Here is a 49,989-nt window from a genome sequence, read left to right as displayed (position 1 = left end):
AACAAGCGGGATATCCGGGTCAGTACCGCCAACGGGCGCATGGTGCTGAGCGTGACCGACAACGATCTGGTGCGCGTAAATATGGGCGAACCCAATTTTGAACCGTCCCGGGTGCCGTTTCGCGCCAACAAAGCGGAAAAGACCTATATTATGCGCGCCGCGGAGCAGACAGTATTGTGCGGCGTCGTCTCGATGGGCAACCCGCACTGCGTCATCCAGGTGGATGACGTGGCAACCGCCGCGGTGGAAACATTAGGCCCGGTGCTGGAGAGCCACGAACGCTTTCCGGAGCGCGCCAATATCGGCTTTATGCAGGTGGTGAAGCAGGATCATATCCGCCTGCGGGTGTACGAGCGCGGCGCCGGGGAGACCCAGGCCTGCGGCAGCGGTGCCTGCGCGGCGGTGGCGATCGGCATCCAGCAGGGGCTGCTCGGCGAAGAGGTACGCGTGGAGTTACCGGGCGGTCGGCTGGATATCGCCTGGAAAGGTCCGGGCCAGCCGCTGTTTATGACCGGCCCGGCGGCACACGTCTACGACGGATTTATTCACTTATGAAACAGACAGGGGAAGAGCTGCAGGAGCAGAGCGCCGCGCTGGACGACCGCGCGGTGGTGGACTACCTGCTGCAACATCCTGAATTCTTCATCCGCAACGCCGCTGCCGTCGAGCAGATGCGCGTTCCGCATCCGGTGCGCGGCACCGTGTCGCTGGTTGAGTGGCACATGGCGCGGGCCAGAAACCACATCAATGTTCTCGAAGAGAACATCTCTCTGCTAATGGAGCAGGCGAGCGCCAACGAAGCGCTGTTCTACCGGCTGCTGCAGCTGCAGACCCGGCTGGCGGCGGCGGAAAGCCTTGACGATCTGCTCAACCGCTTCCACCGCTGGGCGCGGGATTTAGGCCTGGCGGGCGCCACGGTGCGGCTGTTTGCCGACCGCTGGCGCATTGGCGCACCGTCGAAATTCACTCAGCTCGCCCTCGCAAGGCAGGCGTTTGAGCCCATTCGCATTCAGCGCCTCGGCCAGAAGCGCCACTATCTCGGCTCCCTGAACGGCCCCGAGCTGCTGGTGGTGATGCCGGAGGCAAAAGCCATCGGCTCGGTGGCGATGTCGATGCTCGGCAGCGACGGCGATCTCGGGGTGGTGCTGTTCAGCAGCCGCGATGCACATCACTATCAGCCCGGCCAGGGGACGCACCTGCTGGAGGAGATCTCCCTGCTGCTCCCCGGTTTGCTGGAGCGCTGGATAGCGCGCGCATGACCCCCTCACCGCTGGCCGGCGACACCGAACGGTTTCTGCGCTATCTGAGCGTTGAGCGCCAGCTCAGCCCGATAACGCTGCTCAACTACCGGCGCCAGCTTGAGGCCATCATCACGCTTGCCGACGAGGCGAAAATTCAGCGCTGGCAGCAGTGCGATGCCGCCGTCGTGCGCGGCTTTGCCGTGCGCAGCCGCCGCAAAGGGCTCGGCCCGGCAAGCCTGGCGCTGCGCCTTTCGGCCCTGCGCAGCTTTTTCGACTGGCTGGTGGGCCAGGGCGAACTGCAGGCCAATCCGGCAAAGGCGGTCTCCGCGCCAAAAGCGCCGCGCCACCTGCCGAAAAATATCGATGTCGATGACGTTAACCGCCTGCTGGATATCGATCTTAACGATCCGCTGGCGGTGCGCGACCGGGCAATGCTCGAAGTGATGTACGGCGCCGGTCTGCGTCTGTCCGAGCTGGTGAACCTCGATATTAAGCATCTCGACCTGGAGTCCGGCGAAGTGTGGGTGATGGGCAAAGGCAGCAAAGAGCGCCGCCTGCCCGTGGGCCGCAGCGCCGTTGCGTGGCTGGAGCACTGGCTCGATCTGCGCGGCCTGTTCGGCGCCGAAGAGGACGCCCTGTTTCTGTCGAAGCTCGGCAAGCGCATTTCGGCGCGCAACGTGCAAAAGCGCTTCGCTGAATGGGGCATCAAGCAGGGCCTCAACAGCCACGTCCATCCCCACAAGCTGCGCCACTCGTTTGCCACCCACATGCTGGAGTCGAGCGGCGATCTGCGCGGCGTGCAGGAGCTGCTGGGCCACGCCAACCTCTCCACCACCCAAATCTATACCCATCTCGACTTTCAACATCTCGCCTCGGTGTACGACGCAGCGCATCCGCGGGCTAAACGGGGGAAATAATGCGTTTCTATCGTCCACTCGGCCACATCTCTGCACTGACCTTCGACCTTGACGACACCCTTTATGATAACCGGCCGGTGATCCGCCGCACCGAGCAGGAGTCGCTGGCCTTTATCCGCGGCTACCACCCGGCGCTGAGCGCCCTTGAGAGCAGCGATTTCCAGCAGCTTCGCCAGGCGCTGCGCCAGGCGGAGCCGGACATTTATCACGATGTCACCGAATGGCGCCGCCGGGCGCTGGAGCTGGGGATGCTCAACGCCGGTCTCTCCGCCGATGAGGCGCGGGCCGGGGCCGATGCGGCGATGGAGCACTTCGCCAAATGGCGCAGCGCCATCGACGTGCCGCAGGAGACCCACGACACGCTGGCCGCGCTTGCCAAAAAGTGGCCGCTGGTGGCGATCACCAACGGCAACGCGCAGCCGGCGCTGTGCGGCCTCGACGGCTACTTCAGCTTCGTGCTGCGCGCCGGCCCCGACGGCCGCGCCAAGCCGTTTCACGATATGTATCACCTTGCCGCAGAGCGCCTGAATCTGCCGCTGGGTGAGATCCTGCACGTCGGCGACGACCTGACCACCGATGTGGCGGGCGCCATCCGCTGTGGCGTACAGGCCTGCTGGATCAACCCCTATGGGGCCGACTTAATGCAGGCCGATGACGCCCGCCTGCTGCCGCATATCGAAATTTCGCGGTTGGCATCCCTCACTGCGCTGATATAATCACCAGCAGTATTGTATAAATTTCCAGTATGTTCGCCGGATAACGCCCGGCGGGCTGCTTACTACCCGGCGGTGCCCATGGACGTTTCTTACCTTCTCGACAGCCTTAATGACAAACAGCGCGAAGCCGTGGCGGCGGATCGTACCAATATGCTGGTGCTGGCCGGGGCGGGAAGCGGCAAGACGCGCGTGCTGGTACACCGCATCGCGTGGCTGATGACGGTGGAGAACTGCTCGCCGTACTCGATTATGGCGGTGACCTTCACCAACAAAGCGGCGGCGGAGATGCGCCACCGCATCGGTCAGCTGATGGGCACCACCCAGGGCGGGATGTGGGTCGGCACCTTCCACGGGCTGGCGCACCGCCTGCTGCGCGCCCACCACCTCGATGCTAACCTGCCGCAGGATTTTCAGATCCTCGACAGCGAAGATCAGATGCGGCTGCTCAAGCGCCTGATCAAAGCGATGAACCTCGACGAGAAGCAGTGGCCGCCGCGCCAGGCAATGTGGTACATCAACGGCCAGAAGGACGAAGGCATTCGCCCCCACCAGGTGCAGAGCTACGGCAACCCGGTGGAGCAGACCTGGCAGAATGTGTATCAGGCCTACCAGGAGGCCTGCGACCACGCGGGCCTGGTAGACTTTGCCGAGCTGCTGCTGCGCGCCCACGAACTGTGGCTCAACAAGCCGCACATCCTGCAGCACTACCGCGAGCGCTTTACCAACATTCTGGTGGACGAGTTCCAGGATACTAACAACATCCAGTACGCCTGGATCCGCCTGCTGGCGGGCGATACCGGTAAGGTAATGATTGTCGGCGACGACGACCAGTCCATTTACGGCTGGCGCGGCGCGCAGGTTGAAAACATTCAGCGCTTCCTCAAGGATTTCCCCGGCGCGCAGACTATTCGCCTGGAGCAGAACTACCGCTCGACCAGCAATATCCTCAGCGCCGCCAACGCCCTGATCGAAAACAACAGCGGCCGTCTGGGTAAAAAGCTGTGGACCGACGGCGCCGACGGGGAGCCTATCTCTCTCTACTGCGCCTTTAACGATCTTGATGAGGCCCGCTTCGTGGTTAACCGCATCAAGACCTGGCAGGACAACGGCGGGGCGCTGGAGCAGTGCGCCATTCTTTACCGCAGCAACGCCCAGTCCCGCGTGCTGGAAGAGGCGCTGCTGCAGGCCAGCATGCCCTACCGCATCTACGGCGGGATGCGCTTCTTCGAGCGCCAGGAAATTAAAGACGCGCTCTCCTACCTGCGGCTGATCGCCAACCGCAATGACGACGCTGCCTTTGAGCGCGTCGTCAATACGCCGACCCGCGGTATCGGCGACCGCACTCTCGACGTGGTGCGCCAGACCTCCCGCGACCGTCAGCTGACGCTGTGGCAGGCGTGCCGGGCGCTGCTGAAAGATAAAGTGCTGGCCGGCCGCGCCGCGGGCGCGCTGCAGCGCTTTATGGAGCTGATTGAGGCTCTGGCGCAGGAGACCGCCGAGATGCCGCTGCACGTCCAGACCGACCGGGTGATTAACGACTCCGGTCTGCGGGCGATGTACGAGCAGGAGAAGGGCGAGAAGGGCCAGACCCGCATTGAGAACTTAGAGGAGCTGGTCACGGCCACCCGCCAGTTCAGCTACAACGAAGAAGATGAAGACCTGATGCCGCTGCAGGCGTTCCTCTCCCACGCCGCGCTGGAGGCGGGCGAAGGCCAGGCGGATACCTGGCAGGATGCGGTGCAGCTGATGACCCTGCACTCGGCGAAGGGGCTGGAGTTTCCGCAGGTATTTATCGTCGGCGTCGAAGAGGGCATGTTCCCGAGCCAGATGTCGCTGGATGAAGGCGGCCGCCTGGAGGAGGAGCGCCGCCTGGCCTACGTCGGCGTCACCCGCGCGATGCAGAAGCTGACCCTGACCTACGCCGAGACTCGCCGCCTGTACGGTAAAGAGGTCTACCACCGTCCGTCGCGCTTTATCGGCGAGCTGCCGGAGGCCTGCGTCGAAGAGGTGCGCCTGCGCGCCACCGTCAGCCGCCCGGTAAACCATCAGCGGATGGGGACCCCGGTGGCGGAAAACGACACCGGCTACAAGCTCGGTCAGCGTGTGCGCCACCCGAAATTTGGCGAAGGCACTATCGTCAACCTGGAGGGCAGCGGCGAGCACAGCCGCCTGCAGGTGGCGTTTCAGGGGCAGGGCATCAAATGGCTGGTGGCCGCCTATGCGCGGCTCGAAATCGCATAACCGACAGAAAAATATAATATTTTTGCAATAACCTGCTAGTATTAAAGGCCAGAGGACAAGAAATATCCACTGGCGCTTCGCTGCGTGTTGACGCTGCATTTAGGCTGGCGTAACATGCGCGCACGATTACGCTAAGAGGACTGATACCTTGGACACACCCAGTAGATGCTGGCTCAACTTCCTGCAATCCAGGAACAACTCCTAAGGCTATCACCTTCCGCTGATGGCCTTAGAGGTTGTCAGCGACCCGTTCTATCCCCGTCGCTTCTGAGTCAGGCTTAATGGTCTGAAACACCATTTGTTTCTGTGTGCCCAACGTACTGTCCAATAAATTTTTGCATTGGGAGTCCCGGTCATGCTGAGCGCATTTCAACTGGAAAATAATCGTTTAACGCGTCTTGAGTCGGACGACATCGAGCATCTCGCCAGCTCCGTCTGGGTGGATCTCGTTGAGCCGGACGATGAGGAGCGTAGCCGCGTACAGACAGAGCTGGGTCAGAACCTGGCCACGCGGCCAGAGCTTGAAGATATCGAGGCGTCGGCCCGCTTCTTCGAAGACGAAGACGGCCTGCACATTCACTCCTTCTTCTTCTTCGAAGACGCCGAGGATCACGCCGGCAACTCTACCGTGGCGTTTACCATCCGCGAAGGTCGCCTGTTTACCCTGCGCGAGCGCGAACTGCCGGCATTTCGCCTCTACCGCATGCGCGCGCGTAACCAGGAGATGGTGGACGGCAATGCCTACGAGCTGCTGCTGGATCTGTTTGAAACCAAAATTGAGCAGCTGGCGGACGAGATCGAAAACATCTACAGCGCGCTGGAGCGCCTGAGCCGCGTCATCATGGAAGGTCAGCAGGGGGATGAATATGACGAAGGTCTGTCAAAGCTGGCGGAGCTTGAGGATATCGGCTGGAAGGTGCGCCTGTGTCTGATGGATACCCAGCGCGCGCTGAACTTCCTCGTGCGCAAGGCGCGCCTGCCGGTAGGCCAGCTGGAGCAGGCCCGCGAGATCCTGCGCGATATTGAATCCCTGCTGCCGCACAACGAATCGCTGTTTCAGAAAGTTAACTTCCTGATGCAGGCGGCGATGGGCTTTATCAACATCGAGCAGAACCGAATCATCAAGATCTTCTCGGTGGTGTCGGTGGTGTTCCTGCCGCCGACGCTGGTGGCCTCCAGCTACGGGATGAACTTCGAGTTTATGCCCGAACTGCACCTGAGCTTCGGCTATCCTGCGGCCATCGTAGTGATGATCCTCGCCGGGCTGGCGCCGTATCTCTACTTCAAGCGCAAGAACTGGCTGTAAACAAGGTTTGCCGCCATGCGCAGCGCCTGGCGGCAAAGCACGCTTCAGAACCTCGGCGTGCGGCGCACGGTGTAGACCGCATCGGCAACGAAAATCGCCAGCGCCAGCCAGATAAAGCCAAAGGTGACCATCTTATCCGGGCCGGGTACTTCGCCGTAGAACAGCACCGCCAGCAGGAACATCAGCGTCGGGCCAATGTACTGGAAAAAGCCCAGCGTTGACAGGCGCAGCTTAGTTGCCGCGCCGGTGAAGCACAGCAGCGGCACCGTGGTGACCACACCCGCGGCAATCAGCAGCAGGTTCAGCGACCAGGGATTATTGCCCAAGTGGCTGGTCGGGCTGTCGGCAATGCCGAACAGGTAGATGGCCGCTACCGGCAGCAGCCACAGGGTTTCGAACAGCATCCCGGTCTGGGCATCGACGGCGATTTTTTTACGCAGCAGGCCGTAAAAGGCGAAGCTGAAGGCCAGTCCGAGGCCGATAATCGGCAGCGATCCGAACGTCCAGAGCTGGACCAGTACCCCGCAGACGGCGAGAAAGACCGCCAGCCACTGCATGCGGCGAAAGCGCTCGCCGAGAAAAATCATCCCCAGCACGATATTCACCAGCGGGTTAATAAAGTAGCCGAGGCTTGCCTCCAGCATATGGTGGTTATTGACCGCCCAGATAAACAGCAGCCAGTTGCCGCCGACCAGTACCGCGGTGAGCGCCAGCAGCAGGATCTTTTTCGGCGTCTGGCACAGCCGCCGGATGCCGCTCCACTGGCGGCTGGCGGAGATCAGCACAATCATAAAGAAGAACGACCAGATGATGCGGTGGGTAATAATTTCGTCAGCCGGAACGTAATCGATAAATTTAAAATAGGCGGGCGCAATGCCCCAAATAAAATAAGCGGCGAGGGCGAGCAGCACGCCCTGCCGCGTCTGTTTTGCATCCATTACTTCAATCCATTGCCTGAAAGTAAGTCAATACTAGCCGATTTGCCTGCCTCAACCCACCATGTAGGTAGCGGTTGCGCTGGCGATATAGACCTGTTCTTCGTTGTGCAGCTCAACCCTGGCGACCGCCACTTTATTGCCCGCCCGCAGCAGGCTGCTGGAGCAGGTAAAGCGGTTGCCGCGCCCCGGACGCAGATAGTCCACCCGCAGGTCAATGGTGCCCATGCGCGACAGACGCTGGCGCAGTTCATCTTCGTTAATGGTGTCGTGGCGGGTCAGCGTGCTGCCGACGCAGACCAGCCCGGCGGCAACGTCCAGCGCAGAGGCGATCACCCCGCCGTGGAGAATGCTCTGTGCCCAGTTGCCGACCATCATTGGCTGGTTATTGAAACTGAGCTGGGCAAAGGCTTTTTCGTAGCGTTCAAGCTCCAGGCCCAGCGCGCGATTGAACGGCATATGGTAGACAAAAATCTCGCCGACCAGCTTCAGGGCTTCCTCAGCGGTTAACTCTTTAGACATCGCACACATCCGGGTGGTTAATAAAATGTTGATTTTATGCCGATGAAGTGTTCATTTCTACTTTTCAGAAAGGTTAACTGCGTAATTGTTATCCGATTATGTAAAATGCCAGCGAGAAAATTAATTATTTGAAACTTTTTTGTTCAGGAGAACACCATTGATGCGAACCGGTCCGGGTTGGTTACTGGCTGCCGCCGCGCTGCCTTTTTTTGCCTGCGCGCAGGAAGCGACAATAGACAAGGTGCATGATACCCCGGCCGTGCGCGGCAGCATCATCGCCAACATGCTGCAGGAGCATGATAACCCCTTTACGCTCTACCCTTATGAGAGCAACTATTTACTCTATACCTACACCAGCGATCTGAATAAAAAGGCCATTGAGAGCTACAACTGGTCTGATAATGCCAATAAGGATGAGGTCAAATTCCAGCTGAGTCTGGCCTTCCCGCTGTGGCGCGGCATTCTGGGCGACAACTCGCTGCTCGGGGCCTCCTATACGCAGCGATCCTGGTGGCAGCTGTCAAACACCGGCGAGTCGGCGCCGTTTCGCGAAACTAACTACGAGCCGCAGCTGTTCCTCGGCTTTGCCACCGACTACAGCGTCGGCGACTGGACCCTGCGCGACGCCGAGTTTGGCTACAACCACCAGTCCAACGGCCGCTCTGACCCGACCTCCCGCAGCTGGAACCGCCTCTATTCCCGCCTGATGGCGCAGAACGGCAACTGGCTGGTGGAGGTGAAGCCATGGTACGTCATCGGCGACACCAGTGATAACAAGAACATCACCAAGTATATGGGCTACTATCAGCTGAAAATTGGTTATCAGCTGGGTGAAGCGGTGCTCAGTGCTAAAGGCCAGTACAACTGGAACACCGGCTACGGCGGCGCGGAGCTTGGCGTGAGCTATCCGATCACCAAACACGTGCGCTTCTACACCCAGGTCTATAGCGGTTACGGCGAGTCGCTGATCGATTACGATTTCAACCAGACCCGCGTCGGCATGGGCGTGATGCTTAACGATCTGTTCTGACAGGTTTTCTGGAAGCGCGCTCGACAACCGGCAAATGAATTTGCCGAAAACATTGCACTCTTGCTCTCAGGCGCTGAAAATAGCGCCTGTTTTTATTTACAGCAGGGGTGAACGTGGCGCAGGCGGAAGTAATGAATCAGGTATCGCTGGCAAAGCAGGTGTTGCAGGAAACGTTCGGCTACCAGCAGTTCCGCCCCGGTCAGGAAACGATCATCGAGACCGTGCTGGAGGGCCGCGATTGCCTGGTGGTAATGCCCACCGGCGGCGGCAAGTCGCTGTGCTACCAGATCCCCGCGCTGGTGATGGACGGCCTGACGGTGGTCGTTTCACCGCTGATTTCGCTGATGAAGGACCAGGTCGACCAGCTGCTCGCCAACGGCGTGGCGGCGGCCTGCCTCAACTCGACCCAGAGCCGGGAGCAGCAGCAGGAGGTGATGGCGGGCTGCCGTACCGGCAAAGTGCGCCTGCTCTACATCGCGCCCGAGCGCCTGATGCTCGATAACTTCCTCGACAACCTCAGCCACTGGAATCCGGCGATGGTGGCGGTGGACGAGGCGCACTGTATCTCCCAGTGGGGCCACGATTTCCGCCCGGAATATGCCGCCCTCGGCCAGCTGCGCCAGCGCTTCCCCGCCGTGCCGTTTATGGCGCTGACCGCCACCGCCGATGACGCGACCCGCAGCGACATCGTGCGCCTGCTCGGCCTGCACGATCCGCTGATCCAGATAAGCAGCTTCGACCGGCCCAATATCCGCTACATGCTGATGGAAAAGTTCAAGCCGCTCGACCAGCTGATGCGCTACGTGCAGGACCAGCGCGGCAAATCCGGCATCATCTACTGCAACAGCCGCTCGAAGGTGGAGGACACCGCCGCCCGCCTGCAGAGCCGGGGCATCAGCGCCGGCGCCTATCACGCCGGGCTGGAGAACAGCGTCCGCGCCGAAGTGCAGGAAAAATTCCAGCGCGACGATCTGCAGATCGTGGTGGCCACGGTGGCCTTCGGCATGGGCATCAACAAGCCCAACGTGCGCTTCGTGGTGCACTTCGACATCCCGCGCAATATCGAATCCTACTATCAGGAGACCGGCCGCGCCGGGCGCGACGGCCTGCCCGCTGAGGCGATGCTGTTTTACGATCCGGCGGATATGGCGTGGCTGCGGCGCTGCCTGGAGGAGAAGCCGCCGGGCCAGCTGCAGGATATCGAGCGCCACAAGCTTAACGCGATGGGCGCCTTTGCCGAGGCGCAGACCTGCCGCCGCCTCGTGCTGCTGAACTATTTCGGCGAGGGGCGCCAGGCCCCCTGCGGCAACTGCGATATCTGCCTCGATCCGCCGCGGCAGTACGATGCACTGGAGGAGGCCCGCAAGGCGCTCTCCACCATCTACCGCGTTAACCAGCGCTTCGGCATGGGCTACGTGGTGGAGGTCCTGCGCGGCGCCAACAACCAGCGCATCCGCGAGATGGGCCACGACAAGCTGCCGGTATACGGTATTGGCCGCGATCGGAGCCACGAACACTGGGTTAGCGTGATTCGCCAACTGATCCACCTCGGCTTCGCCACCCAGAACATCGCCCGCCACTCCGCGCTGCAGCTTACCGAAGCCGCACGGCCGGTGCTGCGCGGCGAGGTGCCCCTGCAGCTGGCGGTGCCGCGCGTGCAGGCCCTCAAGCCCAGAGTCAGCCAGAAATCCTACGGCGGCAACTATGACCGCCGGCTGTTCGCCAAGCTGCGCAAGCTGCGTAAAGCCATTGCCGATGAAGAGAACATTCCGCCCTACGTGGTGTTCAATGACGCGACGCTGATTGAGATGGCCGAGCAGATCCCCACCAGCCCCGGCGAGATGCTCAGCGTCAACGGTGTAGGCGTGCGCAAGCTGGAGCGCTTCGGCCAGGAATTTCTGGCGCTGATCCGCGCCCACGCGGACGGCGACGACGAGGAGTAGTCAGCCCGGCAAAAAAGTGCCAGGATGATGGCTTACTGAACTCTTTTCCTGCGAGTCTCCTATGCTGATGCTGTTTCTCACCGTGGCCGCCGTGCACCTGATTGCGCTGGTCAGCCCCGGCCCGGATTTCTTCTTCGTATCGCAAACCGCCGTTAGCCGCTCGCGCAAAGAGGCGATGATGGGCGTGCTGGGGATCACCTGCGGGGTGATGGTCTGGGCGGGCGTTGCCCTGCTGGGCCTGCACCTGATCATCGAGAAAATGGCCTGGCTGCACAACATCATCATGGTCGGCGGCGGCCTGTACCTGTGCTGGATGGGCTATCAGATGCTGCGCGGGGCGCTGAAGAAGCGCGAAACCACGGCCGCGGCGCCGCAGGTGGAGCTGGCGCAGAGCGGCAAAAGCTTTCTCAAAGGCCTGCTGACCAATCTCGCCAATCCAAAGGCGATTATTTACTTCGGCTCAGTGTTCTCGCTGTTTGTCGGCGATAGCGTCGGCAGCGGCGCGCGCTGGGGCATCTTCCTGCTGATCGTCATCGAAACCCTCGCCTGGTTTACCGTCGTGGCGAGCCTGTTTGCGCTACCCGCGATGCGCAGCGGCTATCAGCGGGCGGCGAAGTGGATCGACGGCGTGGCCGGCACCCTGTTTGCCGGCTTCGGCATCCACCTGATTATCTCCCGCTGATCAGGCGTGGCGCGCCGATGCCAGCAGCGCGCCCACCAGCATAAACAGCGATCCAAACGTCTTGTTCAGAGCCTTCATCTGGCGCGGGCCTTTGATCCATCCGGCTATGCGCTGCGCCAGGGTGGCATAGCCGATCATTACGATGATATCCACCACGATGGTCGTCGTTCCGAGCACCGCGTACTGCATCACCTGCGGCTGATTCGGAATGATGAACTGCGGAAACAGCGCGGCGAGAAAGACGATGCTCTTCGGATTGGTGAGGTTCACAAATACCGCCCGCTTAAACAGGTGTCCGCGGTGCTGCACCTTCGCCGCCGTATTGAGATCGATTGCCCCGGCGGCGCGCCACTGCTGAATGCCCAGCCAGATAAGATAGGCGGCGCCGGCCCACTTCAGCACCTCAAACGCCAGCAGCGAGCGGGAGAACAGCGTGCCCAGCCCGACGCCCACCAGCACGATATGGATAGCCAGTCCGGTCTGCAGCCCGGCAATCGACGCCGCCGCCCCGCGATAGCCGTAGCTGATGGAGGTGGTCATGGTATTAATCGCGCCGGAGCCCGGCGAGAGGCTGAGAATAATGGACGTCAGCAGATAGGCGAACCACCACTCAAAGGTCATCAGAATCTCCCTGGTTGTCTGTTTTTATGCCACAATACGCTATTGTGCAGGCGAAGTGACTGTCCTGTTAAAAATGACGATTTTCAGCGGTTAACTGGGGTTTAAGCCCGATGTTTCGGCAGCAAATGGACTGGAAGACAAGAGAAAACGCGTTTGCCGCTTTTACCACCGGCCCGCTGAACGATTTCTGGCGCCGGCGCGAAGAGGGCGTTATGCCCGGCGTGGACGGCGTTTCGATCCGCTTTATCCGCTTTCGCGCGCCCGAACATGACCAGGTCATCGTGGTCTGCCCCGGGCGCATTGAGGCCTACGTTAAGTACGCCGAGCTGGCATTTGACCTGTTCTACAGCGGCTTTGATGTGCTGGTCATTGACCACCGCGGCCAGGGGCTCTCCGGGCGCATGCTCGAAGACAGCCACCGGGGGCACGTAGAAAAATTCAGCGACTATGTCGATGACCTCGACGCCTTCTGGCAGCAGGAGGTGGCAAGCGGCCCGTGGCGCAGACGCTATATTCTGGCCCATTCGATGGGCGGCGCTATCGCCACGCTCTTTTTGCAGCGCCACCCCGGCGCCTGCGACGCCATCGCCCTCTGCGCGCCGATGTTCGGCATTATCATTCGCCTGCCCGACTGGATGGTGCGCCAGCTGCTCGACTGGTCCGAGGGCCACCAGCGCATTCGCGAAAGCTACGCGATGGGCACCGGGCGCTGGCATCCGCTGCCGTTTGGCCTCAACGTGCTGACCCACAGCCGGGGCCGCTACCGGCGCAACCTCGGCTTCTATGCCGATAACCCCGATCTGCGCGTCGGCGGCCCGACCTGGCACTGGGTGCGCGAAAGTGTGCTGGCCGGGGAGCAGGTGCTGGCCGGCGCGGCGGAGGAGAAAACGCCGACCCTGCTGATTCAGGCGGAAGATGAGCGGGTGGTGGATAATCGCGCCCACGACCGCTATTGTGAGATACGCGCCGCGGCGGGGCACCCCTGCGAGGGCGGCCATCCGCTGGTCATTGAAGGCGCCTACCATGAGATCCTTTTTGAAAAGGACACCCTGCGCTCAGTCGCGCTACACGCCATCGTCGATTTTTTTCATCGGCATGATTAATCCGGCCCCGGGCCGCTTTTACTGAAAGGTTGAATTATGTACCAGGTTGTCGCGTCTGATTTAGACGGCACGCTCCTCAGTCCCGATCACAGTCTGTCCCCCTACGCCAAAGAGACCCTGAAGCTGCTGACGGAGCAGGGCGTTAACTTTGTGTTTGCCACCGGACGTCACCATATCGACGTCGGACAGATCCGCGACGGGCTGGGCATCAGGGCCTATATGATCACCTCCAACGGCGCGCGGGTGCACGATCTGGAGGGCAACCTGGTGTTTGCCCACAACCTCGATCGCGATATCGCCGCCGATCTGTTCGGCGTAGTGAATGACAATCCCGATATCGTGACCAACGTCTACCGCAACGACGACTGGTTTATGAACCGGCCCCGTCCGGAAGAGATGCGCTTTTTCAAAGAGGCGGTATTTAATTACGCTCTGTTTGAGCCGGGCCTGCTGGAGCCGGAAGGCATCAGCAAAGTGTTCTTCATCGCCCAGACCCACGACGTGCTGCTGCCGCTGGAGCAGGCGATCAACGCCCGCTGGGGCGATCGGGTGAACGTCAGCTTCTCGACGCTGACCTGTCTTGAAGTGATGGCCGGCGGGGTATCAAAAGGCCACGCCCTGGAGGCGGTGGCGAAGAAGATGGGCTATTCGCTTGCGGACTGTATTGCTTTTGGCGACGGCATGAACGACGCCGAGATGCTGTCAATGGCCGGCAAAGGCTGCATTATGCAGAGCGCCCACCAGCGCCTGAAGGACCTGCACCCCGAGCTGGAAGTGATAGGCTCCAACGCCGATGACGCCGTGCCGCACTACCTGCGCAGGCTTTATCTGCATCAGGCGTAGCGTTTCTCGCTCTCCTCAATGAAAGCCCTGCCCGGCAGGGCTTTACCGTATAACCATCCCTGCGCATATTTCACGCCGTGCGCCCGCAGCCAGTGATGCTGCGCCCGGGTCTCCACGCCCTCGGCCAGCGGTTCCAGCGACAGCGAGCGCGCCAGGGCGACGATCTGCGGTAGCAGGCTTCTGTCAGGTAAAGGCTCTACCAGCGCGCGGTCTATTTTCAGCACGTCAAAGGTGAGCGCCTGCAGGTAGCTGAAGTTGGCGTAGCCGCTGCCGAAATCATCAAGGTAGATCGGATGCCCGGCGGCGCGGTACTGGCCGACGATCGGCGCGATCGCCTGCGGATCGATAGCGCTGTTCTCGGTCATCTCCAGCGCTATCTGCTGCGGTTCCACGCCGTACTGCCGGCAGCGCAGGCTGAGATGCTCCAGCAGATCGGTATTGAGGAAATCTTCCGGCTCAAGATTGATCGACAGGCGCATCGCCGGATGCTGGTGCAGCCACTCGCCGAGATCGGCGAACGCCAGCGCCGTCACCCGGTGCGTAATGCGGCTCAGCAGCCCCGCGCGGCGGGCCTGGGGGAGAAAGCTGTCTGGCAGCAGCAGGCTACCGTCCGGCTGCGGCCAGCGGATCAGCGCTTCCGCTCCGGCGACCCGCCCGCTCTCAACCTCCACGATCGGTTGATACCACACCACCAACTGGTGCCGATCCAGCGCCGCGCTCAGCGCGTCTGCCGACGGTAGCGCGGCAGACGTATTACGTTCCATTACGATAAATCCCTGTCAAAGGTTGAGGTTAAAGAATTCTCGCGCGACGCCGGGCGGGCGCATAGCGCTGGCGGATCAATTCTTGCCAGGAAAGTGCTCATTCAGTTGCCTGGTATTTGTTCAGCTGTCAACCTTGCTCTTCGCTACAATGGCGGACTGCTAATTTTCGGGATACTTATTGTGCCGTTACTGATCGTCACTACCCTGCTGTGGGCCTTCTCGTTCAGCCTGTTTGGCGAGTACCTTGCCGGACACGTGGACAGCTATTTCGCCGTGCTGGCGCGCGTCGGCCTGGCGGCGCTGGTTTTTCTGCCGTTTTTACGCACCCGCGGCCACGATATCAAAACCGTTGGCCTCTATATGCTGGTGGGGGCGATGCAGCTCGGCGTGATGTACATGCTGAGCTTCCGCGCCTATCTCTATCTGACGGTCTCCGAACTGCTGCTGTTCACCGTGCTGACGCCGCTCTACATCACCCTGATTTACGATCTGATGAGCCGGCGGCGCCTGCGCTGGGGCTATGCCTTCAGCGCCCTGCTGGCGGTGATTGGCGCCGGGATCATTCGCTATGACCAGGTCACCGACCACTTCTGGACCGGTCTGCTGCTGGTTCAGCTCTCCAATATTAGCTTCGCCATCGGCATGGTGGGCTACAAGCGGCTGATGGAGACCCGGCCAATGCCCCAGCACAACGCCTTCGCCTGGTTCTATCTCGGGGCGCTGGTCGTGGCGTTTATCGGCTGGGCGGCGCTCGGCGACGCGCACAAAATGCCGGAAACGGCGCTGCAGTGGGGAATTCTGGTATTCCTTGGCGTGGTCGCCTCGGGGCTGGGATACTTTATGTGGAACTACGGCGCTACCCAGGTGGATGCCGGGACGCTGGGCATCATGAACAATATGCACGTCCCGGCCGGACTGCTGGTTAACTTCGCCATCTGGCACCGGCCGCCGCACTGGCCGAGCTTTATCATTGGTGCCCTGGTGATCCTGGCGTCCCTGTGGGTCCATCGACGCTGGGTCGCTCCGCGCTGCGCACAAACGGCAGATGATCGCAGGCGTGGTTCCGCGCTGAGCGAATAAACGCCTCAACGACCGGCTGACGCTGCTCGCCGTCGCGCACGGCGGCGTACAGCCGGCTCCACAGCCCCTCGCCGAGGGTTTTGGTGACGACCAGCCCCTGACGTTCAAAACTCTCCACCACCCAGTGCGGCAGGGCGGCGGTGCCCATGCGCGCCGCCACCATCTGGATCAGCAGCAGCGTGTTATCGACGTTTTTCAGCGACGGGCTGATGCCGGCGGGCTGCAGGAAGTGGCGCCAGATATCCAGCCGCTGGCGCTGTACCGGATAGATAAGCAGCGTCTCGCTGGCTAAATCCTCCGGCGTGATGCGCGCCTTGGCCGCCAGAGGATGGTCCGGGGCCAGCACCAGGCGCACCTCATAATCAAACATCGGCGAATAGTGCAGACTGCTGCGCGGCAGAATATCCGAGGTCAGCACGATATCCAGCTCTCCCTGCTGCAGCGCGGGCTGCGGATCGAAGGTCACGCCGGATTTAAAATCCATCTCCACCTGCGGCCAGTGGCCGCGAAAGTTCTCCAGCGCCGGGGTCAGCCACTGAATGCAGCTGTGGCATTCGATGGCGATGCGCAGGCTGGCCTGCTGCGGCTCATTGCAGGCCTGCAGCGCGCTGCTGATTTGCGGCAGCACCTGATTGGCGAGCTGCAGCAGGATCTCGCCCTGCGGCGTGAAGCGCAGCGGCTGGCTTTTGCGCACGAACAGCCGGAAGCCAAGGCGCTGTTCCAGATCGCTGAACTGGTGCGAGAGCGCGGACTGGGTCTGGTGCAGCACGGTCGCCGCCGCCGCCAGCGACCCGCTGTTCCGTAATGCCTGCAGCGTTTTCAGGTGTTTAATCTCGATCATGAAAGTCCTTCACTTCGGCATGAGTAATTTGCGCTTGAGGAAGATACAGTACTTGCGAATTATGGATGTGTAAACATCTGGACGGCTAAATTCGTCGTCTTTCGTGCCGCTGCCGCGTTGTCTGCGCTAGCCCACACCGGTCACTTACTTCAGTAAGCTCCCGGCGATGGACTACCTTGCCGCCTTGCCGCAACACGAAATCCAGAGAATTTCATTAAGGAGAGGCAACCATGACCATTATTACTCACACCCTCGGATTTCCCCGCGTTGGCCTGCGTCGCGAACTGAAGAAAGCGCAGGAGAGCTACTGGGCGGGCAACAGCAGCCGGGACGATCTGCTGGCCGTTGGCCGCGAACTGCGCGCCCGCCACTGGGCTCAGCAGAAGCAGGCGGGCGTTGACCTGCTGCCGGTGGGCGATTTTGCCTGGTACGATCATGTTCTGACCACCAGCCTGCTGCTCGGCAACGTGCCGGCGCGTCATCAGAATCAGGATGGATCGGTGGATATCGACACCCTGTTCCGCATTGGCCGGGGCCGGGCGCCGACCGGCGAGCCGGCGGCGGCGGCGGAAATGACCAAGTGGTTTAACACCAACTATCACTACATGGTGCCGGAGTTTACCCGCGGCCAGCAGTTCCGCCTGACCTGGACGCAGCTGCTGGAGGAGGTCGACGAGGCGCTGGCGCTGGGCCACCGGGTGAAGCCGGTGCTGCTGGGGCCGGTCACCTATCTGTGGCTCGGTAAGGTGAAGGGCGAGGCGTTTGACCGCCTCAACCTGCTGAACGATATTCTGCCGGTGTATCAGCAGGTGCTGGGCGAGCTGGCGCAGCGCGGCATTGAGTGGGTGCAGATTGACGAGCCGGCGCTGGTGCTGGAGCTGCCGCAGGCGTGGCTTGACGCCTTCAAGCCGGCGTACGACGCCCTGCAGGGCCATGTTAAGCTGCTGCTGACCACCTACTTTGAGGGCATCAGCGCAAACCTGGACACCATCACCGCCCTGCCGGTGCAGGGTCTGCACGTCGATCTGGTGCACGGCAAAGACAGCGTGGCCGAACTGCACCGGCGCCTGCCCGAAGGCTGGCTGCTCTCCGCCGGGCTGATTAACGGCCGCAACGTCTGGCGCGCCGATCTGAGCGACAAGTACGCCCAGGTGCAGGCGCTTGTCGGCCAACGCGAACTTTGGGTGGCCTCATCCTGCTCCCTGCTGCACAGCCCTATCGATCTGAGCGTCGAGACCCGGCTGGATGAAGAAGTTAAAAGCTGGTTCGCCTTCGCCCTGCAGAAGTGCCGCGAGCTGGCGCTGCTGCGCGATGCCCTGAACGGCGGCGGCACCGCCGCCATTGATGAATGGAGCGCACCGATCCGCGCCCGCCGCCACTCAACGCGGGTACACAACGCGGCGGTTGAACAGCGGCTGGCGGCAATTACCGCCCGCGACAGCCAGCGGGCCAGCGATTATCAGACCCGCGCCGTGGCCCAGCGCGCGCGCTTTAATCTGCCGGCGTGGCCGACCACGACCATCGGCTCGTTCCCGCAGACCACCGAAATTCGCGGCCTGCGCCTCGAATTCAAAAAAGGGCTGCGGGACGGCGGCAGTTACCGCACCGGCATTGCGGAGCATATTAAGCAGGCTATCGCCGAGCAGGAGCGCCTCGGCCTCGACGTGCTGGTGCACGGCGAAGCGGAGCGCAACGACATGGTGGAGTACTTCGGCGAGCACCTCGACGGCTTCGTCTTTACCCAGAACGGCTGGGTACAGAGCTACGGCTCGCGCTGCGTGAAGCCGCCGGTGGTGATTGGCGACATCAGCCGTCCGCAGGCGATCACCGTTGAGTGGGCGAAATACGCCCAGTCGCTCACCGATAAGCCGGTGAAAGGCATGCTGACCGGGCCGGTGACCATCCTCTGCTGGTCGTTCCCGCGCGAAGATGTCTCACGGGAAACCATCGCGAAGCAGATAGCGCTGGCGCTGCGCGATGAAGTGGCGGATCTGGAAGCCGCCGGTATCGGCATCATCCAGATTGACGAACCGGCCCTGCGCGAAGGGCTGCCGCTCAAGCGCAGCGACTGGGACGCGTACCTGGCGTGGGGCGTGGAGGCGTTTCGCATCAATGCCGCCGTGGCGAAGGATGAGACGCAGATCCACACCCACATGTGCTACTGCGAGTTTAACGACATCATGGACGCGATCGCCGCGCTGGACGCCGACGTGATCACCATCGAAACCTCGCGTTCCGACATGGAGCTGCTGGAGTCCTTCGAGGAGTTCGACTATCCCAACGAAATTGGGCCCGGCGTGTACGATATCCACTCGCCGAACGTGCCGAGCGTAGCGTGGATTGAAGATCTGCTGAAGAAGGCGGCCCGACGTATTCCGGCCGAGAGGCTGTGGGTCAACCCGGACTGCGGCCTGAAGACCCGCGGCTGGCCGGAGACCCGCGCGGCGCTGGCCAATATGGTGAAGGCGGCGCAGAACCTGCGCGAGGCGTAACGCTCTGCCCGGTGGGGGATACTGCCTGCTGACTCACATATTCAGCCTGTCCTTGCGAAGCGTCGGGGAATACGTGCTAGTCTGCGGGCGTTAAAACTGGATTGTTATCGTCGGCGGTACGCCGATGAGCAAAACCTGAGTGGGCCAGCCGCATAAACGCGGCGGGCGCGCTCGGGTTTTTTTGTTTTTATTCCCCATCAATCTGCAAGGAGCACGCTGATGAAGAAAACGCGATTTATCGCCAACGCCATAACGCTCGCCCTGGCTATCCCCTTTACCGCCCTGGCCGCCGACCAGCCGACGCTCGGCGCACGCGGTAGCGATATCATTAAGCAGGGCAGCCTCACGTTTAAAGATCTCAACAAGGACGGTGCCCTGACACCGTATGAAGACTGGCGCCTGACGCCGAGGCAGCGGGCAGAAGATCTGGTATCGCGGATGACTATCGCGGAGAAGGCCGGAGTGATGATGCACGGTTCGGCGCCCGCGCCCGGCAGCGTTATCGGCCGGGGAGAGGTCTACGATCTGCCCGCCGTCAGGGCAATGATTGTTGACGATAAAGTGAATACCTTTATTACTCGCCTGACCACCTCGCCCGCCTCGCTGGCGGAGCAAAATAACCAGCTGCAGGCGATCGCAGAAAAAACCCGGCTGGGCATCCCGGTGACGATCAGCCTCGATCCCCGCAATACCTACGAGTACGGGGCGAACGCCGATAGCGACGGTTTTTCAAAATGGCCGGAAGCGCTGGGTATCGCCGCTATCGGCGATGAGGCCCGCACCGTACGCTATGCGGATATTATCCGCCAGGAGTACCGGGTGCTCGGTATCACCCAGGCGCTGTCGCCGATGGCGGATATTGCCTCCGAACCGCGCTGGTCGCGGGTTACCGGCACCTTTGGCGACGATCCCGAACTGATTAAGCGCATGGTGCGCGGCTATATTACCGGCATGCAGAACGGGAGAGCCGGGCTCAATGCCGACAGCGTGAGCGCGGTGGTTAAGCACTGGGTTGGCTACGGCGCCGCTGAAAAGGGCTACGACAGCCACAACAGCTACGGTAAATATGCCGATTTCACCGACCGCGGCCTCGACGACCACATACTGCCCTTTACCGGCGCCTTTGAGGCGAACGTCGCGGGGGTGATGCCCACCTACTCGATCCTTAAGGATCTCAAGCATAACGGCGTTGAGGTAGAACAGGTCGGCGGCGGCTTCAACAGCTTCCTGCTGCAGGATCTGCTGCGGGAAAAATATCATTACAGGGGGGTGATCATCAGCGACTGGCTGATCACCGACGACTGTAACGAGAAGTGCATTAATGGTCATCCTGCGGGCGAAGAGCCGGATCCCAGCAGCTTAGGAATGCCGTGGGGCGTTGAGAAGCTCAGCAAAGTCGAGCGCTTTGCTAAAGCGCTCGATGCCGGTATTGACCAGTTCGGCGGCGTGGCGGACAGCGCGCTGGTGGTGCAGGCGGTGACGGAAGGGCGCATTAAAGAAGCGCGGCTGGATGAATCCGCGGTGCGCATCCTCGAACAGAAGTTTGCCCTCAGCCTGTTTGAGAACCCGTACGTCGATCCGGCGGCGGCGGCAAAAACGCTGCCCAACGCCGGCTGGCAGGCGGAGGCGGACAGGGCCCAGCGCGACGCGCTGGTGCTGCTGGAGAAAAAGGCGCCGCTGCTGCCGCTGAAGAAGGGGCAGAAGGTCTGGCTGCACAACATCAGCCCGGCGGCGGCTCAGGAGGCGGGCTTCATCGTGGTGGACAAACCGGAAGCGGCGGACGTGGCGCTGGTGCGGGCGGTTGCGCCCTACGAGCAGCCGCATAAGAACTACTTCTTCGGCGCCCAGTATCACGAAGGCTCGCTGGCGTTCAGCGACGATAATCCCGATCTGCAGGCGGTACGCGCTGCCGGAAAGACGCCGGTTATCGCCACCGTCTGGCTCGACCGGCCTGCGGTACTGACGCCGATTGCCGGGAAAGCCTCGGTGCTGATCGGCAACTTTGGCGTCAGCGATGCGGTGCTGTTCGGCGCGCTTACCGACGGAAAGCCCTTTACGGCGAAGCTGCCGTTTGAACTGCCGTCATCGATGGCGAGCGTACTTAAGCAGCACCCGGCCTCGCCGCAGGATAGCGAGAAGCCGCTGTATCCGACGGGATACGGTCTACAGTAAGCAGAAGGCCCGGCGAACGGGCGTTCGCCGGGCCGGAGAGCATTACGACGTCTTCTTACCGCCGTACTGTGCAAACCACGCCAGCATGCGCTGCCAGCCGTCTTTGGCTGACTCCTCGTGGTAGCTCGGGCGGTAGTCGGCGTTAAACGCGTGTCCGGCTTCCGGATAGACAATGATTTCGGCGCTGGCGTTGGCCGCCCTGAGCGCCTGGCGCATAGTCTCGACGCTCTCCAGCGGGATGCCGGTATCCTGGGCGCCGTACAGCCCGAGCACCGGGGCGTTGAGATCGACGGCGACATCCACCGGATGCTTCGGCGTATTCAGCGTTTTGTCGCCGACCAGTTTGCCGTACCAGGCGACCGCGGCCTTGAGCTGCGGATTATGGGCAGCGTACAGCCACGCAATGCGTCCGCCCCAGCAAAAGCCGGTCACCATCAGGCGATGGGCGTCGCCGCCGTTGCGCGATGCCCAGCTGGCGACGTGGTCAAGATCGGCAAGTACCTGCGAGTCGGGCACTTTACTTACCAGTCCGCTCAGCAGGGTGGGGATATCGGCATAGTCATTGGGATCGCCCTGGCGGAAGTAGAGCTCCGGCGCAATCGCCAGATAACCTTCGTTCGCCAGCCGGCGGCAGACGTCGCGAATGTGCTCATGGACGCCGAAAATTTCCTGGATAACGATGACCACGGGCAGCGGCCCGTCGGCGTTTTTCGGCCTTGCGTGCCAGGCAGGCATGCTCTCTCCCCGGGTAGGGACAGAGGTTTCGCCGGTCAGAAGCTCCCCGGCGGGGGTCTGTACAGGCGTGGTGGCGTGGGGTGCAGCTGCAGGTGCAAATCCGGTTTTTTCAGTCATGGTATTCTCCGTACCGGTGATTTAGCGCAAAGATAACTATAGACCGCAGATCAAACACCCACAGTGGCAGAAAAGGGCTATTTTAACTACGGCGGGGGGTGCTATCGGTTATTAGTGTGATTTACATCACTTTAACAATGGAAATCAATGCAATAATTTTTTATCACAGTGATGGCTGTCACTAAAATTGGCCATTCGCTCCGGTAAAGTGCCACTTTGCTTCTGCTGACAACTGGACCCAGAGAGGAGTTTTTATGTCTACGTCTGATGTTTTTCATCTCGGCCTCACCAAAGCTGATTTACAGGGGGCCACGCTCGCTATCGTCCCGGGCGATCCGCAGCGTGTGGAAAAGATCGCCGCGCTGATGGATAAGCCGGTTAAGCTGGCATCGCATCGTGAATTCACCTCCTGGCGCGCAGAGCTGGACGGCAAAGCGGTTATCATCTGCTCCACCGGCATTGGCGGCCCGTCGACCTCCATCGCCGTCGAAGAGCTGGCGCAGCTCGGCATTCGTACCTTCCTGCGCGTGGGCACCACCGGCGCTATCCAGCCGCATATCAACGTGGGAGACGTGCTGGTAACCACCGCCTCCGTGCGCCTCGACGGCGCCAGCCTGCACTTTGCGCCGATGGAGTTCCCGGCGGTCGCGGACTTTACCTGCACCACCGCGCTGGTCGAGGCGGCAAAATCCGTCGGCGCCACCACCCACATCGGCGTGACCGCCTCCTCCGACACCTTCTATCCGGGCCAGGAGCGCTATGACACCTTCTCCGGCCGGGTAGTGCGCAGCTTCAAAGGCTCCATGGCAGAGTGGCAGGCAATGGGCGTCATGAACTACGAAATGGAGTCGGCTACGCTGCTGACCATGTGCGCCAGTCAGGGGCTGCGCGCGGGGATGGTGGCAGGCGTCATCGTCAACCGCACCCAGCAGGAGATCCCGAACGCGGAAACCATGAAGCAGACCGAAAGCCATGCGGTCAACATCGTCGTCGAGGCGGCGCGGCGTCTGCTGTAGTTTTTTCGTATCTCTTCGCAAAATTTTCATAAACCCTGCTTCGCGCAGGGTTTTTTGTAGGTCAACCCTTTCCGGACGGGTAGAACTTATTAACCTGGTTGTGACATAAACCTTTTAGGTTAATAGTGAGGGAGAAAAAAACACCTCATACCCGACTGCATATCGTTAAGCTGATGGTGTCTCAGGGTAAATTGAGGGTAACTGCAAACGCTTTCGACGGTGCCGCCTTACTCGGGTTTAGCTTTCCCTTAGCCGTCAGTATTGCCAGTCTTATCAACTCCCTGAAACCTTATGACTTTTATAAAAGCAGGACTGCTTATCACGATCGCACAATCTGGCATGATGTTTATCGCGTTGGCCGGCATCAGCGACAAATCTATTTGAAGCTGATTGTGCAGGGGGATGTACTCATTGTGTCCCTGAAGGAGCGATAACCATGAAATGCCCTTTTTGCGGCAGCAGCGTTCTGAAGACGGAAACCAGAGATGTTATCCGCGCGTACAAAGATCAGAACACCACAATTTATGCGTTAACAGGCGATTTCTGCGACGCCTGCGGTGAAATTTTGCTCGACGGCGAGGAGGGAGACAGATATGCCCGCCATATGCACGACTTTCGGAAAAGCGTAAATGCCAGCGAAGTCGATCCGGCATTTATTGCGGCAGTACGTCGACGCTTAAATCTCGACCAGCGTCAGGCGGCGGAGTTCTTCGGTGGGGGCGTAAACGCATTTAGCCGCTATGAAACAGGTAAGGTCGCGCCGCCGCGGCCGCTGGTACTACTGTTTAAAGACTTTGATAAACATCCCGAACTTTTTGATGAGCTCAGGCAGGCGTGATACTTTCCTGCTGGACATTCATACAGTTCCCTCTATCCTGTGCCGATAAGCCGTCGATGCAGGAGGTAGGGTGGACATCTCTCTGATAATAAGCGCCGCCGTGGCGCTGCTGGTCGGAGCCGCGTTCGGCTGGCTGGCGACAAAATCCCACGCCGACAGGCTGCGGGCCGACTTTACCGAAGAGCGTCACGATCTGGAGATCGCGCTTAATACCGCCGAGCAGCAGCTGGCGCAGAACGGCCACTGGCGCGAGGAGTGCGACCTGCTGAATAACGAGCTGCGCAGCCTGCGGGAGATCAACACCTCCCTGGAGGCCGATCTGCGCGAGGTTACGACCCGCCTGGAGTCGACGCAGCTGCACGCGGAAGACAAGATCCGCCAGATGGTCAGCAGCGAGCAGCGCCTCTCCGAGCAGTTTGAAAACCTCGCCAACCGCATCTTTGAACAGAGTAATCGCCGGGTTGATGAGCAGAATCGCCAGAGCCTGCACGGCCTGCTGACGCCGCTGCGCGAGCAGCTCGACGGCTTTCGCCGCCAGGTGCAGGAGAGCTTCGGCCAGGAGGCGCGGGAGCGCCACACGCTGGCCCACGAAATTCGCAATCTCCAGCAGCTTAATGCGCAGATGGCCCAGGAGGCCGTTAACCTGACCAAAGCCCTGAAAGGTGACAATAAAACCCAGGGCAACTGGGGCGAGGTGGTGCTGACCCGGGTGCTGGAAGCCTCCGGCCTGCGCGAAGGCCACGAATACCAGACCCAGGTCAGCATTGAAACCGACGCCCGCTCGCGGATGCAGCCGGACGTCATCGTCCGCCTGCCGCAGGGGAAAGACGTGGTGATTGACGCCAAGATGACCCTCGTGGCCTACGAGCGCTACTTCAACGCCGACGAGGAGTACGTACGCGAGGCCGCCCTGCAGGAGCATATCGCCTCGGTGCGCAACCACATTCGCCTGCTGGGACGCAAAGACTACCAGCAGCTGCCGGGCCTGCGGTCGCTGGACTACGTGCTGATGTTTATTCCGGTCGAGCCGGCGTTTCTGCTGGCCATCGACCGCCAGCCGGAGCTTATCACCGAGGCGCTGAAGAACAACATCATGCTGGTCAGCCCGACTACGCTGCTGGTGGCGCTGCGCACCATCGCTAACCTGTGGCGCTACGAGCACCAGAGCCGCAACGCCCAGCAGATAGCCGACAGGGCGAGCCGCCTGTACGACAAGATGCGCCTGTTCGTCGACGACATGAGCGCCGTCGGTCAGGGGCTGAATAAGGCCCAGGAGAGCTACCGTCAGGCGATGAAAAAGCTCGCCTCGGGCCGGGGCAACCTGCTGGCGCAGGCGGAGTCCTTTCGCGAGCTTGGCGTCGAGGTCAAGCGCGACATTAACCCGGAGCTGGTGGAGCAGGCTACTGCTCCGGAGTCCGACGCTATCGCCGAGGGGTCTGCAGAGGACCCGCAAAGCAGCGCTCAGCACGCTTGAACCATAGGGGAAACGGCCGCAGTCTGTTACACTCGGGGAACATTCGCGGAACAATTTTCAACAGGCGGGCTTGAGATGGCTGAAGATTCACAGGACACGACGCACTTTGGTTTCCAGACGGTAGCTAAAGCGCAGAAGGCGGACATGGTGGCGCATGTATTCCACTCTGTCGCCGCAAAATATGACGTAATGAACGACCTGATGTCGTTCGGCATTCATCGCTTATGGAAGCGCTTCACTATCGACTGCAGCGGCGTGCGTCGCGGTCAGAAGGTTCTGGATTTAGCGGGCGGCACCGGCGATCTGACGGCGAAGTTCTCGCGTCTGGTCGGTGAAACCGGGCAGGTCGTGCTGGCCGATATTAACGACTCAATGCTAAAAATGGGTCGCGAAAAGCTGCGCAATATCGGCGTGGTGGGCAACGTCGAGTACGTGCAGGCCAACGCTGAGGCCCTGCCGTTCCCGGATAACACCTTTGACTGTATCACCATCTCATTTGGCCTGCGCAACGTTACAGACAAAGATAAGGCCCTGCGCTCGATGTATCGCGTGCTCAAGCCCGGCGGACGCCTGCTGGTGCTGGAGTTTTCAAAGCCGATTATCGAGCCGCTGAGCAAGGCCTACGACGCCTACTCCTTCCACGTGCTGCCGCGCATCGGCGAGCTGGTGGCGAAAGATGCCGAAAGCTACCGCTATCTGGCGGAGTCTATCCGCATGCATCCGGGCCAGGAGACGCTGAAGGGCATGATGCAGGAGGCGGGCTTTGAGAACGTCGACTACTACAACCTGACGGCCGGCATCGTCGCCCTGCACCGCGGCTACAAGTTCTGACAGGAGTAAGGCATGCCTTTTCAACCTCTGCTGACCGCCGGCATTGAAGGCGCCCTCAACGCCTTCCTGTGGCGCAGCGGTGCGCTAAAGCCGGCGCGCCAGCGTCTGTTCGGCAAGGTGCTGCGCATCGAGCTGAAAGAGTTCTCCTCGCCGCTGGTGCTCGCCTTCAGCGAACGCCAGATCGATGTCCTGAGCGCGTGGGAAGACGAGGCGGACTGTACGGTCACGACTCGCCTGGGCGTGCTGCCCCAGCTGCGCAACCGCCAACAGCTCACGGCGCTGATCCGCAGCGGCGATCTTGAGGTGCAGGGAGACCTGCAGGTGGTGCAGAACCTGGTGGCGCTGATGGACCTGGCAGAGCTGGATCCCGCTGAACTACTCGCACCTTATACCGGCGATATCGTCGCCGAAGGCGTCAGTAAAACCCTGCGCGGCGGCGCGCATTTCCTGCTGCGCGGCTTTCAGCGCCAGCAGCGCTACGTTGCCGAAGCGCTCACCGAAGAGTGGCGCATGGCGCCCGGTCCGCTTGAGGTGGCCTGGTTTGCCGAAGAGAGCGCCGCCATTGCGCGTGACGTTGACGCGCTGGCCAGGCGACTGGAAAAACTGGAGGGCAAATGACGCCAGGAGAAATTCGGCGCCTCTACTTCATCGTCCACACCTTTCTGAGCTACGGGCTGGATGAGCTCATCCCCAAAATGCGCATCACGCTGCCGCTGCGACTCTGGCGGCGCATGCTGTTCTGGATGCCCAATCGCCACAAAGATAAAGAGCTTGGGCATCGCCTGCGCCTGGCGCTGCAGGAGCTTGGCCCGGTATGGATCAAATTTGGCCAGATGCTCTCCACCCGGCGCGATCTTTTCCCGCCGGTGATTGCCGATCAGCTGGCGATGCTGCAGGACCGCGTAGCCCCCTTTGACGGTCATCTGGCGAAGAAGCAGATCGAGCAGTCGATGGGCAACGTGCCGGTAGAAACCTGGTTCGACGATTTTGAGATTGAGCCGCTGGCTTCGGCCTCCATTGCCCAGGTGCACACCGCCAGGCTTAAAGACAGCGGCAAAGAGGTGGTGATCAAAGTGATCCGCCCGGACATTTTGCCGGTGATCAAGGCGGACATGAAGCTTATCTATCGCCTTGCCCGCTGGGTGCCGCGACTGCTGCCTGACGGCCGCCGCCTGCGCCCGCGCGAGGTGGTCCGCGAATATGAAAAGACCCTGCTCGACGAGCTGGACCTGCTGCGCGAGGCCGCCAACGGCATTCAGCTGCGGCGCAACTTCGAAAACAGCCCGATGCTCTACGTACCGGAGGTCTACTCCGACTACTGCAGCCAGAATATGCTGGTGATGGAGCGCATCTACGGCATTCCGGTGAACGACGTGGCCGCCCTTGAGCAGCAGAACACCAACATGAAGCTGCTCGCCGAGCGCGGCGTGCAGGTGTTTTTCACCCAGGTATTCCGCGACAGCTTCTTCCACGCCGATATGCACCCGGGCAATATCTTCGTCAGCCGCGAACACCCTGAGGATCCGCAGTATATCGGTATCGACTGCGGCATTGTCGGTTCGCTGAACAGAGAGGATAAGCGCTACCTGGCGGAAAACTTTATCGCCTTTTTCAATCGCGATTACCGCAAGGTGGCCGAGCTGCACGTGGACTCCGGCTGGGTGCCGGCAGACACCAACGTCGAGGAGTTTGAATTTGCTATCCGCACCGTCTGTGAGCCGATTTTTGAGAAGCCGCTGGCGGAGATCTCCTTTGGCCACGTGCTGCTTAACCTGTTTAACACCGCGCGGCGCTTTAATATGGAAGTCCAGCCGCAGCTTGTTTTGCTTCAGAAAACATTACTTTACGTTGAAGGTGTGGGCCGTCAGCTCTATCCTCAGTTAGACTTATGGAAAACGGCGAAGCCTTTCCTCGAATCCTGGATCAAAGATCAGGTCGGCATTCCGGCGCTGGTGCGTTCCCTGAAGGAAAAAGGGCCGTTCTGGGTAGAAAAGATGCCGGAAATCCCCGAACTGATTTATAACAGTTTGCGCCAGGGCAAGAGCCTGCAGAGCAGTATTGATAAAATCGCCCGCGAGCTGGAAACTTACCACGTGCGCCAGGGGCAGTCCCGCTACCTGTTCGGCGTAGGGGCGGTGCTGGTGCTGAGCGGTACGCTTCTGCTCATCAACCGGCCCGAGTGGGGATTCCATCCCGTCTGGCTGATGGGCGCAGGAGCGATAGCCTGGCTGGTCGGGTGGCGGAAAGGGCGCTGAATTTTGCGTTTGCTTACAGGTGCACATATTGTGCACTATCGGACTTCACTATCATCTGACACAGAGGAATATGTATGGGTGGTATCAGTATTTGGCAGCTGTTGATCGTTGTTCTCCTGGTGGTGCTGGTTTTTGGCACCAAAAAGCTGGGTTCGCTGGGCTCGGATTTAGGCGCGTCCATCAAAGGCTTTAAGAAGGCCATGGGCGATGATGACGACAAGAGCAAAAAAGACGCATCGGCGCAGGATGCTGATTTCGAACAGAAATCACTCGCTGAGAAGCAGGCTGAGGCCGCAAAAGACGATGCGAAGCGTCACGATAAAGAGCAGGTGTAATCCGTGTTTGATATTGGTTTCAGTGAACTGCTGCTGGTGTTCATTATCGGCCTCGTCGTCCTCGGGCCGAAGCGTTTGCCGGTTGCGGTAAAAACGGTGGTGGGCTGGATCCGGGCGATACGCTCGATGGCCACTACGGTGCAAAATGAGCTGGCGCAGGAGCTGAAGCTGCAGGAGTTTCAGGACAGCCTGAAAAAGGTCGAAAAGGCCAGCCTCAATAACCTGACGCCAGAGCTGAAGGAGTCAATGGACGAACTGCGCGAAGCCGCCGAGTCGATGAAGCGCTCTTACGTCCAGCACGACCCGGAGCGCGCCAGCGATGAGGCCAACACCATTCATAATCCGGTGGTGAAGGGCAGCGAGACGGCGCGTGAAGGCGTAACCCCGGTTAGCGCCGAACATCAGGCCAGCGCTGAACCGCAGGCGCCTGAGGCACCGGTAAATGCACGGCCGCAGGCGCCTGAAGCACCGGCCAACGTAGAGCCTGCCCCTGCGGCACCGGTTTCTGAATCCTCTCCCGCAACCAGCGATAAACCCCGGTCATGAGCGTAGAAGATACCCAGCCGCTGATTTCGCACCTGATAGAGCTGCGCAAGCGCCTCATCAACTGCATTATCGCGGTATTTGTCATTTTTCTGGCGTTGGTCTACTTCGCCAACGATATTTATCAGCTGGTTTCCCACCCGCTAATTAGCCAGATGCCTACCGGCGCAACGATGATTGCCACTGACGTGGCGTCGCCGTTCTTCACGCCGATTAAGCTGACCTTTATGGTCTCGGTGATCCTTTCGGCGCCGGTGATCCTCTATCAGGTGTGGGCCTTTATTGCCCCCGCGCTCTACAAGCACGAGCGTCGCCTGGTGGTGCCGCTGCTGGTCTCCAGCACGCTGCTTTTTTACATCGGCATGGCCTTCGCCTACTTCGTGGTCTTCCCGCTGGCGTTTGGCTTCCTGACCCACACGGCGCCCATTGGCGTGCAGGTCTCCACCGATATCCGCAGCTACCTCGACTTCGTGATGGCGCTGTTCATGGCCTTCGGCGTCTCCTTTGAGGTGCCGGTGGCTATCGTGCTGCTGTGCTGGGTCGGCGTCACCACGCCGGAAGATCTGCGTAAGAAGCGCCCCTACGTGCTGGTCGGCGCTTTCGTTGTCGGCATGCTGTTAACGCCGCCTGACATCTTCTCGCAGACGCTGCTCGCAATTCCGATGTACTGCCTGTTTGAGGTAGGGATCTTCTTCTCCCGCTTCTACACCGGCAAGCGGCGGACGCGCGACGAAGACGCCGCCGCCGAAGAGAGTGAATCAGCTGAATAATTGACCGCCCGCAAGGGCGGTTGTTCTATGGGGGACAGCATGTTTGATATCGGCGTTAACCTGACCAGTTCGCAGTTTGCCCGCGATCGCGATGAGGTGGTTGCCCGCGCCTTTGCGGCGGGCGTCAGCGGTCTGCTGATAACCGGCACCAATCAGGCAGAAAGCGAAGCCGCCGCCGAACTGGCGCAGCGCTATGACAGCTGCTGGGCAACGGCGGGCGTGCATCCCCACGACGCCAGCAGCTGGACGTCGGAGGTGGCGGAGGCCGTCAGGCGGCTGGCGGCGCGGCCGGAAGTGGTGGCAATCGGCGAGTGCGGCCTTGATTTCAACCGCAACTACTCCACGCCGCAGGCGCAGGAGCAGGCCTTCAGCGCCCAGCTGGCGCTGGCCGCGGAACTGAACCTGCCGGTCTTTCTCCACTGCCGCGATGCCCACCAACGCTTTATTGCGCTGCTGGCGCCGTGGCTCGATAAGCTGCCCGGGGCGGTCGTACACTGCTTTACCGGCACGCGCGACGAACTGGAAGCGTGTCTGGCGCACGGCCTGTACATCGGCATTACCGGCTGGGTGTGCGACGAGCGGCGCGGCGTTGAGCTGCGCGAGCTGCTGCCGCTGATCCCGGCCGACAGGCTGCTGATTGAGACCGATGCGCCGTGGCTGCTGCCGCGCGACCTCACGCCGAAGCCCGCTTCCCGGCGCAATGAGCCCGCGCATTTGCCGCACATTGCCGGGCGCATTGCGCAGTGGCGCGCGGAAGACGCGGAAGCGCTGGCGAGGAGAACCGACGACAATGCGCGGCGGCTGTTCGGTATCGACTTTGGGGATTAGACCTTGCGAAACTCGGTGTTTTTGACGCTCTGCAGCACCTGCTTGTTGAGCAGCGTCAGCAGCAGCATTGAGCGCGCTTCGCCGTCCGGCTCGGTGAAGATGGCTTCCAGCCCTTCAAACGCGCCGTCGGTGATCACCACGCTGTCGCCGGAGTAGGGCGTATCGGGATCGGTGATATCTTCCGGCGTGCAGACCGAGAGCTGATGAATTACCTTCGAGGGCACGGTTGCGGGCAAATTGCCGAAGCGGACGAAATTGTTGACGCCGCGCGTCGCGCTGATGGTGGTGGTATGGATAATTTCCGGATCGAACTCAACGAACAGGTAATTGGGGAAAAGCGGCTCGCTGACGGTGGTTCGCTTTCCGCGGACGATTTTTTCCAGGGCGATAGTCGGCGCAAGACAGTTAACATCCTGGCGCTCAAGGTGTTCCATGGCCCGCTGAAGCTGACCGCGTTTGCAGTAAAGTAGATACCAGGCTTGCATAATCGCTCTTTCCATAATTCCTAAGAGATCATAGCAAAAGGCGGCGTGATAGCGAAAAGGATTATGCCTATTACTTTTTGGGGTTCACGCCAATTTAACAAAACTGCAGCATCCAACGGCGTAAAACCGTATAATGAGGCGCTTACACAGAGGCCATGACCGACCCGATGAAATATCATGATTTGCGCGACTTTCTGACACAGCTGGAACAGCAGGGCGAACTCAAGCGGATCTCCCTGCCGGTTGACCCCCACCTGGAAATTACCGAAATTGCCGATCGCACGCTGCGCGCGGGCGGCCCGGCGCTGCTGTTTGAAAACCCGAAGGGTTATGACATGCCGGTGCTGTGCAACCTGTTCGGCACGCCGCGGCGCGTGGCGCTGGGTATGGGCCAGGAGGACGTCAGCGCGCTGCGTGAAGTGGGTAAGCTGCTGGCGTTTTTGAAAGAGCCGGAGCCGCCGAAGGGCTTTCGCGATCTGTTTGACAAGCTGCCGCAGTTTAAGCAGGTGCTGAATATGCCGACTAAACGTCAGCGCAGCGCCCCCTGCCAGCAGAAGGTCATCAGCGGCGATGCCGTCGATTTAACGCAGATCCCTATCATGACCTGCTGGCCGGAAGATGCCGCGCCGCTGATCACCTGGGGGCTGACGGTGACCCGCGGCCCGCATAAGGAGCGGCAGAACCTCGGCATCTATCGCCAGCAGCGGATTGGCAAGAATAAGCTGATTATGCGCTGGCTCTCCCACCGCGGCGGGGCGCTGGATTTTCAGGAGTGGTGCGCGGCCCATCCCGGCGAGCGCTTCCCGGTCTCCGTGGCGCTGGGCGCCGATCCGGCGACCATCCTCGGCGCGGTGACGCCGGTGCCGGACACGCTCTCGGAATACGCCTTCGCCGGGCTGCTGCGCGGCACCAAAACCGAAGTGGTGAAGTGCCTCTCCAACGATCTGGAAGTCCCCGCCAGCGCGGAGATCGTGCTGGAGGGCTACATTGAGCCGGGCGAAACGGCGCCGGAAGGCCCGTACGGCGACCATACCGGCTACTACAACGAAGTCGACAGCTTCCCGGTCTTTACCGTCACCCACATTACCCGCCGGGAAGACGCTATCTACCACTCCACCTACACCGGCCGTCCGCCGGATGAGCCCGCCGTACTGGGCGTCGCGCTCAACGAAGTGTTCGTGCCTATCCTGCAGAAGCAGTTTCCGGAGATTGTCGACTTCTATCTGCCGCCGGAGGGCTGCTCCTACCGGCTGGCGGTGGTGACGATGAAGAAACAGTACGCCGGCCACGCCAAGCGCGTGATGATGGGCGTCTGGTCTTTCCTGCGGCAGTTTATGTACACCAAGTTCGTTATCGTCTGCGATGATGACGTCAACGCCCGCGACTGGAATGACGTAATCTGGGCGATCACTACCCGGATGGACCCCGCTCGTGATACGGTGTTGGTGGAGAATACGCCAATCGACTATCTGGACTTCGCGTCGCCGGTTTCCGGACTCGGCTCGAAAATGGGGCTGGATGCCACCAACAAATGGCCCGGCGAGACCCAGCGCGAGTGGGGCCGACCGATTAAAAAAGATCCCGCGGTGACGGCAAGAATTGACGCCATCTGGGATGAGCTGGCTATTTTTAGCGACGGTAAAAGCGCCTGACGCGCAGCCGTGTTTGCCTTTTAGACCCGACAGAGGGAGCGTATGACAACCTTAAGCTGTAAAGTCACTTCGGTAGATGCTATCACCGACACGGTATATCGCGTTCGTTTAGAGCCTGAAGCGGCGTTCACCTTCCGCGCAGGCCAGTACCTGATGGTGGTGATGGACGAGCGCGATAAGCGTCCGTTCTCCATGGCCTCTACGCCGGATGAGCAGCAGTTCATTGAGCTGCACATCGGCGCCTCTGAGCTGAATCTGTATGCGATGGCCGTGATGGACCGCATCCTGAAAGAGCGGCAAATCGTGGTCGATATGCCGCACGGCGAGGCCTGGCTGCGCGATGATTCAACCCGTCCGATGGTGCTGATCGCCGGTGGCACAGGCTTTTCGTACGTGCGCTCCATCCTGCTTGCCGCCCTGGCGCAGGACGCCAACCGCGATATCACCATCTACTGGGGCGGCCGGGAAGAGAAGCATCTCTACGATCTGGCCGAGCTGGAGGCGCTCTCCGTTACGCATCCTAATCTGCGCATCGAGCCGGTGGTTGAACAGCCGGAAGAGGGCTGGCGAGGCCGCAGCGGGACGGTGCTGACGGCCGTACTGCAGGACTACGGCACGCTGGCTGAACACGATATCTACATTGCCGGACGCTTCGAGATGGCTAAAATTGCCCGCGACCTGTTCTGCAACGAGCGCAATGCCCGCGAAGACAGGCTGTTCGGCGATGCGTTTGCGTTTATCTGATTAGGCTCATTTCCCGACATCAGCGCCGGCCCGCGGGCCGGCGCTTTGATTATCAGTAACCCGCCTCTTTTTGCACTTCATTTTTCAGCGGTCGCCCGCTCTGCTGGCGCACGATGTTTTCCATCAGCTGGCGGGCGACGACGACCGGCGGCGCCGTGGAGGCCATATGCGGCGTCACCACCACCTGCGGATGCCGCCACAGCCTGTCGTCGGCCGGCAGCGGCTCTTCGGGAAAGACGTCGAGCACGGCGCCCGCCAGGCGTCCGCTATCGAGGGCCTGCAGAATATCCTCTGCAATCATGTGCTCTCCGCGCCCGCAGTTGATGAGCCCGGCGCCGTCCGGCAGCTGCTCCAGCAGAGGCCTGGCGAGGATCCCGCGCGTCTGCGCGGTCAGCGGCAGGACGTTAATCACCGCATCAAGCGGCCGTAAAAAGGCGTTCAGCTCCGCCGCGCCCGCGCTGCACGCCACGCCTTCCAGCGTCTTTTGGCTGCGCGACCAGCCTGAAACCTGATAGCCCAGCGCCGCAAGCTGGGCTGCGATGTAGCTGCCGATGTCGCCCAGCCCCATCACCCCGACGCGAAAGTCGGCGGCGGCCCGCTGCGGGTATATTTTCCATTCGCACCGCTGCTGGTGCGCCCGGGCGCGGTCAAAATAGCGCTGAAACCAGAGCACGCCCCACAGCGCGTACTCAAACATGCCGTGGCGCAGGTTGCCGTCCGCCACCCGGCACAGCGGAATATCGCTGCGGAACAGGCTCTCCGGCAGATGATCGACGCCGGCTCCGGCGGCCATGATCAGCTTCAGGCCCGGCGTGCGCTGCAGCAGCGCCGGGTCGGGATACCAGCAGCAGGCATATGCCGCCCCGGCGGCGGCCGGGTGGCCGGGCAGCACAGCCCTGACGCCGGAGAATTGCGCCAGCGCGTGGCATAGCTCGTCCGCCACCGCGGCATCATTACAGTCCACGACTATCGTTAATTCGGCCATCGCGCCTCACTCCTGCCATGAAGTATCAATACGGTTCAGCCGCCGCAGCCACGCCTGCCAGACCTGCTGGCGCTCGTGCTCGACGCCCATCAGCTGTTCGCAGGCGTGCTGGCTGAGGTGCGGCGGGATCGTGCAAACCCCGCCGAGCGCCGCCAGCTGCGCCACCGCCAGCTGAATTTCACAGGCGCGATTGAGGTAGTACATGATGCAGAAGGCATCGGCCACGGTGCGGCCCACCGAGAGCAGGCCGTGGCTTTGCAGGATCAGGGCGATGTTGTCGCCCAGCGACCGCTGGATGCGCTCGCGTTCGTCGAGATCGAACGCTACGCCTTCATACGGGTGATAGCCGACGCGCTGGTAAAACTCGGTGCTGATCTGGTTAAGCTGCAGCAGTCCCTCTTCGCAGGCGGCTACCGCCATGCCGGGCAGCGTGTGGGTGTGGAGCACGCAGTGGGCATCCTCCCGGGCCATGTGGACCGCGCTGTGGATCGTGAACCCCGCCGAATTGGCCGGGGCGCTGCCCTCGACGACGTTCCCCTGCATATCGACGACGATCAGGTTGCTGGCGGTCACCTCATCGAACATCATGCCGAAGGGGTTAATCAGAAAGCGCGGTTCTCCGTCGCCGGGCAGGCGCGCGGAGAAGTGGGTGTAGAGCGTATCTTCCCAGCCAAACAGCGCCGCCAGACGGTAGGCGGCGGCCAGATCGAGACGTAGCTCACGTTCAGTAGCCATCAGGAGACTCCCATAAATTCACGAAGGCGGGTAAGCGACGGGGAGGTGATGTGGCTGCGGATCACCGCCGGCGCGGCGTCGCACTGGACAACGCCGTTTTCCATCATCACCACCCGGTCTGAGATAGAGAGGGCGAAGTCCATCTCGTGGGTGACGATAAGCATCGTCATCCCCTCTCTGGCAAGGGACTGGATCACTTTTAATACTTCGCTGACCAGCTCGGGATCGAGCGCCGAGGTGGGCTCATCAAACAGCATGATATCCGGCTTCAGCGCCAGGGCCCTGGCGATAGCGACGCGCTGCTGCTGGCCGCCGGAGAGCTGGCCGGGGTATTTGTGCGCGTGCGCCAGCAGGCCGACTCTGTCGAGCAGACTCAGCGCCAGCGCCTTTGCCGCAGGCCCGTCGAGCAGCCTATGGTAGCGCGGAGCGAGCATCACGTTATCGAGCACCGTGCGGTGCGGGAACAGGTTAAAACTCTGGAACACCATGCCGATGCGGCGCACGCCGGCGCGCATCTGCGGCCTATCAATAATGGCGCCGCCCTTGAGATAGTCTTCGCCATAGAGAATGATTTCGCCGCCGTCTATCTGTTCAAGGGCGTTGATGGTGCGGATAAGCGTGGTTTTCCCTGAACCAGAGGGGCCGATAATGCTCAGCACTTCGCCGTTTTCTATCCGCAGGTTAATGCCCTTCAGCACCTGATGCTGGCTCCAGCTTTTGCGGATATCGCGCAGATCGAGCGCCGGCGGGCTGCCGCTGGCGGTTTGCACGGCGGGCGTCAGCGGCGCGGCTGCCAGCGCCGGACGCAGCGCGGCACACTCGCTGTCGCTCAGGGTCTGCGGCGGCCTGCGCTGGATATCGAGACGGTTCTCCAGCCAGCGGAACAGCCAGGAGAAAACGGTCACGATGGCCACGTAATAAATCGCCACCGCCAGCAGCGTCTCCATCACCAGAAAGTTCTGCGCGTACAGGCGCTGGCCGGTGAGCAGCAACTCCGGGAGCGAAATCACCGACAGAATCGAGCTGAGCTTGATGATGGTGATGTATTCATTAATCAGCGTCGGCAGCGAGATGCGAAACGCCTGGGGAATAATGATTAAGCGCTGGATGCCGACAAAGCTCAGGCTCAGGGCGTGCCCGGCCTCGCTCTGCCCTTTAGCGACGGAGAGCAGGCCGCCGCGGTGGATCTCTGCCATATAGGCCGCTTCGGTGACGGTCATGGATACCAGTCCGGCGATAAACGGCACCCCCAGCAGCGGCTGGGTAGCCGGAAAAAGCTGGGGCAGATTGTAGACAAAAACCAGCAGCACCATCAGCGGGACGCTGCGAAAAAACCAGATATAGAGTTCGACGGGGATCCTCAGCCAGCGCGGGGCGGAGAGCTTCGCGCTGGCCAGAATAAAGCCGACAACCAGACCAATAAACCAGGAGAGTGTGCTGACGATAATCACCGTCAGACACGCCTGCCAGAATGCGCCAATGCTAAATAGCGAGAAAAAGTATCCCCAATCGAACGTCATAGCGACTCCTGCTAATTCTTGTATTAGTCGATGCTCTCTAAACCGTATTTCTTGATGAGCGCGGCATATTTTCCGTTCGTCTTCATCTCTGCGAGGGCGGCCTTAATGGCGTCAGCCAGCTCGCTGTTCCCTTTACGGATATAAATGCCCAGCGGCATCGGATAGACCAGCCGCGTGGAACTGATCGCCAGGCGACCGCGGCTTTTCTCGACAATCATTTTTGCCGCCGGCGCGATCTCTACCTGGGCATTAATGTTGCGGGAGATCAGCGCCTGAGAGACCTCCGGCGCGGTGGGGAACTCCTGGATACTGATGGCTGCCTTGCCGTTTTTCAGGCAGTAGTCGTCCGACAGCGCCTTCAGGCTGGCTACCCAGGAGGTTCCCTGCTGCAGGCCGACTTTCACGCCGCAGAGATCGTTTTCCGTTTTTGGCTGAATATCGCTGCCCTTCAGGGCAATAATCGACGCGCCGGAAAGCACGTAGGGGACGGCGTCGACCTGTTTAAGCCGCTCGGGCGTGATGTACATGCCGGAAATAACCGCATCGTACTTTTTACCGACGCCTAATATCAGGCTGGTAAATTTGGTATCAATCAGCTGCGGTTTGGCGTTCATGTGCGCGGCGATCAGCGCGGCAAAGTCCGGATCGAGACCGACAATATTGTTGCTGCTGTCATAGGACTCAAAAGGCGGGTAGGTGACCTCCATGCCGACTTTGAAGACGCCGGGCGTCAGCAGGGGCGCGGCGCCGGCGGCGGCGCTGACGCAGCCTGAAAGGGCGACCGCAAGCGCCGCGCGCCGCAGGATTTTATTGATTTTGCTTGTCATTATGCACTCTCCTCTTTGCCGGCGGCCTGCTGCTGCGCCTGCTTTTTTAAATGTCCGAAGGTATTGGTTCCGCGGGCGCGGGCCGGGAGCTGAAGCTCGCCGGTGGCGACTTTTTCGCGCAGGTAGCGGTAGGTCTGCAGCGCCTGGCTCCACATGTGCTCTCCGATGCTCAGCGCCTGATATTCGCTGGCTTCGCCAGCGCTCAGGAAGTGCGGCAGCGGGCGGATCAGGGTGTGGTAATCGCAGGCAAAAAACAGCGGGAAGGAGTAGCGCTCCTGCGGCACTTTGCGTACCCGGTGCGCGGTGGCGACAAAGGCGCCGGCGCTGAGCACTTCCAGCATATCGCCGATATTAATCACGAAAGCCTCTTCGCCGGCGGGGCCGCGCTGCGGTGGGGCGTCTATCCAGACGCTCTCTTCATTGAGCACCTCAAGGCCGGGCTGGTCGGCCAGCAGCAGCGTAAAGCACTCATAGTCGGTGTGCGCGCCAATGCCGGGGACATCTTCAGCGCTGGCGTCGAACGGATAGTGGATCAGGCGCAGCTTTGACGGTGGGCAGGTGACCATCGACTTGAAATAGCCCTCTGGCAGTCCCAGGGCCAGCGCGAAGGCGTCGAACAGGCGGTGCCCCAGGGCAAAAACCGCATCATAGTAGGCCATTACCCGGCTTTTAAATTCCGCCAGTTCCGGCCACTCGTTGGCGCCAATCAGCGGCGTATTCGCCAGTACGAAAGGGTGATCGTCCGGTGCCTGGAAGCCGATATCAAAGGCTTCTTTATGGTCGGGTCTGCCGGAGCCGTAGATCTCTTCGCCTTCGGGCACGTAGCCCTTGTGGCTTCGGGAGTGGCCGATGTAGTACGCCATCTTCTCTGCCATCGGCAGGGCAAAGAGGCTTTTCGCCGCCGCCCGCACGCCGTCAATCAGTTCCGGCGCCACGCCGTGCCCGGTGATATAAAAGAATCCCACTTCGCGCGAGGCGTTACCGATGGCATCGGCGACCGCCTGGCGGCTGGCGATGTCCGCGCTGGTCAGGCCGCTGACATCAATAGTGGGCAGTTCAGTAAATGCGCTCTTAACTCGGATCATTGCGGTTTTCCTCTCCTGATTGCGATGAAAACTGGTCAAAATGCAGCGCTTCCTGCCGCGCCATCCAGGCGTTCAGCGACCACAGATCGGCAACGGGAACGTTGGTAAACGGCAGATGATGCAGGTAGCCGTCGGGACCGAACTCCGGCGTCAGCGTGGTCTGCCGGTAGCCGCGCTCTCGCTGCGACTGCCAGATTTGCTGCCAAAACTGCTGTTGAAACGCCAGGGCCGCCCGATATTCCGGCGCCGCCGGATGGGGCACCTGCGGCCCCTGGTCATAGCCGACCCGCGCCTGAATATGGTGGACGCGATCGATAAAGGGGCTGAAGTCGTCGCAGGGATCGTTCAGCAGGCGTTCGCTCACCAGGATCCAGTGGCTGATGTCGGCGGTGAAGCGCAGCTGCGGAAGCTGGGCAATGATTTCCAGCGTCAGCCACGGGCTGTAGAGCGACGTGGCGCGATGAGTTTCAAAACTGCAGATAAGCCCGTACTGCTGGGCCAGTTCGTGCGCCCGGCCGAGGAAGTCAACCTGCTGCGCCAGCGGCCAGCGGTCATTGCCTGCCAGCAGATTGACGAAGCGAGGATTGAGTTTTTTCGCCGCCTCAAACCGCTCGCGCAGGCGCGCCAGGTGCTGTTCCGGCATTTCGCGCTGGGCGGGGATCACGCCGCCGCCGCTAAACACGATGGCGATATACTCCAGCGCAGACGTCTGCAGGCGGCGCGCCAGATCCTGCTGCTCTTCAACGGTGTGCGGCACGCGGGCCTCAATGCCGCAGCAGCCGGCCTCCCGCAGCTCGCTGACCGTCTGCGTCCAGGGCGCAGTGACGCCCCACAGGGTGCGAAAAAGCTTCAGTTCCATCGCCGGATCCCTATTCGTATTTCACGCCCGGCAGCACGCAGAGCATTTCGTACAGCAGGTTGGCCGCCAGCTGGGAGGTATTGCCGCTGATATCGTAGGGCGGTGAGACTTCCACCAGGTCGCAGCCAATCAGGTTCAGTCCCCGGCAGCCGCGCACCACTTCCAGCGCCTGTACGGAGGTCAGGCCGCCGACTTCCGGCGTGCCGGTGCCCGGCGCCCAGACCGGATCGAGGCTGTCGATATCGAAGCTGAGGTAAACCGGCCCGTCGCCCATTTGCGCGCGGACTTCCGCCATCAGCGGCGCCAGCGATCTGTGCCAGCACTGCTCCGCCTGCACCAGGCGAAAGCCCTGGTCAACGCCCCACTGGAAGTCGCCGGCGGCATAGCCCTGCGCGCGCTGGCCTATCTGCACGACGCGCCTGAGATCCAGCAGGCCCTCTTCCACCGCGCGGCGGAAGGTAGTGCCGTGGGCGATCTTTTCGCCGAACATCTCGTCGTTAGTGTCGGTGTGGGCGTCAACGTGAATGAGTCCCACCGGGCCATGTTTTTTGGTCAGCGCCCGCAGCACGGGCAGGGTCAGGGTGTGATCGCCCCCGAGGGTCAGGGGAATGAGCGGGAAACTATTCAATCGGGTGTAGTAATCTTCGATGATCTGCACCGATTTAAGCAGGCTGTAGGTATTGATCGGCACATCGCCGATGTCGGCCACCGAGAGGGAATCAAACGGCGCCGCGCCCGTTGCCATATTGTAAGGGCGGATCATCACCGATTCGGCGCGGATATGGCGCGGCCCGTAGCGGGTTCCGGCGCGCTGTGAGGTGCCCACGTCTAATGGAATACCGACAAAGGCGGCATCAAGACCCTGTAAATCTTCAATAAAAGGCAGGCGCATCATCGTTGCGCGTCCGGCAAAGCGCGGCATCTCATTGCCGCCCTGCGGCTGGTGAAAGACGGTATCCATCGCGGCTCCTGAATCATATGAACAAACTCGACAGGAGGGAGTGTGTGAAAATTGCGCTGGACTTTAAATCGCCTTCTGCAAATACTCAGTTCATCTATTAGTGAACTAAACGCCATGCTTAACGATTCCAGCCTCAACATCCGCCAGCTGCAGATCTTCGAAGCGGTCGCCCGCCTGGAGAGCTACGGCCGCGCCCAGCAGGAGCTCGGCATCTCTGTGTCGGCGATCAGCAATGCCATGTCGCAGCTGGAGGGGCAGCTGGGGTTTGTGCTCTGCCAGCGCGGGCGGGGCGGCTTCTTCCTGACCGAGAAGGGGCAGCAGTTTTTACAGCAGACGATCCGCGTGCTGAGCGAACTCAACGAGCTTGAGCGCCAGTCGGCGCTGCTCAAGGGCGAGCACAGCGGCACGATCTGTATCTCGACCCTCGACTCCATCGAAACGGAAACCGCCCTGTCGCTGCCGGTGGTGCTGCGCAGCTTCAGCGACAAGTTTCCTAACGTCCACATCAAGCTGATTATCCGCACGCCCAGCGAGCAGCTGCACGGCGTGCTGAATAACCAGATCGACCTCGCCATCGGCAGCTATAACTCCCGGGTGCATAACATCATTAATGAGCCGCTCTACCGCGAGCAGCACTGGCTCTACTGCAGCGATCTGCATCCGCTGTTTTTCAGCCGCCAGCTGGATAAAGATCAGATCAGCCAGCGCCCGCTGGTGACGCGCAGCTACTGGAACACCAGCGATCTGCGCCGCCGGGGCTTTAATAAAGGCAGCGCGACCGTAGAGACGGTGGATGCCCAGCTGTTGCTGATCCTTTCCGGGAAGTACATTGGCTATCTGCCGGAGCACTACGCCTGGCCGTGGATCAGGGAGAACCGCCTGCGGGTGCTGCTGCCTAACGAGTTTGGTTTTCAGTCGCCGTTTTCGGCGATTTGCAGGCGCGGGCGAAGCAACGAGCCTTACCTGAAAGCGCTGCGCGATTTGCTGAAGAAGAATACGGTGGCGAGGCCGAAGTGGACGTTTTGAGGGAGAAGAAGTAAAAAACCCGCCCCTGACAGGCGGGAAGAACGGCAACTAAATTTTTCCCCGTCGCCCTTCGCGCTGTCTCTTTGTTGGCTGCCTTCGCTCACCCCGGTCACATAGTTAACTATGCTCCCGGGGATTCGCTCAGTTGCCGCCGCGATACAGCGCAAATGGCTTAGGGGAAATATTCTTTCACTTAAACTCGCTCAAACACCGTCGCGATGCCCTGGCCCAGTCCGATGCACATGGTTGCCAGGCCAAGCTGGGCGTCTTTGCGCTCCATCAGGTTCAGCAGGGTGGTGCTGATGCGGGTGCCGGAGCAGCCGAGCGGGTGGCCCAGCGCAATGGCGCCGCCGTTGAGGTTGATCTTCTCGTCGATCTGCTCCATCAGGCCGAGATCCTTAATGCACGGCAGGATCTGCGCGGCAAAGGCCTCGTTCATCTCAAACAGATCGATGTCGCTGGCGGCGAGTCCGGCCTTCTTCAGCGCCAGCTTCGAGGCCGGCACCGGGCCGTAGCCCATGATTGACGGATCGCAGCCGACCACCGCCATCGAGCGGATGCGGGCGCGCGGCGTCAGGCCCAGTTCGCGGGCGCGGCTTTCGCTCATCACCAGCATCGCCGACGCGCCGTCGGAGAGGGCAGAGGAGGTGCCCGCTGTCACCGTGCCGGTGACCGGATCGAAGGCCGGACGCAGGGTTGAAAGCGCTTCAACCGTGGTTTCCGGACGGATCACTTCATCGTAGTTAAACTGCTTCAGCACGCCGTCGGCATCGTGACCGCCGGTGGGGATGATTTCATTCTTAAAGGCGCCTGACTGCGTGGCGGCCCAGGCCCGGGCGTGAGAGCGGGCGGCAAACTGGTCCTGCATCTCGCGGCTGATGCCGTGCAGGCGGGAGAGCATCTCCGCCGTCAGGCCCATCATGCCCGCGGCTTTCGCCACGTTGCGGCTCAGGCCCGGATGAAAATCGACGCCGTGGGTCATCGGCACGTGGCCCATGTGCTCCACGCCGCCGACGATGCAGGTCTGCGCATCGCCGGTCATGATCATGCGGGCGGCGTCGTGCAGGGCCTGCATCGACGAGCCGCACAGGCGGTTGACGGTGACTGCCGGCACAGAGTGCGGAATTTCCGCCAGCAGCGCGGCGTTGCGGGCGATGTTAAAGCCCTGCTCCAGGGTCTGCTGCACGCAGCCCCAGTAGATGTCGTCGACGGCGGTCGGATCCAGCGCCGGGTTGCGCGACAGCAGACTGCGCATCAGGTGGGCGGAGAGATCCTCCGCGCGCACGTTGCGGAAGGCGCCGCCCTTTGAACGGCCCATCGGGGTACGAACTGCATCGACAATGACAACCTGTTCCATTGTGACTCCTTAAGCCGTTTTCAGCTCGCCCACCGGACGGGCGGGCGCAACCGGGGGATAGTATGCGTCGTTGTGGCGCGCTTTTTCGCGCAGGCCTTCCGGCACCGCGTACAGCGGGCCGAGCTGCTGGTACTGCTGGGCCATGTCGAGATACTTCGCGCTGCCGAGGGTATCCAGCCAGCGGAACGCGCCGCCGTGGAACGGCGGGAAGCCGAGGCCGTAGACCAGCGCCATGTCCGCCTCTGCCGGGCTGGCAATAATGCCCTCTTCCAGGCAGCGCACCACTTCGTTGACCATCGGGATCATCATGCGGGCGATAATCTCTTCTTCGCTGAAGTCGCGCTTCGGCTGACTGACTTCAGCCAGCAGGCTATCCACTGCCGGGTCTTCTTCTTTCTTCGGCTTACCCTTGCTGTCCTGGGTATATTTCCAGAAGCCGAGGCCGTTTTTCTGCCCGAAGCGGCTGGCGTCGAACAGGGCGTCCACGGCATCGCGGTAATCTTTCTGCATCCGCTGCGGGAAGCCCGCCGCCATCACCGCCTGCGCGTGGTGGGCGGTATCGATACCGACCACGTCCAGCAGATAGGCCGGGCCCATCGGCCAGCCGAACACCTTCTCCATCACCTTATCGACCTTGCGGAAGTCCGCGCCGTCGCGCAGCAGCTGGCTGAAGCCGGCGAAGTAGGGGAACAGCACGCGGTTGACGAAGAAGCCCGGACAGTCGTTAACCACGATCGGGGTTTTGCCCATTTTGCTGGCCCAGGCCACCACTTTGGCAACGGTCTCATCCGAGGTTTTCTCGCCGCGAATGACTTCAACCAGCGGCATTCGGTGTACCGGGTTGAAGAAGTGCATACCGCAGAAGTTTTCCGGGCGCTTGAGGACGCTCGCCAGCTCGCCGATCGGAATGGTCGAGGTATTCGACGCCAGCACGGTATCCGGGCGGACCTTCTCTTCGGTCTCGGCCAGTACCGCTTTCTTCACCTTCGGGTTTTCGACCACCGCCTCAACCACCACGTCAACGCGGTCGAAGCCGCTGTATTCGAGGGTGGGCTGAATGGTAGAGATAACGCCCGCCAGCTTCAGGCCGTCAATTTTGCCGCGCTCCAGCTGCTTGTTGAGCAGCTTGGCCGCTTCATTCATGCCGAGCGTCAGGGATTTATCATTGATATCCTTCATGATCACCGGCACGCCTTTCCAGGCGGACTGGTAAGCGATGCCGCCGCCCATGATCCCGGCCCCGAGTACGGCGGCCTGCTTCGGCGTATCGACATTTTTGGTCAGCTTTTTCGCCTGGCCCTTCACAAACTGGTCGTTAAGGAAGATGCCGACCAGCGCGCGGGCTTCTTTAGAGTGGGCCAGCGGCACAAAGCTCTGGTTCTCCAGCTTCAGCGCCTCGTCGCGACCCAGACGGGCGGCGGCCTCAATGGTTTTCACGGCGGTGATTGGCGCCGGGTAGTGCTTGCCCGCTGTCTGCATCACCATGCCTTTGGCGATGGTGAAGCTCATGGAGGCTTCAATTTTGCTGAGCTTAAGGGGTTCCAGCTTCGGCTGGCGTTTGACTTTCCAGTCCAGCGCGCCGTCGATAGCCTGGCGCAGGATAGCGATGGCGCCGTCGCGCAGTTTCTCCGGCTTGACCACGCCGTCCACCAGGCCAAGCTTCAGCGCCTGGTCGGCGCCGACGTCTTTCCCGGCGGCAATGATCTCCAGCGCGCTGTCGGCGCCGAGCAGGCGCGGCAGTCGCACCGAACCGCCGAAGCCCGGCATGATGCCGAGTTTAGTTTCCGGCAGGCCGATGCGCAGATCCGGCGTTGCCAGCCGATAGTCGGTGGCCAGCACGCATTCGCAGCCGCCGCCCAGCGCGTAGCCGTTTACGGCGGCAACGGTCGGGACCGGCAGATCTTCGAGACGATTAAAAACGCTATTGGCAAACGATAGCCACTGGCTGAGCTGCTCCTGGGGAACCTGGAACAGGCCGAGGAATTCGGTGATATCCGCGCCGACGATAAACGCCGCTTTTTCTGAACGCAGGAGCAGGCCCTTAAGGTCCTGTTGTTTTTCGAGGACGTCCAGCGCCTGGCCGAGGCTGGCTACGGTTGCGGTATCTAATTTATTGACCGAGCCGGGGGCATCGAACACCAGTTCGGCAATGCCATCTTCCAGCCAGTTGAGGTACAGGGTGTCGCCTTTGTAGAGCATGTCAGTCTCCTGAATCCAGCAAAGTGATCTGGTCGTACCAGATGAGACGGATTGTGGATTTTATGTTAATAAAATGCAAATTACTGTTTAAGGAAATGCCGCCTGGATCACGCTCGGCGGAAATAAGCTGCCCGGATGACGATGTGCTAAGATGCGGGGTTCATGGTCAAAAAACAGAAGGGTAAAAGATGGAATCTCTGGCCGCACTCTATAAAAATCATATTGCTACGCTGCAGGAGCGCGCAAAGAACGCGCTGGATCGCTATAAGCTTGATGCGCTGCTGATCCACTCCGGCGAGCTGATGAACGTCTTCCTCGACGATCACGCCTATCCGTTCAAAGTGAACCCGCAGTTTAAGGCCTGGGTGCCGGTCACCCAGGTGCCGAACTGCTGGCTGCTGGTGGACGGCGTCAATAAGCCGAAGCTGTGGTTCTATCTGCCGGTTGATTACTGGCACAACGTTGAACCGCTGCCGTCCTCCTTCTGGACTGAAGAGGTTGAGGTTATCGCGCTGCCGAAGGCCGACGGCATCGGCAGCCAGCTGCCCGCCGCGCGCGGCAATATTGCCTATATCGGGCCGGTTCCGGAGCGGGCGCTAGGCCTGGAGATTGCGGCCAGCAACATTAACCCGAAGGGCGTTATCGACTACCTGCACTTTTACCGTTCATACAAGACCGATTACGAGCTGGCCTGTATGCGCGAAGCGCAGAAGATGGCGGTCAACGGCCATCAGGCGGCGGGCGAGGCCTTTATGTCCGGCATGAGCGAGTTCGATATCAACCTCGCCTACCTGACGGCCACCGGCCATCGCGATATCGACGTTCCCTACGGCAATATTGTGGCGCTCAATGAACACGCCGCCGTGCTGCACTACACCAAACTCGATCACCGCGCGCCCGCCGAGATGCGCAGCTTCCTGCTTGACGCCGGGGCGGAGTACAACGGCTATGCCGCCGATCTGACCCGCACCTGGGCGGCGAATCCCGACAGCGATTACGGTCAGCTGGTCAAGGACGTCAATACCGAGCAGCTGGCGCTGATCGATACGCTAAAGGCGGGCGTCAGCTACGTCGATTACCACATCCAGTTCCATCAGCGCATTGCGAAACTGCTGCGCAAGCATCAGATCCTCACCGACATGAGCGAAGAGGCGATGGTAGAGAACGACCTTACCGGACCCTTTATGCCGCACGGTCTCGGCCATCCGCTGGGCCTGCAGGTGCACGATGTGGCGGGCTTTATGCAGGATGATAGCGGGACTCATCTGGCCGCGCCGTCGAAATATCCCTATCTGCGCTGCACCCGCGTACTGGCGCCGGGCATGGTGCTGACCATTGAGCCGGGGATCTACTTTATCGAGTCGCTGCTGGCGCCGTGGCGCGAAGGGCAGTTCAGCAAGCACTTCAACTGGCAGAAAATTGAGGCGCTGAAGCCGTTTGGCGGTATCCGCATTGAAGATAATGTGGTTATCCACGACGGCAGCATCGAAAACATGACCCGGGCGCTCAAGCTCGCCTGATGGAGAGCTGGCTCATCCCCGCCGCGCCGGTGAGCGTGACGGAAGAGATCAAAAAAAGCCGCTTCATCACGCTGCTGGCGCATACCGACGGCGTGGAGGCGGCGAAAGCGTTCGTCGCCGCGGTCAGGGCGGAACATCCGGATGCCCGCCACCACTGCGTGGCGTGGGTGGCCGGCGCGCCGGACGATTCGCAGCAGCTCGGCTTTTCCGATGACGGCGAGCCGGCGGGCACCGCCGGTAAACCGATGCTGGCCCAGCTGATGGGCAGCGGCATCGGGGAGATAACGGCGGTGGTGGTACGCTACTACGGCGGCGTGCTGCTGGGCACCGGCGGACTGGTGAAGGCCTACGGCGGCGGCGTCCATCAGGCGCTGGCCGCGCTGACCACCGAGCGCAAGACGCCGCTAATCGAATATACTTTGCAGTGTGAATACGGACAGCTGGCGGGCGTTGAAAGTCTGCTCGCGCAGTTCGCCGGCAAAATTATCAGCAGTGAATATCAGGCCGCCGTCGATCTTAAAGTGGCGCTTCCGCAGGCTGAACTGGCGGCCTTTTCGACAAAACTGGCGGATTTTAGTCGTGGTTCGTTGCAATTGCGCAGGATTGACGAATAATCCCCGGTTTGTGTTTGCTTATCAAAGGAAGCGGCAGAGATGCATTTTCGTGCCATAACCCGCATTGTCGGACTGCTGGTGATCCTGTTTTCCGGGACCATGATTGTACCTGGGCTGGTAGCCCTGATTTACCGCGACGGTGCCGGCCGGGCGTTCACGCAAACCTTTTTTGTTGCGCTGGCGATTGGCTCCCTGCTGTGGTGGCCAAACCGCAGAGAGAAAGGCGAGCTCAAGTCGCGCGAAGGCTTTCTGATCGTGGTGCTGTTCTGGACCGTGCTGGGCAGCGTAGCGGCGCTGCCGTTTATCTTTGCTGAACAGCCCCATCTGACGATCACCGACGCCTTTTTCGAATCCTTCTCCGGCCTGACCACCACCGGGGCGACGACGCTGGTGGGTCTCGACTCGCTGCCGCACGCCATCCTCTTTTACCGCCAGATGCTGCAGTGGTTCGGCGGGATGGGGATCATTGTGCTGGCGGTGGCGATACTGCCTATCCTCGGCGTCGGGGGGATGCAGCTCTACCGGGCGGAGATGCCCGGTCCGCTGAAAGACAATAAGATGCGCCCGCGCATTGCCGAAACGGCGAAAACCCTCTGGCTGATCTACGTCCTGCTCACCGTGGCCTGCGCGCTGGCGCTGTGGTTTGCCGGGATGCCGGCGTTCGACGCCATCGGCCACAGCTTTGCGACGATCTCCATCGGCGGCTTTTCCACGCACGATGCCAGCGTAGGCTACTTCGACAGTCCGACCATCAACACCATTATTGCTATCTTCCTGCTGATCTCCGGCTGTAACTACGGTCTGCACTTTTCGTTATTAAGCGGCCGCAGCCTGAAGGTGTACGGGCGCGATCCGGAGTTCCGCATGTTTATCGGCGTGCAGCTGACGCTGGTGTTCATCTGCACGCTGGTGCTGTGGTTCCACGATGTTTACAGTTCGGCGCTGACTACCCTCAACCAGGCGTTCTTCCAGGTGGTGTCGATGGCGACTACAGCGGGATTCACCACCGACAGTATCGCCCGCTGGCCGCTGTTCCTGCCGGTACTGCTGCTGTTCTCGGCGTTTATCGGCGGCTGCGCCGGGTCAACCGGCGGCGGCCTGAAGGTCATTCGCATCCTGCTGCTGTTTAAGCAGGGTAACCGCGAGCTGAAGCGCCTCGTCCATCCCAACGCGGTATACAGCATTAAGCTCGGCAACCGCGCGCTGCCGGAGCGCATTCTCGAAGCGGTGTGGGGCTTTTTCTCCGCCTACGCGCTGGTGTTTATTATCAGTATGCTGGCAATTATCGCCACCGGCGTCGATGACTTCTCCGCCTTCGCCTCCGTGGTGGCAACCCTCAACAACCTCGGTCCGGGGCTGGGCGTTGTTGCAGATAACTTCGCCAGCATGAATCCGGTAGCGAAATGGATCCTGATTGCTAATATGCTGTTTGGCCGCCTGGAAGTGTTTACGCTGCTGGTGCTGTTCACCCCTACTTTCTGGCGCGAATAACGGGAGCATTTGTGAAAGTATTAATTCTTTTCTCTACGCGGGACGGGCAGACGCGGGAGATTGCGGCGGCGATGGCGACCGAGCTAAAAGAGCAGGGGCTGGATGCCGATGCGGTGAATCTGCACCGCGCGGAGGAGATCCGCTGGCAGAACTACAGTGCGGTGGTGATTGGTGCCTCTATTCGCTACGGGCATTTTCATCCGGCGCTTGAACGCTTTATTAAGAAGCATCTGCAGGCCCTTAAGCAGCTGCCGGGCGCGTTCTATTCCGTCAACCTGGTGGCCCGCAAGCCGGAGAAGCGCACGCCGCAGACCAACAACTACACCCGCAAGTTCCTGCTTAACTCGCCGTGGCAGCCGGAGCTGAGCGCCGTCTTTGCCGGCGCGCTGCGCTACCCGCGCTACCGCTGGTACGATCGGATGATGATCCGCCTGATTATGAAGATGACCGGCGGTGAGACTGATGTCAGTAAAGAGGTTGTCTACACCGACTGGCAGCAGGTGGCGAATTATGCCCATGAAATCGCTCAGCTTGTGCGCAAAAAGCGGTCAAAACAGGCGTAATGACGTTAATTTGAGCGAACGATAAATTATTTGAAATTTATGCTTGTCACTTCCGGAGAACTCCCTATAATGCGCCACCACTGACACGGAACAACGGCAAACACGCCGCCGGGTCAGCAGGGTTTCTCCGGAAATTCTGCCAGAGAAAAGCGAAAATAATTGCTTGACTCTGAAT

49 protein-coding genes are annotated in these 49,989 nt (G+C 60.9%); 33 read left to right on the top strand and 16 right to left on the bottom strand.

Annotated elements, in window-relative coordinates:
- The 7 genes from dapF to corA all read left to right on the top strand — a co-directional run.
- The coding region (dapF, locus tag ENGE1_RS21200; RefSeq protein ID WP_064360682.1) for a diaminopimelate epimerase at positions 1-555 on the top strand (555 nt) is incomplete at its 5' end.
- Positions 552-1,259 (top strand): DUF484 domain-containing protein, encoded by a 708-nt coding sequence (locus tag ENGE1_RS21195; RefSeq protein WP_043081581.1) that lies wholly within the window; start codon positions 552-554, stop codon positions 1,257-1,259. The genes dapF and ENGE1_RS21195, both read left to right, overlap by 4 nt.
- Entirely contained in the window at positions 1,256-2,158 is a 903-nt protein-coding gene (gene xerC, locus ENGE1_RS21190; RefSeq protein WP_043081582.1) for a tyrosine recombinase XerC, read from the top strand. Before ENGE1_RS21195 ends, xerC begins: the two co-directional genes overlap by 4 nt.
- Positions 2,158-2,874: a 5-amino-6-(5-phospho-D-ribitylamino)uracil phosphatase YigB gene (yigB, locus tag ENGE1_RS21185; protein ID WP_048254828.1), complete on the top strand. Its 717-nt coding sequence runs from the start codon at positions 2,158-2,160 to the stop codon at positions 2,872-2,874. The genes xerC and yigB overlap by 1 nt, the downstream gene beginning before the upstream one ends.
- A gap of 78 nt (positions 2,875-2,952) precedes the next feature.
- Positions 2,953-5,115, top strand: a complete 2,163-nt coding sequence (gene uvrD / locus ENGE1_RS21180) for a DNA helicase II (protein WP_064360681.1) — start codon at positions 2,953-2,955, stop codon at positions 5,113-5,115.
- 148 nt (positions 5,116-5,263) lie between these two features.
- Positions 5,264-5,320 (top strand): YsgD/CorL family protein, encoded by a 57-nt coding sequence (gene ysgD / locus ENGE1_RS29515; RefSeq protein ID WP_366509402.1) that lies wholly within the window; start codon positions 5,264-5,266, stop codon positions 5,318-5,320.
- 150 nt (positions 5,321-5,470) lie between these two features.
- Positions 5,471-6,421 carry a magnesium/cobalt transporter CorA gene (gene corA, locus ENGE1_RS21175; protein ID WP_043081585.1) on the top strand — a complete coding sequence of 317 codons (951 nt, stop codon included), beginning with the start codon at positions 5,471-5,473 and terminating at the stop codon, positions 6,419-6,421.
- 44 nt (positions 6,422-6,465) lie between these two features.
- On the opposite strand, the gene rarD is transcribed toward corA, so the two are convergent.
- Both rarD and yigI read right to left on the bottom strand, forming a co-directional pair.
- Positions 6,466-7,359, bottom strand: coding sequence for an EamA family transporter RarD (gene rarD / locus ENGE1_RS21170; RefSeq protein WP_043081586.1), 894 nt, complete (start codon positions 7,357-7,359; stop codon positions 6,466-6,468).
- A gap of 51 nt (positions 7,360-7,410) precedes the next feature.
- On the bottom strand, positions 7,411-7,878 hold the full coding sequence (yigI, locus tag ENGE1_RS21165) for an acyl-CoA thioesterase YigI (protein ID WP_043081587.1): 468 nt from the start codon (positions 7,876-7,878) through the stop codon (positions 7,411-7,413).
- Between the two features lie 160 nt (positions 7,879-8,038).
- On the opposite strand from yigI, the gene pldA reads away from it, so the two are divergent.
- From pldA to rhtC, 3 genes are all read left to right on the top strand, one after another.
- Complete coding sequence (gene pldA, locus ENGE1_RS21160) at positions 8,039-8,908, top strand: phospholipase A (protein ID WP_043081588.1); 870 nt, start codon at positions 8,039-8,041, stop codon at positions 8,906-8,908.
- Between the two features lie 107 nt (positions 8,909-9,015).
- On the top strand, positions 9,016-10,851 hold the full coding sequence (gene recQ, locus ENGE1_RS21155; protein ID WP_170844024.1) for an ATP-dependent DNA helicase RecQ: 1,836 nt from the start codon (positions 9,016-9,018) through the stop codon (positions 10,849-10,851).
- Positions 10,852-10,912: 61 nt separating this feature from the next.
- Positions 10,913-11,533: a threonine export protein RhtC gene (rhtC, locus tag ENGE1_RS21150; protein WP_043081589.1), complete on the top strand. Its 621-nt coding sequence runs from the start codon at positions 10,913-10,915 to the stop codon at positions 11,531-11,533.
- Here the strand turns inward: rhtC and rhtB are convergent, their stop codons facing one another.
- On the bottom strand, positions 11,534-12,154 hold the full coding sequence (gene rhtB / locus ENGE1_RS21145) for a homoserine/homoserine lactone efflux protein (RefSeq protein ID WP_043081590.1): 621 nt from the start codon (positions 12,152-12,154) through the stop codon (positions 11,534-11,536). It lies immediately after the preceding gene.
- A 110-nt stretch (positions 12,155-12,264) separates the two neighbouring features.
- Here rhtB and pldB point away from each other — a divergent pair, with 110 nt between their 5' ends.
- A complete protein-coding gene (gene pldB / locus ENGE1_RS21140; protein ID WP_045289374.1) occupies positions 12,265-13,257 on the top strand; it encodes a lysophospholipase L2 in 993 nt (330 codons plus the stop codon).
- Between the two features lie 36 nt (positions 13,258-13,293).
- Positions 13,294-14,100, top strand: coding sequence for a sugar/pyridoxal phosphate phosphatase YigL (gene yigL / locus ENGE1_RS21135; RefSeq protein ID WP_048254833.1), 807 nt, complete (start codon positions 13,294-13,296; stop codon positions 14,098-14,100).
- Here yigL and ENGE1_RS21130 read toward each other — a convergent pair.
- Complete coding sequence (locus tag ENGE1_RS21130; RefSeq protein ID WP_053075607.1) at positions 14,091-14,864, bottom strand: EAL domain-containing protein; 774 nt, start codon at positions 14,862-14,864, stop codon at positions 14,091-14,093. The genes yigL and ENGE1_RS21130 overlap by 10 nt on opposite strands.
- 180 nt (positions 14,865-15,044) lie before the next feature.
- Here ENGE1_RS21130 and ENGE1_RS21125 point away from each other — a divergent pair, with 180 nt between their 5' ends.
- Positions 15,045-15,944, top strand: a complete 900-nt coding sequence (locus ENGE1_RS21125) for a carboxylate/amino acid/amine transporter (RefSeq protein ID WP_045289372.1) — start codon at positions 15,045-15,047, stop codon at positions 15,942-15,944.
- Here ENGE1_RS21125 and metR read toward each other — a convergent pair.
- Positions 15,832-16,785: an HTH-type transcriptional regulator MetR gene (gene metR / locus ENGE1_RS27230; protein WP_048254834.1), complete on the bottom strand. Its 954-nt coding sequence runs from the start codon at positions 16,783-16,785 to the stop codon at positions 15,832-15,834. The two genes, ENGE1_RS21125 and metR, sit on opposite strands and share 113 nt — an antisense overlap.
- 230 nt (positions 16,786-17,015) lie before the next feature.
- Here metR and metE point away from each other — a divergent pair, with 230 nt between their 5' ends.
- Both metE and ENGE1_RS21105 read left to right on the top strand, forming a co-directional pair.
- Positions 17,016-19,277 (top strand): 5-methyltetrahydropteroyltriglutamate--homocysteine S-methyltransferase, encoded by a 2,262-nt coding sequence (gene metE, locus ENGE1_RS21110; protein WP_048254836.1) that lies wholly within the window; start codon positions 17,016-17,018, stop codon positions 19,275-19,277.
- Positions 19,278-19,496: 219 nt separating this feature from the next.
- Positions 19,497-21,449: a glycoside hydrolase family 3 protein gene (locus ENGE1_RS21105; protein ID WP_053075608.1), complete on the top strand. Its 1,953-nt coding sequence runs from the start codon at positions 19,497-19,499 to the stop codon at positions 21,447-21,449.
- 42 nt (positions 21,450-21,491) lie between these two features.
- On the opposite strand, the gene ENGE1_RS21100 is transcribed toward ENGE1_RS21105, so the two are convergent.
- Positions 21,492-22,301 carry a dienelactone hydrolase family protein gene (locus tag ENGE1_RS21100; protein WP_048254837.1) on the bottom strand — a complete coding sequence of 270 codons (810 nt, stop codon included), beginning with the start codon at positions 22,299-22,301 and terminating at the stop codon, positions 21,492-21,494.
- 254 nt (positions 22,302-22,555) lie between these two features.
- Here ENGE1_RS21100 and udp point away from each other — a divergent pair, with 254 nt between their 5' ends.
- The 11 genes from udp (at position 22,556) to tatD (ending at position 31,191) form a co-directional block, all read left to right on the top strand.
- Positions 22,556-23,317, top strand: a complete 762-nt coding sequence (gene udp, locus ENGE1_RS21095; RefSeq protein WP_043081598.1) for a uridine phosphorylase — start codon at positions 22,556-22,558, stop codon at positions 23,315-23,317.
- Between the two features lie 125 nt (positions 23,318-23,442).
- Positions 23,443-23,751: a type II toxin-antitoxin system MqsR family toxin gene (locus tag ENGE1_RS21090; protein WP_043081599.1), complete on the top strand. Its 309-nt coding sequence runs from the start codon at positions 23,443-23,445 to the stop codon at positions 23,749-23,751.
- A 2-nt stretch (positions 23,752-23,753) separates the two neighbouring features.
- Positions 23,754-24,155: a type II TA system antitoxin MqsA family protein gene (locus ENGE1_RS21085; RefSeq protein WP_048254841.1), complete on the top strand. Its 402-nt coding sequence runs from the start codon at positions 23,754-23,756 to the stop codon at positions 24,153-24,155.
- A 70-nt stretch (positions 24,156-24,225) separates the two neighbouring features.
- Positions 24,226-25,629, top strand: a complete 1,404-nt coding sequence (rmuC, locus tag ENGE1_RS21080) for a DNA recombination protein RmuC (protein WP_048254843.1) — start codon at positions 24,226-24,228, stop codon at positions 25,627-25,629.
- 75 nt (positions 25,630-25,704) lie between these two features.
- Complete coding sequence (gene ubiE / locus ENGE1_RS21075; RefSeq protein WP_043081601.1) at positions 25,705-26,460, top strand: bifunctional demethylmenaquinone methyltransferase/2-methoxy-6-polyprenyl-1,4-benzoquinol methylase UbiE; 756 nt, start codon at positions 25,705-25,707, stop codon at positions 26,458-26,460.
- A gap of 12 nt (positions 26,461-26,472) precedes the next feature.
- Positions 26,473-27,078, top strand: a complete 606-nt coding sequence (ubiJ, locus tag ENGE1_RS21070) for a ubiquinone biosynthesis protein UbiJ (protein WP_045289365.1) — start codon at positions 26,473-26,475, stop codon at positions 27,076-27,078.
- Positions 27,075-28,715, top strand: coding sequence for a ubiquinone biosynthesis regulatory protein kinase UbiB (ubiB, locus tag ENGE1_RS21065; protein WP_048254845.1), 1,641 nt, complete (start codon positions 27,075-27,077; stop codon positions 28,713-28,715). The genes ubiJ and ubiB overlap by 4 nt, the downstream gene beginning before the upstream one ends.
- Positions 28,716-28,789: 74 nt before the next feature.
- Entirely contained in the window at positions 28,790-29,050 is a 261-nt protein-coding gene (tatA, locus tag ENGE1_RS21060; protein WP_043081604.1) for a Sec-independent protein translocase subunit TatA, read from the top strand.
- 3 nt (positions 29,051-29,053) lie between these two features.
- Positions 29,054-29,596, top strand: a complete 543-nt coding sequence (tatB, locus tag ENGE1_RS21055; protein WP_048254847.1) for a Sec-independent protein translocase protein TatB — start codon at positions 29,054-29,056, stop codon at positions 29,594-29,596.
- Positions 29,593-30,363, top strand: coding sequence for a Sec-independent protein translocase subunit TatC (gene tatC / locus ENGE1_RS21050; RefSeq protein WP_043081606.1), 771 nt, complete (start codon positions 29,593-29,595; stop codon positions 30,361-30,363). Before tatB ends, tatC begins: the two co-directional genes overlap by 4 nt.
- Positions 30,364-30,402: 39 nt before the next feature.
- Positions 30,403-31,191, top strand: a complete 789-nt coding sequence (tatD, locus tag ENGE1_RS21045) for a 3'-5' ssDNA/RNA exonuclease TatD (protein ID WP_048254849.1) — start codon at positions 30,403-30,405, stop codon at positions 31,189-31,191.
- On the opposite strand, the gene rfaH is transcribed toward tatD, so the two are convergent.
- Positions 31,188-31,676 carry a transcription/translation regulatory transformer protein RfaH gene (gene rfaH / locus ENGE1_RS21040; protein WP_043081608.1) on the bottom strand — a complete coding sequence of 163 codons (489 nt, stop codon included), beginning with the start codon at positions 31,674-31,676 and terminating at the stop codon, positions 31,188-31,190. The two genes, tatD and rfaH, sit on opposite strands and share 4 nt — an antisense overlap.
- 155 nt (positions 31,677-31,831) lie before the next feature.
- Between rfaH and ubiD the strand changes: the two genes are divergently transcribed.
- Both ubiD and fre read left to right on the top strand, forming a co-directional pair.
- Positions 31,832-33,328 (top strand): 4-hydroxy-3-polyprenylbenzoate decarboxylase, encoded by a 1,497-nt coding sequence (gene ubiD, locus ENGE1_RS21035; protein ID WP_371320919.1) that lies wholly within the window; start codon positions 31,832-31,834, stop codon positions 33,326-33,328.
- A gap of 42 nt (positions 33,329-33,370) precedes the next feature.
- Positions 33,371-34,072, top strand: coding sequence for an NAD(P)H-flavin reductase (gene fre / locus ENGE1_RS21030; protein ID WP_043081609.1), 702 nt, complete (start codon positions 33,371-33,373; stop codon positions 34,070-34,072).
- 52 nt (positions 34,073-34,124) lie between these two features.
- Here the strand turns inward: fre and ENGE1_RS21025 are convergent, their stop codons facing one another.
- Genes ENGE1_RS21025 through speB form a run of 7 tightly spaced genes read right to left on the bottom strand, consistent with a single transcriptional unit; the run spans position 34,125 to position 41,044 of the window.
- On the bottom strand, positions 34,125-35,057 hold the full coding sequence (locus tag ENGE1_RS21025) for a 2-hydroxyacid dehydrogenase (protein ID WP_043081610.1): 933 nt from the start codon (positions 35,055-35,057) through the stop codon (positions 34,125-34,127).
- 6 nt (positions 35,058-35,063) lie between these two features.
- Positions 35,064-35,792 carry a class II aldolase/adducin family protein gene (locus tag ENGE1_RS21020; RefSeq protein ID WP_043081611.1) on the bottom strand — a complete coding sequence of 243 codons (729 nt, stop codon included), beginning with the start codon at positions 35,790-35,792 and terminating at the stop codon, positions 35,064-35,066.
- Positions 35,792-37,312 (bottom strand): amino acid ABC transporter permease/ATP-binding protein, encoded by a 1,521-nt coding sequence (locus ENGE1_RS21015; RefSeq protein WP_048254853.1) that lies wholly within the window; start codon positions 37,310-37,312, stop codon positions 35,792-35,794. The genes ENGE1_RS21020 and ENGE1_RS21015 overlap by 1 nt, the downstream gene beginning before the upstream one ends.
- Before the next feature lie 23 nt (positions 37,313-37,335).
- The gene (locus ENGE1_RS21010; protein WP_048254855.1) at positions 37,336-38,139 is read right to left on the bottom strand and encodes an ABC transporter substrate-binding protein; all 804 of its coding nucleotides are present in this window, start codon (positions 38,137-38,139) and stop codon (positions 37,336-37,338) included.
- Positions 38,139-39,224, bottom strand: coding sequence for an isopenicillin N synthase family dioxygenase (locus ENGE1_RS21005; protein ID WP_048254857.1), 1,086 nt, complete (start codon positions 39,222-39,224; stop codon positions 38,139-38,141). The genes ENGE1_RS21010 and ENGE1_RS21005 overlap by 1 nt, the downstream gene beginning before the upstream one ends.
- Positions 39,211-40,083 carry a sugar phosphate isomerase/epimerase family protein gene (locus tag ENGE1_RS21000; protein WP_048254859.1) on the bottom strand — a complete coding sequence of 291 codons (873 nt, stop codon included), beginning with the start codon at positions 40,081-40,083 and terminating at the stop codon, positions 39,211-39,213. Before ENGE1_RS21000 ends, ENGE1_RS21005 begins: the two co-directional genes overlap by 14 nt.
- Before the next feature lie 10 nt (positions 40,084-40,093).
- Entirely contained in the window at positions 40,094-41,044 is a 951-nt protein-coding gene (speB, locus tag ENGE1_RS20995; protein ID WP_045289353.1) for an agmatinase, read from the bottom strand.
- A 114-nt stretch (positions 41,045-41,158) separates the two neighbouring features.
- On the opposite strand from speB, the gene ENGE1_RS20990 reads away from it, so the two are divergent.
- Positions 41,159-42,070, top strand: coding sequence for a LysR family transcriptional regulator (locus ENGE1_RS20990; RefSeq protein ID WP_043081616.1), 912 nt, complete (start codon positions 41,159-41,161; stop codon positions 42,068-42,070).
- A gap of 193 nt (positions 42,071-42,263) precedes the next feature.
- On the opposite strand, the gene fadA is transcribed toward ENGE1_RS20990, so the two are convergent.
- Positions 42,264-43,427: an acetyl-CoA C-acyltransferase FadA gene (gene fadA / locus ENGE1_RS20985; protein WP_043081617.1), complete on the bottom strand. Its 1,164-nt coding sequence runs from the start codon at positions 43,425-43,427 to the stop codon at positions 42,264-42,266.
- 9 nt (positions 43,428-43,436) lie between these two features.
- Positions 43,437-45,626: a fatty acid oxidation complex subunit alpha FadB gene (gene fadB, locus ENGE1_RS20980; RefSeq protein ID WP_048254860.1), complete on the bottom strand. Its 2,190-nt coding sequence runs from the start codon at positions 45,624-45,626 to the stop codon at positions 43,437-43,439.
- A 188-nt stretch (positions 45,627-45,814) separates the two neighbouring features.
- Between fadB and pepQ the strand changes: the two genes are divergently transcribed.
- The 4 genes from pepQ to hemG are packed head-to-tail and all read left to right on the top strand — an operon-like array spanning position 45,815 to position 49,814.
- Positions 45,815-47,146, top strand: a complete 1,332-nt coding sequence (pepQ, locus tag ENGE1_RS20975; RefSeq protein ID WP_045291463.1) for a Xaa-Pro dipeptidase — start codon at positions 45,815-45,817, stop codon at positions 47,144-47,146.
- Positions 47,146-47,760: an IMPACT family protein gene (locus ENGE1_RS20970; protein ID WP_043081620.1), complete on the top strand. Its 615-nt coding sequence runs from the start codon at positions 47,146-47,148 to the stop codon at positions 47,758-47,760. Before pepQ ends, ENGE1_RS20970 begins: the two co-directional genes overlap by 1 nt.
- A 39-nt stretch (positions 47,761-47,799) precedes the next feature.
- Entirely contained in the window at positions 47,800-49,251 is a 1,452-nt protein-coding gene (gene trkH, locus ENGE1_RS20965) for a Trk system potassium transporter TrkH (RefSeq protein WP_043081621.1), read from the top strand.
- 11 nt (positions 49,252-49,262) lie between these two features.
- Entirely contained in the window at positions 49,263-49,814 is a 552-nt protein-coding gene (gene hemG, locus ENGE1_RS20960) for a menaquinone-dependent protoporphyrinogen IX dehydrogenase (protein ID WP_043081622.1), read from the top strand.
- Positions 49,815-49,989 lie beyond the last annotated feature (175 nt).

Origin of the sequence: Pluralibacter gergoviae ATCC 33028 = NBRC 105706 (assembly GCF_001598855.1) — a bacterium.
Lineage (GTDB): Bacteria > Pseudomonadota > Gammaproteobacteria > Enterobacterales > Enterobacteriaceae > Pluralibacter > Pluralibacter gergoviae.
Note: the sequence above shows the minus strand (reverse complement) of the source record. Positions and strands in the feature narration are given on the sequence as shown.

What these genes read in the sequence shown, in the direction of transcription:
- ENGE1_RS21195 (WP_043081581.1), top strand. Translation starts at nt 552, where the DNA reads ATGAAACAGACAGGGGAAGAGCTGCAGGAGCAGAGCGCCGCGCTGGAC.
- xerC (WP_043081582.1), top strand. Translation starts at nt 1,256, where the DNA reads ATGACCCCCTCACCGCTGGCCGGCGACACCGAACGGTTTCTGCGCTAT.
- yigB (WP_048254828.1), top strand. Translation starts at nt 2,158, where the DNA reads ATGCGTTTCTATCGTCCACTCGGCCACATCTCTGCACTGACCTTCGAC.
- uvrD (WP_064360681.1), top strand. Translation starts at nt 2,953, where the DNA reads ATGGACGTTTCTTACCTTCTCGACAGCCTTAATGACAAACAGCGCGAA.
- corA (WP_043081585.1), top strand. Translation starts at nt 5,471, where the DNA reads ATGCTGAGCGCATTTCAACTGGAAAATAATCGTTTAACGCGTCTTGAG.
- rarD (WP_043081586.1), bottom strand. Translation starts at nt 7,359, where the DNA reads ATGGATGCAAAACAGACGCGGCAGGGCGTGCTGCTCGCCCTCGCCGCT.
- yigI (WP_043081587.1), bottom strand. Translation starts at nt 7,878, where the DNA reads ATGTCTAAAGAGTTAACCGCTGAGGAAGCCCTGAAGCTGGTCGGCGAG.
- pldA (WP_043081588.1), top strand. Translation starts at nt 8,039, where the DNA reads ATGCGAACCGGTCCGGGTTGGTTACTGGCTGCCGCCGCGCTGCCTTTT.
- rhtC (WP_043081589.1), top strand. Translation starts at nt 10,913, where the DNA reads ATGCTGATGCTGTTTCTCACCGTGGCCGCCGTGCACCTGATTGCGCTG.
- rhtB (WP_043081590.1), bottom strand. Translation starts at nt 12,154, where the DNA reads ATGACCTTTGAGTGGTGGTTCGCCTATCTGCTGACGTCCATTATTCTC.
- pldB (WP_045289374.1), top strand. Translation starts at nt 12,265, where the DNA reads ATGTTTCGGCAGCAAATGGACTGGAAGACAAGAGAAAACGCGTTTGCC.
- yigL (WP_048254833.1), top strand. Translation starts at nt 13,294, where the DNA reads ATGTACCAGGTTGTCGCGTCTGATTTAGACGGCACGCTCCTCAGTCCC.
- ENGE1_RS21130 (WP_053075607.1), bottom strand. Translation starts at nt 14,864, where the DNA reads ATGGAACGTAATACGTCTGCCGCGCTACCGTCGGCAGACGCGCTGAGC.
- metR (WP_048254834.1), bottom strand. Translation starts at nt 16,785, where the DNA reads ATGATCGAGATTAAACACCTGAAAACGCTGCAGGCATTACGGAACAGC.
- metE (WP_048254836.1), top strand. Translation starts at nt 17,016, where the DNA reads ATGACCATTATTACTCACACCCTCGGATTTCCCCGCGTTGGCCTGCGT.
- ENGE1_RS21105 (WP_053075608.1), top strand. Translation starts at nt 19,497, where the DNA reads ATGAAGAAAACGCGATTTATCGCCAACGCCATAACGCTCGCCCTGGCT.
- ENGE1_RS21100 (WP_048254837.1), bottom strand. Translation starts at nt 22,301, where the DNA reads ATGACTGAAAAAACCGGATTTGCACCTGCAGCTGCACCCCACGCCACC.
- udp (WP_043081598.1), top strand. Translation starts at nt 22,556, where the DNA reads ATGTCTACGTCTGATGTTTTTCATCTCGGCCTCACCAAAGCTGATTTA.
- ENGE1_RS21085 (WP_048254841.1), top strand. Translation starts at nt 23,754, where the DNA reads ATGAAATGCCCTTTTTGCGGCAGCAGCGTTCTGAAGACGGAAACCAGA.
- ubiE (WP_043081601.1), top strand. Translation starts at nt 25,705, where the DNA reads ATGGCTGAAGATTCACAGGACACGACGCACTTTGGTTTCCAGACGGTA.
- ubiJ (WP_045289365.1), top strand. Translation starts at nt 26,473, where the DNA reads ATGCCTTTTCAACCTCTGCTGACCGCCGGCATTGAAGGCGCCCTCAAC.
- ubiB (WP_048254845.1), top strand. Translation starts at nt 27,075, where the DNA reads ATGACGCCAGGAGAAATTCGGCGCCTCTACTTCATCGTCCACACCTTT.
- tatA (WP_043081604.1), top strand. Translation starts at nt 28,790, where the DNA reads ATGGGTGGTATCAGTATTTGGCAGCTGTTGATCGTTGTTCTCCTGGTG.
- tatC (WP_043081606.1), top strand. Translation starts at nt 29,593, where the DNA reads ATGAGCGTAGAAGATACCCAGCCGCTGATTTCGCACCTGATAGAGCTG.
- tatD (WP_048254849.1), top strand. Translation starts at nt 30,403, where the DNA reads ATGTTTGATATCGGCGTTAACCTGACCAGTTCGCAGTTTGCCCGCGAT.
- rfaH (WP_043081608.1), bottom strand. Translation starts at nt 31,676, where the DNA reads ATGCAAGCCTGGTATCTACTTTACTGCAAACGCGGTCAGCTTCAGCGG.
- ubiD (WP_371320919.1), top strand. Translation starts at nt 31,832, where the DNA reads ATGACCGACCCGATGAAATATCATGATTTGCGCGACTTTCTGACACAG.
- fre (WP_043081609.1), top strand. Translation starts at nt 33,371, where the DNA reads ATGACAACCTTAAGCTGTAAAGTCACTTCGGTAGATGCTATCACCGAC.
- ENGE1_RS21025 (WP_043081610.1), bottom strand. Translation starts at nt 35,057, where the DNA reads ATGGCCGAATTAACGATAGTCGTGGACTGTAATGATGCCGCGGTGGCG.
- ENGE1_RS21020 (WP_043081611.1), bottom strand. Translation starts at nt 35,792, where the DNA reads ATGGCTACTGAACGTGAGCTACGTCTCGATCTGGCCGCCGCCTACCGT.
- ENGE1_RS21015 (WP_048254853.1), bottom strand. Translation starts at nt 37,312, where the DNA reads ATGACGTTCGATTGGGGATACTTTTTCTCGCTATTTAGCATTGGCGCA.
- ENGE1_RS21010 (WP_048254855.1), bottom strand. Translation starts at nt 38,139, where the DNA reads ATGACAAGCAAAATCAATAAAATCCTGCGGCGCGCGGCGCTTGCGGTC.
- ENGE1_RS21005 (WP_048254857.1), bottom strand. Translation starts at nt 39,224, where the DNA reads ATGATCCGAGTTAAGAGCGCATTTACTGAACTGCCCACTATTGATGTC.
- ENGE1_RS21000 (WP_048254859.1), bottom strand. Translation starts at nt 40,083, where the DNA reads ATGGAACTGAAGCTTTTTCGCACCCTGTGGGGCGTCACTGCGCCCTGG.
- speB (WP_045289353.1), bottom strand. Translation starts at nt 41,044, where the DNA reads ATGGATACCGTCTTTCACCAGCCGCAGGGCGGCAATGAGATGCCGCGC.
- ENGE1_RS20990 (WP_043081616.1), top strand. Translation starts at nt 41,159, where the DNA reads ATGCTTAACGATTCCAGCCTCAACATCCGCCAGCTGCAGATCTTCGAA.
- fadA (WP_043081617.1), bottom strand. Translation starts at nt 43,427, where the DNA reads ATGGAACAGGTTGTCATTGTCGATGCAGTTCGTACCCCGATGGGCCGT.
- fadB (WP_048254860.1), bottom strand. Translation starts at nt 45,626, where the DNA reads ATGCTCTACAAAGGCGACACCCTGTACCTCAACTGGCTGGAAGATGGC.
- pepQ (WP_045291463.1), top strand. Translation starts at nt 45,815, where the DNA reads ATGGAATCTCTGGCCGCACTCTATAAAAATCATATTGCTACGCTGCAG.
- ENGE1_RS20970 (WP_043081620.1), top strand. Translation starts at nt 47,146, where the DNA reads ATGGAGAGCTGGCTCATCCCCGCCGCGCCGGTGAGCGTGACGGAAGAG.
- trkH (WP_043081621.1), top strand. Translation starts at nt 47,800, where the DNA reads ATGCATTTTCGTGCCATAACCCGCATTGTCGGACTGCTGGTGATCCTG.